The sequence below is a fragment of the Streptomyces sp. AHU1 genome, from assembly GCF_045343905.1.
Lineage (GTDB): Bacteria > Actinomycetota > Actinomycetes > Streptomycetales > Streptomycetaceae > Streptomyces > Streptomyces triticiradicis.
On sequence record NZ_CP174283.1, the window covers coordinates 7,883,158 to 7,939,669 of the forward strand.

Below are 56,512 nucleotides of genomic sequence, written 5' to 3' on the forward strand. Positions count from 1 at the left end.
CGTCCTCGACCTGCTGCACGAGAACGGCATCCGCGCGGACCTGGGCACCCCGACCGTCGCGCCGCCCGCCTGGTTCTACCGCGAACACCCCGAGGCGCTGCCCGTGGCCGCCGACGGCACCTGCTACGCCTTCGGCTCACGCGGCGCCATCTGCCACAGCAACACCGACTACCGCGCCGCGGCCGCCGCCGTCACGACCCGGCTCGCGACCCGGTACGCGGACCATCCCGCCCTCGCCCTGTGGCACGTCCACAACGAGTACGGGGTCCCCGTCTCGGCCTGCTACTGCGACTCCTGCGCGGCACACTTCCGCCGCTGGCTGATCAATGTCTACGGGACCGTCGACGAGCTCAACGAGGCCTGGGGGACGGCCTTCTGGGGCCAGCGGTACGCCGCCTTCGACCAGGTCGACCCGCCGCGCACGACCCCGACCGTCGGCAATCCGGCGCAGGCGCTGGACTACAGGCGGTTCGCCGACGCGACCATGCGGGAGAACTTCACCGCCGAGCGGGACATCCTCCACCGGCTCGCGCCCGGCGTCCCCGTCACCACCAACTTCATGACGGCCCTCAGCCAGTGCGACTCGGTCGACTACTGGGCCTGGGGCCGCGAGGTCGACCTCGTCACCAACGACCACTACCTGATGACCGACGGGCGCCGCACCCACGTGAACCTCGCGATGGCCGCCGACCTCACCCGCTCCGTCGCGGGCGGCGCCCCCTGGCTGCTCCTCGAACACTCCACCTCGGGCGTCAACTGGCAGCCCCGCAACCCCGCCAAGGCGCCCGGCCAGATGGCCCGCAACTCCCTGGCCCACGTGGCCCGCGGCTCCGAGGGCGCCATGTTCTTCCAGTGGCGGCAGTCCCGCAGCGGCGCCGAGAAGTTCCACTCCTCGATGCTGCCGCACGCCGGCACCGACTCGCGCGTGTGGCGCGAGGTGGTCGAACTCGGCGCGGCCGTCGACTCGTTGAGCTCCGTCAAGGGCACTCGGACGGCCGCCGACGTGGCCGTGCTGTGGGACTGGCAGTCCTGGTGGGCGCAGAGCCTCCAGTGGCGGCCGAGCGAGGACCACGACGCCCGCGAGCGCGCCGACGCCTTCTACGAGGCACTCTACGACCGCCACCTCACCGTCGACTTCGCCCACCCGGAAGCCGATCTGTCGGCCTATCCCCTTGTCGTCGTACCCGCCCTCTATCTGATGACCGAGGCCGCGGCGGACAACCTGAGGGAGTACGTCGAGCGCGGCGGCACCCTCCTCGTCTCCTACTTCTCCGGCATCGTCGACGAGCACGACGCCGTCCACGAGGGACCGCACCCCGGCGCCCTGCGGGACGTGCTCGGCCTGACCGTCGAGGAGTTCTCGCCCCTGCTCCAGGGGGAGCTCGTCCGGATCACCGGGCCCGACGGCTCCGAACTCACCGGCGACGTGTGGACCGAGTTCGTGGTGCCGCGCGGCGCCGAGACCGTCTGGACGTACGCCGACGGACTCACCGCAGGGCACCCGGCCGTCACCCGGCACCGCAGCGGCGCGGGTTCGGCCTGGTACGTGTCCACGCGCCTCGCGGCCGAGGGCCTTGACGCCCTGATCGGCCGGGTGGCCGACGACGCGCGCGTCGCGCCGCGCGCCGATGTGCCCCGCGATGTCGAAGTGGTGCGCCGCAGGGGCGAGTCGGGCACCTACGTGTTCGCGATCAACCACACCGCGTCCGACGCGAAGGTGCCGCTGGACGCCCACGGCACCGAGCTCCTGACCGGAGAACGCGCCGCCGGCCGTCTCGCGGTCCCGGCGGGCGCGGTGCGGGTCGTGCGCCTCGACGCGTGACGGGCCGTGGGCCGTTCGGGGCGTTCGACCCCGTGCCGGCCGGCCGGCACGGGAGCCTTGCCCTGTCCGCATGGGCGGCCGGGGGCCGGAACAGGGGTCCTGTTCCGGCCCCCGGGTGAGCCGGAGGCTCGGGTACGGACCTGACCGGGCCCGGGCTGACCGGCCGTCGGGGGGACCGTCCCGGAGCGGGCCAGGGCGGGCCGACCTCCACCGCGCGGGAGGTACCGGACCCGCTCCGACCGGGTCGCCGGTATGCGGCGTCCGACCGGCTCCGGCCCAACGGCGGAGCCGGTACCGTCCTCACCGGCCGCACCGCCTGCCTTGGTTCCACCGAACCCGGTGGCGGCACCGAGAGCCGTCCGGGCCGCGGCCCGGCAGCCGCACCCACAGCGCGGGTCACCCGGATCCGCGCGAGGCTCCGCCCGGCCACCGGCCGGGTCCGGGGCTCCGGCGACCGCGCCCGAGCCGTCCGCGGCCCACCCGGCGATCCCCCCACCCGGCAGGCCGCACGGCCGCCGGACCGCTCCGACAGCCGTCCGAGCCACAGCACTCGACGGCGATCCGACCCCCCTCCGCCCGTGCGAGCCGTGAAGCCGCGGGCGGAGGGGTTCGCCCCGGATCCATCCCGGATCCACCCCGGATCCCTCCGGGGCGCCTCTCCCCACCACGTCGAAGGGACGACGGACGACGATGTTCCATCCCAGACGCACACTCAGGGCCCTGCTGCTTCCGCTCGCCGCCGGGCTCGCCCTGGCCGCCCTCCCCGCGGGGACCGCGCACGCGGCGAGCACCCTGGCCAACACCGGCTTCGAGACCGACGGGACCGGCGCCGCCGTGCCCAGCGGCTGGTCGGAGTACGGCGACACCGGCGCCTCGTACGTCGAAGCCGGCGGCCACGGCGGCAGTTACCGCCTCAGCCATTACTCCGCCTCGGCCTACAAGGTGGAGACCTACCAGTACCTCTCCGGGCTGGCCAACGGGAACTACAAGCTCACCGCGTGGGTGCGCTCGGGCGGCGGACAGAACTCCGCCCACCTCGCGCTGAAGAACTGCGGAGGCACCGAGCAGCGCACCGACCTGCCGGTGTCCACCAGCGGGTGGATCCACCTCGTCGTGCCCGTCTCCGTGACGAACAACCAGTGCACGATCAGCGTCTCCTCCGACGCCAACGCCGGGAACTGGATCAACGTCGACGACCTGACGTTCACCTCCGGCACCACCGGACTGTCCGTCAAGGGCTCCGACATCTCCTCCCTCGCCAAGAGCGAGGCCTACGGCGGGGTCTACAGGACCGGTTCCGGCACCACCGGCGACGCGCTCGCCATCCTGAAGTCCGCCGGGATGAACTACGCGCGCCTCAAGGTCTGGGTGAACCCGGCCGACGGCTACAACAACAAGGCACGCGTCCTCGCGATGGCCAAGCGCGTCAAGGCGCGGGGCATGAAACTCCTGGTCGACTTCCACTACTCCGACACCTGGGCCGACCCGGGCACCCAGACCAAGCCGGCGGCCTGGGCCGGACACACGTACAGCCAGCTGAAGACGGACGTGTACAACCACACCTACGACGTCCTGAACGCCCTGAAGTCGCAGGGCACCACCGCCGACATGGTCCAGATCGGCAACGAGATCAACGGCGGCATGCTCTGGTCCGAGGGCTCCACGGACAACTTCGCGCAGCTCGCGGGGCTGCTCAACTCCGGTTACGACGCGGCCAAGGCGGTCAGCTCCTCCACCGTCGTGGCCCTGCACCTCGCCAAGGGCGGCGACCTCACCGGCACCCGCTGGTGGTTCGACACCGCCCTCGCCGACGGCGTGAAGTTCGACGCCATCGGCCTGTCCTACTACGGCTACTGGCACGGCTCGCTCCACGACTTCCAGACCACCCTGGACGACGCGGCCTCCCGCTACGCCAAGCCGGTGTTCGTCGCCGAGACGGCCTACCCCTTCCGTCTGGACAGCGACGACGCGCTCGTCAACCAGATCGACACGACCGGTGAACTGGTCTCCGGCTACCCGGCCACGACCACCGGGCAGTCCAATTGGCTGCGCGACGTCATGAACATCGTGGAGGCCGTGCCCAGCGGCCGCGGTCTCGGCGTCTTCTACTGGGAGGCCACCTGGACGGCGGTCACCGGCAACGGCTGGGACCCGGCCGACGCCTCCTCCGGCAACGGGTGGGAGAACCAGGCCCTGTTCGGCTTCGACGACAAGGCGCTTCCGGCCATGTCCGTGTTCAGTCATCGCTGAGCGCGAAGGGGCCCGGCCGCCGGTGCGGCCGGGCCCCGTGCGTCCTGTGAAGCGTCCGGCTCCGGCCAGGGTCGCGAGAAGACCGTGCGTGCCGTCGTCGGCTGCGGGACAGTGGCGGGAGACCGTCACGATGGAGGGGGACGAGATGCTGAAGGGGCCCGGCAACGGGCAACGGCTGGACATCCTGGAGTGGTTGCGCAACCCCGTGGCGCACTTCCCGCCGCAGCGCCGCGCCGACCTCGTCGAGGACGGTGTCGGCACCGATGCCCTCGCCGTCAAACTCGGTGTGAGCCGGGCCGTGGCCCGTACCCACCTCGACCTCCTCGCCGGAGTCGGTCTGCTGCGCGCCAAGAAGGTGGGGCGGCGGACCTACTACCGCCGCGACGAGTACCGTATCGCCGAGGTGAGCAACTACTTCGAGAAGGGCTGGTAGGCGCGTGGGAGACGGGTCCGGCACGGCGGCCACGGTCCTTTCGCCCCGGCGCGCGGTGCCGCTCGGCGGCCGCGGCCCCGAGGACGTGGTGGCCGACTCCCGGGGCGGGGTGCTGACCGGCCTGGAGGACGGCCGCATCGTGCGCGTCGACGGGTTCGACGACCCCGACCGCACCGGCGTCCGGGTCGTCGCCGAGACGGGCGGCAGGCCACTCGGCCTCGAACTCCTGCCGGACAACGCGCTGTTGGTGTGCGACGCCGAGCGCGGACTGCTGCGGGTCGGCCTCGAGGACGGAGTGGTCCGCGTCCTCGCCGACAAGGTCGCCGGAGTCCCGCTGCGCTTCTGCAGCAATGTGGTCGCCCTCTCGGACGGCACGGTGTACTTCACCGTCTCCAGTCGGAGTTACCCCCTGAAGCACTGGATCGGCGACCTCGTCGAGCACACCGGCTCGGGCCGTCTGCTGCGCCTCGCGCCGGGGGAGAAGGAACCCGAAGTCCTCCTGGAAGGGCTTCAGTTCGCGAACGGTCTCGCCGCCTCGGCCGACGAGTCGTTCCTCGTCCTCGCGGAGACCGGCCGGTTCCGGCTCCTCCGCCACTGGCTCACCGGGCCGCTCGCGGGCCGTTCCGAGACCTTCGCCGACGACCTGCCCGGCCAGCCCGACAACCTGTGGCGCGCCCCGGACGGCCCGATCTGGGTGGCCCTGGCGGGCCCCCGCGTCGGCGCCCTGGAACTCCTGCACCGCCGGGGCCCTGCCGTCCGGCGCGCCGCCGCCCGGATCGCCGTACGGGCGCCCTTCCGGCCCCCGGGCACCACGGGTGTCCTCGCGGTCGCCGACGACGGCACCGTCGTGCACCACCTGGAGAGCCGCCGGTCCCGGTTCCGGATGGTGACCAGCGCCTGCGAGTCCGACGGCCGGCTGATCCTCGGAAGCATCTGGGAGCGGGGCCTCGCGGTCTGCGACCTCCCGGGCACCACCGGCTGAGCGGCCGGGACCTTCCGGCGGGGGACCGGGTGTGCGGGGCCCGCGCCCCCGGCGTTAACCTGTTCACCGGCCGCGATCTCGCAGCGCGGCGCGGCGGTGGGGCCCGCCGTACCCGAACCGCGGCGCGGATGCCGCCAACGGTCCCTGCTTGCGATGCCGTGTGCCCGCACCGGCCCGGCGAGTAGGAGCACCGGAGACCATGACAGTCCCGCATCCCGAGCGCCTCGGCGAGTCCGGCACCCCCGTGCGCCCGCCCGCCCGGGCACCGTCCCCCTGGCACGGCCAGGGCCCGGTCGTCGCGGCGGTCTCGCTGGGCGGCGTCATCGGCGCCACGGCCCGCTACGGAGCCGGGCTGCTGTGGCCCACGCCGGACGGTGCCTTCCCCTGGACCACGTTCACGATCAATGTCGTGGGCTGCGCCGCCATGGGCGTGCTCATGGCGCTGATCACCGACCTGCCGGCCGTGCACCGCCTCGCGCGCCCCTTCCTCGGCACCGGCGTCCTCGGCGGCTTCACCACCTTCTCGACGTACGCCGTCGACATCCGGAGACTGGTCGGCGCGGGCCACCCCGGCACCGGGCTCGCCTACCTCGCCGCGACCCTGTGCGCGGCCCTCGCGGCGGTGTGGCTCGGGACGACGGCGGCGCGGCGCGCCCTGGCACGGAGGCGGCGATGACACGACTCACGGGCGACGCCCTGCGGCTGACGGTCCTCGTCGGCGAGAACGACACCTGGCACCACAGACCGCTGTACGCGGAGATCGTGCACCGCGCCCACGCGGCGGGTCTCGCGGGCGCCAGCGTCTTCAAGGGCGTCGAGGGCTTCGGCGCCTCCTCGATCGTCCACACCTCCCGGCTGCTCTCGCTGAGCGAGGACCTGCCGGTGGCCGTGATCGTCGTGGACACCGAGGAGCGGATCCGGGCCTTCCTGCCGCAGCTCGACGAACTCGTCACCGAGGGCCTGGTGGTCCTCGACCCCTGCGAGGTCATCCGCTACGCGGGCCGCGGCGGCGGGACCGGCGGCGACCCGTCCGCGGAAGGCGGGAGTCCGCTGTGAACTGGCTGCTGGTGATCATCGGTGCCGCGATCGGCGCACCCCTGCGGTACCTGACCGACCGGGCGGTACAGCTGAGGCACGATACGGTCTTCCCCTGGGGCACCCTCGTCGTGAACGTGACAGGATGCCTGATCCTCGGTCTGCTGACCGGTGCCGCCTCGGCGGGGCAGGTGTCCGGACACCTGCAACTGCTGATCGGGACCGGTCTGTGCGGGGCGCTCACCACGTACTCGACGTTCTCGTACGAGACCCTGCGTCTCACCGGGACGGGGGCGGGGTTCTACGCTGCCGCCAACGTGATCGTGAGTGTGACGGCGGGCCTCGGCGCGGCGTTCGCCGGGGTCTCGTTTGCCCAAGCTTTGTGGACCTAGGTGTCGGGCGTCCGCGCGTATAGGTAACACTGTCCCCTGCACCGTCTACAGCACTGTCGACCAACCTTTCAGAACTGGATCCCATGAGCGTCATCAACGTCGGTCAGGCCGTCGTCCTCGGAATCGTCGAGGGGGTGACCGAATTCCTCCCCGTGTCCTCGACCGGCCACCTCAAGATCACCGAGGGGCTGATGGGAATCCCCGTCGACGACGACGCCGTCGTCGGCTTCTCCGCGGTCATCCAGGTCGGCGCCATCGCCGCCGTGCTCGTGTACTTCTTCAAGGACATCGTGCGGATCGTCTCCGCCTGGGGACGCGGACTGCGCGACAAGAACGAGCGCCACAACCACGACTACAAGTTCGCGTGGTGGGTCATCTACGCGACGATCCCGATCGTGGCCGTGGGTCTCGGGGCCAAGAGCCTCATCGAGGGTCCGCTGGCCTCCCTGTGGGTGGTCGCCGGTTCGCTGATCATCGGCAGTGGCGTGATGTGGGCGGCCGACCAGATGGGCCGCCACAAGCGTGGTGAGGACGACGTCTCGTTCAAGGACGCGATGCTGGTCGGCAGCTCCCAGATCCTCGCCCTGCTCTTCCCCGGCTTCTCGCGCTCCGGCGCCACCATGTCGACGGGCCTCATCCTCGACCTGGACCGCGTCGCCGCCACCCGGCTCTCCTTCTTCCTCGGCATCCCGGCCCTGACCGGCGCGGGCATCTACGAGCTGAAGGACGCCCTGGGCACCGGCGTGGGCGCCGCCCCGCTGATCACCGGCACCGTCGTGTCGTTCGTGGTCGCCTACGCCTCCATCGCCTGGCTCCTGAAGTTCGTCGCCAAGCACTCCTTCAACGCCTTCGTGATCTACCGCATCGTCATCGGCGTGCTGCTCTTCGGTCTGCTGGGCACGGGCGTCATCGACAGCTGACACCGCCCGGAGCGACGGTGCGAACCCGCTCCAGGCCGAGAACGATCCGCCCGCAGGGGGCGTGGAGCCGGAATCCGGCTCCACGCCCCCTGCGCCGTTCCCGCACACCGCACACCGCACACCAATCGCCCAGGAGCCCAGGAGCCCAGGAGCCCAGGAGCCCAGGAGCCCAGGAGCCCAGGAGCCCAGGAGCCCAGGAGCCCAGGGGCCCAGGAGGCCGGAAGGCCGGAGACCGGGCCGCCGGGCCGCGGCGCGGAACGGGCGGCACAATGGCGATCATGCCCGGGAACTCGTCGCAGCCGTCCTCCCTGACCTTCCAGCCGGTCCTGGAGCGCATCGCCACCGAGATCGCGCAGACACCGGGACGCGGGCGGCCCGCCGACTACATCCCGGCGCTCGCCGCCTGCGATCCCCGCCGCTTCGGCATGGCCGTCGCCGAGCTCGACGGCACGGTGTACGGCGTGGGGGACTGGCGGCAGCCGTTCTCCACGCAGTCCATCACCAAGGTCTTCACGCTCGCCCTCGACCTGGCCCGAGAGGGCGACGCGCTGTGGGAGCACGTCGGGCGGGAGCCCTCCGGCAACCCGTTCAACTCCCTGGTCCAGCTCGAGTACGAGAACGGCATCCCGCGCAACCCGTTCATCAACGCCGGAGCCCTCGTCGTCACCGACCGGCTGCAGACCCGGACCGGCGACGCGGCCGGCACCCTGCTGGAGTTCCTGCGGGCCGAGAGCGGCAACGAACGGCTCGCCTTCGACCGCGACATCGCCGCCTCCGAGACCGCCAACGGCGACCGCAACGCGGCCCTGGCCCACTTCATGGCCTCCTACGGCAACATCGACAACCCGGTGCCGGTCCTGCTCGACCAGTACTTCCTGCAGTGCTCGATCGCCGCCTCCTGCGCCGACCTCGCCCTCGCCACCGGATTCCTGGCCCGGCACGGCATCCGCGCCGACGGCGGCCGGCTGCTCTCCCGCAGCCAGGCCAAGCAGATCAACGCGATCATGCTGACCTGCGGGACGTACGACGCCGCGGGCGACTTCGCCTACCGGGTCGGACTCCCGGGCAAGAGCGGGGTGGGCGGCGGCATCATCGCCGTGGTGCCGGGCCGGTGCACCCTGTGCGTCTGGAGTCCGGGCCTCGACGACCGCGGCAACTCGGTGGCGGGCGTGGCGGCCCTGGACCGCTTCACGACCCTGACCGGCCTGTCTGTGTTCTGAATCCCTCCGACCACACGGAGGTCACGCGCCGGACCCCGTCCGGAGAGCGCCGCGTCGTCTTCCGGCCACTCGGCGTTGACACGCTTGCGGAGTGTTGGCCATGGCTTTCCCCGCCGATCTCCGCCGCTGCCAGGCCCTGGGCCTGGCCGGTACCGCCGTCCTCGCCCTGGGCGGCGAGACCGCGGGAGCCCTGCCCGCGCGCGATCTCCTCGCCCCCGGATCGGGGCGGGCCGTACTGGGCCTGGTCGGGGTGTACTTCGGTGTCGTCCTGCTGATAGCCGCGTGGGCGCTGCTCGGCACCGTCGTCCGCGGGCCCGAACCGCCGGCGCCGCGCTCCCTGCTGCTCGTCCTGGCCACCTGGGCGGCGCCGCTGCTGCTCGCACCGCCGCTCTTCAGCCGGGACGTCTACAGCTATCTCGCCCAGGGTGCCATGGTCGACGCCCACATCGACGTCTACGCGTACGGGCCCGCGCAACTCGGCGGGCCGCTCGCCGACGAGGTGGCGCCCGTGTGGCGGAGCACGACGACACCGTACGGCCCGGTCTTCCTCGCCGTCGCCCGCGGACTGTCGTCGCTGACCCGCGGGGAGATACCGGCCGGACTCCTCGGCATGCGCGTGGTCGCCCTGCTCGGCGTGGCCCTGATGGCGGCGGCCCTGCCCCGCCTCGCCCGGCACAGCGGCGCCGATCCGGCCGCCGCGCTGTGGCTGGGCGCGCTGAACCCCCTGGTCCTGCTGCACCTGGTGGCCGGCGCGCACAACGACGCCGTCATGCTCGGTCTGCTCGGTGTCGGCCTGGTGGCCGCGCGCGGCCGGTCGCCCGTCGCGGGCATCGTCCTGGTCACCCTGGCCGCCCTCGTCAAGGCGCCCGCCGCGCTCGGCCTGGTGGCGGTGATCGCGCTGCGCGGGCGCGGGCAGGGGCACCGGGGCATCGCGCGGGCCACGGCGGCCACCGTCGTGGTCGCGGTCGCGACGACGGTCGCCGCGACCGCGGTGGCCGGTACGGGCTACGGCTGGATAGCCGCCCTGAAGACCCCCGTCTCGCCGCACAACTGGTCGCCCACCAGCGTCCTCGGACGCGCCACCGGCGCGCTGCTCCAGAAGCTCGGCAGCGGACTCGCGCCCCTCGCGATGCCCGCCTGGCACACCCTCGGACTCGTGGTGACCGTGGGACTGCTGCTCTTCATATGGCTGCGGCTGCGCCCGCACCCGGTCTACGCGCTGGGCCTGAGCCTGGCCGCGGTGGCCGTGTTCGGACCGGCGATCCGCCCCTGGTACGCGCTGTGGGGCCTGTTCCTCATCGCGGCGGCCGCGCCCACCGCCTCGGTGCGCGACCGGGTCGCGGCCGTCAGCGCGGTGCTCGCGCTCGCGGTCCTGCCGAGCGGGTCGCCGGCGGACGCGGGACAGGTGGTCCTCGCCGTCTCCGGGGGTCTGCTCGCCCTCGTCGTGCTCTGGCACGCCCATCAGGCGGCGCGGCCGCAGGCCCCGGTACTGGAACGGACGGCATGACGGAAGACACGGAGCACGGAACGGGCCCGAGCGGGACGAGAGGGGCGGGGGAGACGGGCAGGGTGGGGGAGACGGGCGGGGTGAGGGTGATGAGCGCCGGGAGCGCGACGGCGGGGGCGGCGGGGACGGCGGGGACGGCGGAAGCGGACGCGCCGCCCGGTGGGCGGGGCTCCGGCGGCGCGGCTGCACTGCTGGGCACCGACCGCCGGAGATTCCTCCTCGTCCTCGCCCTGGCCGTCGCCGTCGGCGCCTTCACGGCCACCGTGCCGCTGCTGCGCGACTGGTTCGACCTGCGCGTGTACTACGGGGCGGTCGACACCTGGGTCCACCACGGCGGCAGCATCTACGACTACCGGGTGCCGGGAACGGCGTACGGCTTCACCTACCCGCCCTTCGCGGCCCTCGGCATGCTGCCGATGGCACTGGTCGGGCTGAGCACGGCGATCGTCCTCGCGCTGCTGCTCAACCTCGCCGCCCTGACCCTGGTGGTGGGCATCCTGGTCGGACCCGAACTGCGCCGCTACGGCTGGTTCGGCTGCGCTCTGACGGCCTGTCTGCTGGCGCTGCTCGAACCGGTCCGCGACACCTTCAGCTTCGGCCAGGTCAATCTGGTGCTGCTCGCCCTCGTCATGGGCGACGCCTGGCTGCTGTCGGCCGGGCGGGGCCGCTGGGCGGGTGTCGGTATCGGTCTGGCCGCGGCGGTCAAACTGACCCCCGCGCTCTTCATCGCGCTGCTGCTGCTGGGCCGGCGCCGGCGGGCCGCCGGTGTCGCCATGGCGGTCGCCGCGGCCGCCACGGCGCTGGCCGCCTGGGCGGCGCCGGACGCCTCGCGCTTCTACTGGACCGACGCGCTGTGGGACACGTCCCGCATCGGGCGCCTGGCCTACGTCTCCAACCAGTCGCTGCAGGGCGTGCTGGCACGGCTCGTGGCGCCGCAGGAGCCGAGCAGGGAGCTGTGGGCGACGCTGGCCCTGCTGGTCCTGTGCGTCTGGGCGCGGCGGACCTCGCGCGCCCTCGCCGACGAGGACTGGACCGCCGCCTTCGCCCTGACCGGGCTGGCCGCCTGTCTCGTCAGCCCGATCACCTGGGTGCACCACCTCGTCTGGCTGCTGCCCTCCTTCGCCGTGCTGCTGCGCCGGCGCCGGCTGCGGGTCGCGGCGGCCCTGTACGCGGTGCTGTGCAGCAGCGTGGTGTGGCTGTGGTTCGACGACGCCTCGGGCCTCGACGGCTTCCTCGGCAGCAACACCTATGCGTGGATCACGCTCGGGCTGCTGCTGTGGCTGCCGGCCGGTCAGCCGCGCCCGGTCCGGCCCGCCCTGAGCCGCAGGGCCAGCGCGACGCCCGCGGCGCCCAGTACGGCGGCACCGGCGATCTCGGCCGCGCCGGACCAGTCGAGGCCCGCGTCCTCAGGAGGTGCGGCGGCCGTCGGCCGGGCGCTGTTCGCGGGCGGGGCGGCGGCCGGGGGCCGGACGGCAGGTCTGGAGGGAACGGAGGAAACGGAGGGAACGGAGGAAGGGGCGGAGGGTACGTCGGGCAGCGTCCCCACGGGATCGACGCGGCCGTCCGCCGCGAAGCCCCAGTCGAGCAGCGAGCGCGCCTCCTCGTACACGGCCGACCCGCCGCCCGCCTGAGGGTTCATCACCGTGACGACGAGGGTGCGTGTGCCGTGCTTGGCGGCGGCGACCAGGGTGTTTCCCGCGTTGGTGGTGTAGCCGTTCTTGACCCCGATCAGCCCCGGGTACCGCTCCACCCCGTTCGCGCCGGTGAGGAGCCGGTTGGTATTCTGGATCCCGTACGAGGAGCCGTTCTCGCCGGGGAACATCGCCTCGGCGGTGGAGCAGTACCGCGCGAAGTCGGGGTCGCGCAGCCCGGCCCGTCCGAACACCGCCAGGTCGTACGCCGAGGAGACCTGCCCGGGAGTGTCGTACCCGTCGGGCGACACGACGTCGGTGTCGTCCGCGCCGAGGGAGCGGGCCTTGGCCTGCATCTGGGCGGCGGTGGCCGTCCAGCCTCCGTTCATCGAGGCGAGCACGTGCACGGCGTCGTTGCCGGAGTTGAGGAAGACACCGCGCCACAGGTCCGCCACCCGGTAGGTGATGCCCCCGACGACACCGACCATGCTGCTGCCCGCGCCGATGCCCTCCAGCTCCCGCTCCTTGACGGTGTGCAGGGTGCTGCCGGGCAGCATCGGGAGGACGGTGAGGGCGAACAGGGTCTTCAGGGTGCTCGCGGGCGGCAGCCTGCGGTGGGCGTTGTGCGCGGCGAGGATGTCACCGGTGCGCGCGTCGGCCACCACCCAGGACAGCGCGGAGATGTTCGCGGGGACGTCGGGCGCCCCGGTCCGGAGCCGTACCCGGGTGCCCGGCTGATGGAGAGACGAAGGCGGCAGCGCGGCCGGCCGCACCGCCCCGGGCCCCCGGGCACCGAGTGCGGTGGCCGGGCCCTGCGCGGCCAGCAGACCGGCCGCGCAGACGGCGGAACAGGCCAGGGCGGCACGCGTGACCGCGGAGCGCGAAGAGGCGGTCCGGAATGAGAATCCGATCGTCATACCGCAAACGTAGGAACGGACGCGCGACACGCCGGGGTGGCCGGGCCGCGCGGCGCCGTCGAGCACCCGGATGCCGCAGGGGCGGCGGTCAGGAGGGCAGGGTGGGCTGAACGCGGCGCAGGAAGGCGGCGTTGTCGGGCGTGGCGCGCAGCCGCTCCAGGAGCGTTTCCAGACCGGTCTGCCCATCCCGTGTCAGCAGGGCGCGGCGCAGCCCTCGTGCGACGGCCAACTCGGGCTCCGGCACCAGGAGTTCCTCGCGGCGGGTACCGGAAGGGGTGATGTCGACGGCGGGGAAGACGCGCCGGGCGGCCAGGGTCCGGTCCAGCCGGAGCTCCATGTTGCCGGTGCTCTTGAGCTCTTCGAAGAAGTAGTCGTCGGCACGGGAGCCGGTCTCCACCAGGGCGGTGGCGAGGATGGTCAGCGAGCCGCCCTCCTCGGCGAGGCGCGCCGCGCCGAAGAACCGTTTGGGGCCCTGGAGGGCGGCGGCGTCGACACCGCCGCTGAGGGTGCGCCCGCCGCCGGCGGCCGCGTTGTTGTGCGCCCGGCACAGCCGGGTGAGCGAGTCGAGCAGGATCACGACGTCCTCGCCCGCCTCGACGAGCCGCTTGGCCCGCTCGACGACGAGTTCGGCGAGCGCGATGTGCTGCCTGGGTGTCTGGTCGAAGGTCGAGGCGTACACCTCGCCGCGCACGGAGCGCCGCATGTCGGTGACTTCCTCGGGGCGTTCGTCGAGCAGCACCACCATCAGACGGCATTCGGGGTGATTGCCGGCCACGGCGGCGGCGATCTGCTGGAGCAGCACCGTCTTGCCGGTCTTGGGCGGGGCGACGATCAGGCCGCGCTGCCCCTTGCCGACCGGCGAGACGAGGTCCGCGACGCGTCCGGTCAGTCCGCTCGCCGGGTGCTCCAGACGGAGCCGGTCACGCGGGTGCAGCGGGGTGAGGTCCTTGAAGTGCGGTCGGCGGAGCGGCACTTCGGCCGCCCGGCCGTTGACCCGCTCGACCTCGGCGAGGACCCGGGGTCCGCCGCGCACGCCTTCCACGGTGTCGCCCTTGCGCAGGCCGTGACGGCGGATCAGCGCGGAGGAGACCTGGAGGTCGTCGGGCGACGGCAGGAGGTTCGCGGAGCGCAGGTGCCCCTTCCCGCCGCCGTCGATGTCGAGGACACCGACGGCGGTCCGGGGCAGGGACCGCTGCTGTACGGGAGGGTGTTCGAGTGTGGTGGTCATGGGGTGTCCTCTCACGGACGGAGTCGCATGGGCATGCGGAAGGAAGGGGGAGAGGCCGCTGAGGGAGGGCGCGGGGCGCGCCTCGGTGCGGCGGGAACACCACTTCGGACGCGACGGGAGGGATTGCCTGCCGTGTGCGGGAGGTGGTGCCGAGAAGCTGGTCCACGCGTCGGAACCGACGGTGTCTCAGCGGGAGAAGGGAACTGGCACCGGCGCCTGAAGAAGGAGGCGTACACGAGTGCTGTTCGCAGACTACCACGGGCCAGGGCGGGTTCGGGAGTGATCCGCGTCTCGGGGGCGTGCGGTGCCCGGTGCCGCGCCGCGTGATCGGTCGCGGGCCGTCCGTTCCGGGACCTCCTCCGCGGCCCGCGCCCGGGTCCGGCGCCGACAACATTCGTAGATCCGTACGGTTGGCCGGACGCGCTCCGGTCGGGGTCACAAAGTCCCCATAATGTCGCGTACTTGCTGATGCCGATGCAGGGCACGGGATACACGGGGGGCGTCGCGGTGCGGGTGCTGTCGGACAGATACGAGTTGCACGAGCTGCTGGGCCGCGGCGGCATGGGGGTGGTCCATCGTGCCGTGGACCGCGAACTGGGACGGACGGTCGCCGTCAAGCTGCTGCCCGCCGAACTCCTGCGGCAGCCGGGCTTCCGCTCCCGGTTCCGCCGCGAAGCGCGCGCGGCCGCCGGACTGAGCCACCCCGCCATCGCGGTCGTCCACGACATGGGGGAGGACGCCCGTGGTGAAGAGCCCGTCCTCTACATGGTCATGGAGCTGGTGTCGGGCCGCACGCTCGCCGAGACGATCGCCGACGGGCCGCTCGCGCCGGACCACGCGGCCGCCGTGATCGGGGAGGTGCTGGACGCGCTGGACCACAGTCACAGCCGCGGCGTCGTGCACCGGGACATCAAGCCGTCGAACATCATCACCCAGCGGACCGCGTCGCGCACGACGGCCAAGGTGATGGACTTCGGCATCGCACGGCTGCTGTCGGAGAGCGCCACCCGCCTCACCGCCACCGGTGTACTGATCGGCACTCCCTCCTACCTCTCGCCGGAGCAGGCCGAGGGGAAGGAGGCGGACGAGCGGTCCGACATCTACTCCGCCGGATGCGTGCTCTACGAACTCCTCACCGGGCGGCCGCCGTTCCGTGGTGACTCCGCCACCGCCGTCCTGCTCCAGCACCTGCAGAGGACACCCGAACCGCCGTCGTCCGTGCGGCCCGGGATCCCGGCCGCCTGGGACGCCCTCGTGCTGCGCGCGATGGCGAAGCGGCCCCAGGACCGGTACGCGGGCGCCGCGGACATGCGTGCCGCCCTCACCGAGGTGACGGAGGGGGCTTCCGCCCGGCCCCCGCGGCAGTGGACACCGACCGTCGTCGACCGCCCGGAGCCCGGGGACCCCGACACGCCCCTCGTGTCCCACCCGACCGTGTCCCCTTCCGGACGAGCGGCTTCCCCCGCCGCACGGACCGCCCCGGCCGCGACCGCCGCCGTACGGGAGCGGAAGCCCAACCCGGAGCCGGAGCCGGAGCCGGTGGCGGGTGCGGCCGTGGTCGCGGCGGGCGCCGGTGTGCGCTTCAAGGCCAGGCTGATCGACCTCCTGGTCACCCTGACGACGGCGCCCCTGGTGGCGGCCCTGCTGTCGGCGCTGTTCGCCCTGCGCTGGGTGGTCCTGCTCCTTCCCTCCTTCCTGGGGGTGTCCCTCGTCTACGAGAGCGGCGCGCTGGCCCTGTTCGGGCGCACGGTGGGGAAGCGGGCGGCCGGCCTGCGCGTGGTCGGGAAGGAGAGCGGAGCACGCCCGGGCCCGCGCGGAGTGCTGAGGGCGCTGGTCTTCTGGGTGCTGCACGGATTTCCGTGGCTCGTCCTGGTCTGGGTCGTGGACCTGGTCCTGTTCCTCCGGGCCGGACCGCGGCGCCCGCTCCTGGCCGACCGGTTCGCGGGGACCCGGGTGGTCACGGACGAGGACGGCGGCCACTGACGTCGCCCGGGTGCCCTCCGCGGAGCGGGTCGGGCGCGCGGGCCGGCGGGAGCGGCGGTCTCCGCCGGGTGCCTCCGTCCATGTGCCCGGCCGCCGGACTCACCGTCGCCGGGGAGCCTCGATGGCGAGTACGCGATCGCGCAGGACGGGGAGCTCGGAACGCATCCGGGCGACCTGGGCCATGTCGCATTCCACCGTCAGGGTCTCCTCCGCGGTGCCGGCCTCGCCGAGGGCGGTTCCCCAGGGGTCGACGGCCACGCTGTGGCCGGCCTGCCGCATGTCGCCGTGCGTGCCCGTCGCGCAGCAGGCCAGCAGGAAGACCTGCTCCTCCAGGGCCCGCGTGCGGGTCAGGAGCCGCCAGTGGGTGAGCCGGGCCGCGGGCCACGCGGCGGGCACCGCGACCAGCTCCGCGCCCGCGTCGAGCAGGCCCCGGAAGAGCTCGGGGAAGCGCAGGTCGTAGCAGATGGCGAGGCCGACCACGCCGAAGTCGGTGGGCACGGTGACGATGTCGTCGCCCCCGCCCATCAGGGTCGCCTCGCCGGTGTCGAAGCCGTACCGGTGGATCTTGCGGTAGCGCCCCCGCAGCTCGCCGGCCCGGTCGAAGAGCAGCGCCGTGTTGTACAGCGTCCCGTCCTCGCCCCGCTCGACGACGGATCCGGCGTGCAGCCACACCCCGGCCTCGCGGGCCGCGGCGGACATGGCCGCCGCGGTGGGACCGTCGACCTTCTCGGCGTCGTGTTCCCAGCGGTCGTAGGCCCACGCGCCCGCGGTCCACAGCTCGGGCAGGACCACGAGGTCGTCGCCCGCCCGGCCGCGCACCAGCGAGGCCGCCCGGCGACGGCGCTCGTCCGCGGAGTCCGAGGAGTCCACGGACAGCTGGATCAGCGAGGCACGCATGGCTCTCACCTCCGGGACCGCGCCCGCGGTCCAAGGGAACCCGTCCCTACGAGCGTAAGGAGGAAGCCGCGTTTCCCGCTTCCCGTGGGACGGCGCGCTCCCGGACGGTGACCTCACCGGCGGCGTCCGGCGGCGGTGTCCGCGGACGCCGACGGCAGCCGTTCGGCGAGCCGTTCCGGGAAGGCGGCCGCGACGGGGGCCCGGTCCACTCGAAAGGCTCCGCAGAGCTGCTGCGCGTGCCGCTCCGAGCAGGCACAATCGATCTTCGCGCGACGCCCGTCGGCGTCGTGCGACCGTCAACTCGGCCCGGCAGCAAGGAGAACACGGTGGACACCTCGCCCGTCACGCCGCACCGCATGGACCCCGCGGGCGGCTGCCCGCACGCCGACAACGAGCGGCTCCTCGCGCGGGGCGCCGTCGCGACGGTGGTGCTGCCCGGTGAGGTGGAGGGCGCGGTGGTGCTCGGGCACGAGGCGCTGAAGGAATTCCTCGCGCACCCGGACGTCGCCAAGGGGGCCCAGCACTTCACGGAGCTGCGCGAGGGACGCATAGCCGCCGGCTGGCCGCTCATGACCTTCGCCACCGTGCAGGGCATGACGACCGCCGACGGTGAGGACCACCGGCGGCTGCGGTCCCTCGTCAGCAAGGCGTTCACCGTGCGACGGGTGGAACAACTGCGTCCTCGCATCGAGGAGTTGACCTCAAGCCTGCTCGACGGCCTGCACGCGGCGGCGGAGGGCGGCGGGGGAGTGGCCGACCTGCGCGAGCACCTCGCGCTCCCGCTGCCCATGGGTGTCATCGGTGAACTCCTCGGTGTCGGTGCCGAGTACCGCGACCGGCTCCACCATCTGACGAACCAGGTCGTCGCCACCGACATCGGCCCCGAGCAGGCCGTCGCCGCCAACCGCGAACTGGTGGCGGTGCTGAGCGCCGTCGCGGCCGCCCGCGCGGAGAACCCCGGCGACGACCTCACCAGCGCGCTGATCGCCGCCCGCGACGAGGACGGCGACCGGCTCAGCCAGCAGGAACTCATCGGCACCCTGGTGCTCATGATCATCGCCGGGCACGAGACCACGCTGAACCTGATCACCAACGCCGTACGGGCGCTGTGCGGGCACCGGGACCAGCTGGAGTCCGTCCTGAAGGGCGAGGCGGGGTGGGGTGACGTCGTCGAGGAGACCCTGCGCTGGAACGCCCCCGTCAGCTACTTCCCGTTCCGCTACCCGGTGCGCGACCTGACCGTCGACGGGACCGTCATCCCCCGGGGCACGCCCGTCCTCGCCGGCTACTCGGCCGCGGGCCGCGACCGGGCCGCGCACGGGCCGGACGCCGACCGCTTCGACGTCACCCGTCCGGGGCGGCCCGGCGCCGCCCGCCACCTCTCCCTCGGGCACGGCGCCCACTACTGCCTCGGTGCCCCGCTCGCCCGGATGGAGGCCACCATCGCCCTGGAGCGGCTGTTCACCCGCTTCCCCGGCCTCGACCTCGCCGTGTCCGAGGCGGAGCTCGTCCAGCAGACCAGCTTCGTCGGCAACAGCGTCCAGGTCCTTCCCGTGCGGCCCGGAACCTCCCGCCTCTGAGGGGTACGCGAACCGCGTCCGACGGCGCTCGGGAACCCGGGTTCGAAGGCGCTCGCGAAAAAATTTCCGCCGCCGGTCGATCCGCCGGGGTGCGGTTCGTCGGTGGGGTGTAGGAAGCTCGTGAGCACCGGGAGGAACCATGAAGTACATGCTGCTGGTCTGCGGCGACGACACCGCCGACGCCTCCGGTATGGCACCCGTAGAACCCTGGGTCGAGGAGTTGGGCGCCGAGCGGGGCGTCCGGCTGCACGGCCACCGCCTCCGGCTGCCCGCCGAGGCGGTCACCGTCCGGGTGCGCGACGGCGAAGTACTGCGCACCGACGGACCGTTCGCCGAGACGAAGGAGTACGTCGCCGGCTTCGACGTCCTCGACTGCGCGTCCATGGAGGAGGCGGTCGAGGCCGCCGCGAAACACCCCGTCGCGACGATCGGCGCCATGGAGGTCCGCGCGTTCTGGGACGACGAGGACGCCGAAGGAGAGATCCGCCGCCTCGACGGCGAGCTCACCGAGGCGCTCCGTGAACGTGACATCGACCGGGTGATGGCCTGCTACGCCCCCGACGTCGAGGTGTTCCACCCCGCGGGCGACGCGGAACAGAGCGGTGCGGACGCCCTGCGCAAGGCGCAGGAACAGTGGTTCTCGACGCTCGCGGGCCCCGCCGAACGCGAGGTGCTCGACCTCCGTGTGCGTGTCGACGAGAGCGTCGCCTTCGGCCACGCCCTGGTGCGCCTGCGCGCCCCGCTCGCCGACGGCACCACCCTGGACACCACCGCACGCGTCACCACGGGCTACCGCGCGGCCGGAGACCGCTGGCGGATCGTCCACCAGCACACGTCCGTGCCGTCGGCCCCGGACCCTTCGACGGCGAGGGAGGGGCGGTCATGAAGTACGCCCTGTTCATCTGCACACCGGTCGACGGCGAGGAGCTCGCTCCCGAGGAGATCGCCGCCGACCCGCGGTTCGCCTCGTACGTCCAGGAGGTGCGCGAGCGCGGCATCGTGAAGGGCGGAGCCCGGCTGCGCCCGGCGACCGACGCCACCACCGTCCGGGTCCAGGGCGACGAAGTCCTGCTCACCGACGGGCCGTTCGTCGAATCGAAGGAGTACGTGGCGGGCATCGACATCATCGAGGTCGCCGACCTCGACGAGGCCATCGCGCTCGCGTCCCGGCACCCGGCGGCGCTGGGCGGCGGTTCGGTGGAGGTGCGGCCGGTCTGGGAATGAACGACGGGGTCGAGGAGGCGGTCGCGGCCGCGTTCCGCGAGGAGTGGGGCCAGGTCGTCGCCACCCTGATCCGGATGACCGGCGACTGGGACCTCGCCGAGGAGTGCGCCCAGGACGCCTTCGCCCAGGCACTCGACCGGTGGCGGCGCGACGGAGTACCGCGCCGCCCCGGCGCCTGGCTGACCACGACCGCGCGCAACCGTGCCCTGGACGTACTGCGCCGGGAGGCGGTCGGCGCGCGGAAGCTGCGGGAGGTGGCGGTGGCGGCGCGCGACGACGTTCCGTACGACCCGTACGGAACGTACAACCCGTACGAACCGGACCCCGGCGACGAGAGCGGGGTGGGCGACGACCGGCTGCGGCTGATCTTCACCTGCTGCCACCCGGCGCTGGCCATCGAGGCCCGGGTGGCCCTCACCCTGCGCACCCTGGCCGGGCTGACCACACCCGAGATCGCGCGCGCCTTCCTCGTCCCCGAGGCGACGATGGCGCAACGGCTGGTGCGCGCCAAGCGGAAGATCCGCAACGCGGGCATCCCCTACCGCGTACCGCCCGCCCACCTCCTGCCCGAACGCACCACGGGTGTCCTCGGCGTTCTCTACCTGCTCTTCAACGAGGGGTACGCCGCCACGGCCGGCGCCGATCTGGTGCGCGCGAACCTCTCGGCGGAGGCGGTCCGCCTCGCCCGTGTCCTGGCCCGACTGATGCCCGACGAGCCCGAAGTCCTCGGCCTGCTCGCGCTGTTGCTGCTCCACGACGCGCGCAGCGGCACCCGTGTCGACTCCTCCGGCGACCTGGTCACCCTGGAGGACCAGGACCGTACCGCCTGGGACACCTCGAAGGCGGACGAGGGCGCCGCACTGCTGGAGACCGCCCTGCGCCGGGGACGCCCGGGCCCGTACCAGATCCAGGCCGCGATCGCCGCCTGCCACACCACCGCGGCCACGGCCGAGGAGACCGACTGGGCCGACATCGCCGCCCTCTACGGCGAGCTCCGGCGCTTCGTGCCCTCCGCCGTGGTCCGGCTCAACCAGGCGGTCGCCGTCGGCATGTCCGAGGGCCCCGACGCCGGGCTCGCCCTGGTCGCCGAACTGGAGCAGGAGGGTGAACTGGACGCCTACCACCTGCTGCCCGCCACCCGCGCGGACCTGCTGCGCCGCGCCGGCCGCACGGCGGAGGCGGCCGAGTCCTACGGCCGGGCCCTCGAACTGGTGGAGAACGCGGCCGAGCGGAGATTCCTGGAGAAGCGGCTCGGGGAGTGTCGATCGGCGTAGAGGCGTTCGTCGGTGGGGCGAGACCACCTCCCGGACGGTGCCCGCCGGGAGCGACGACACCACTCTCCCGACCCTCGGAGGCCCCTCCCATGACCACCCCGGCTCCCACGACTCCGTCGGCCCCGATGCCCCCGGCGGATGCCGCCGCCGTCCCGGCCACCCCCGTCCCCGGCGTGGCCGTACCGGCGACGGAGCCCACCCCGGCGCCACGTGCCCGAGGCCCCCTCGGCCGGCTGCTCGCCCGTCACGCATGGCCGAAGGCGACCACCGCGCCGGTGGCCCCGCCCACCGAAGCCGTCCCGAGCACCCCGAGCACCCCGGACGTCTGGCTCGCCGGGCTACGCCTGGGAAGCTGACTCCGCGTGCGCATGTCGGCGAGTTCGAAGACGCCGTACAGGTAGTACCCCCAGCCGGCCCCGCCGCCCAAGTCGTACGAGGCGTACGCGACGGCTCCGTCCAACACCGCCGACACCTTGTCGGGCGACATCCCGAAGCGCAAGGGGGCGACTCCCACCAAAGGATCCAGCGTCCACCGTGCCTGTCCCGGGGACTCCTTGGGCCGCTGGCCCATCTCGACCCAACTCCCGTGCCACCCACCGATGACCACGCCGGGCATCAGTCGACATCAGCCGACACCACGGTCAGCAGGCGTCGCGGAATCCACCACGGCTGCGGCGCTTCTCCCGCCGACACTCGTCGCACCACGCCCCGCAGGAAGGTCTCCGCCCGGGGTCCCGTCGACACGGCCTTTCCCCATGCCCGCATGTGCCTGCGATACCTGGCGCGCAAGGTCATCAGACCCCGAGCCGGTGCGGCGAAGCCCCATGCCCCTACGACCCGGAGATCGTTACGGGACAAGACTCAGGGCGGCGCGGGGATCCGCTCGGGCTTCGGACCGGTCGGCGCCGACTGCTCGCCCGGCGGGAGGGACGCGCGGACGTGCTCACTGCATGACTTCGAGATGGGGGTGGTCGAACGAGGTCGGGCAGACATAGATCTGCATGCTGCAGCCCCTGCCGATCTTCACCATCGGCGCATCGGCGGGAGTGCGCAGCCCGGTGGGACCTGACGGCTTCTCGAGGTCTTTCAGCGGGGTCCAGCTGTCGTTCCAGCCGTTGCCTTCGCCGGAGTCGATGGTGAACAGGGGCTCGTACCGGGCGTTGCAGGTATCGCAGTGCATGGGCTTGGGGTCGCAGAGACTCCACGGGGCCCAACCGCCGACCTTCCAACCAGGAGCGACCGAGAGCTCGTACCGGTAGTAGGCGCCGCCGAGGCCTTCTTCCGGGTCCTCCTCCTGCTCTTCTCCCCAGGCGTAGAGACGGTCGGCGAGCTCCTCCGGGAGTTCGTGCGGTGCCGGGTACTCGGTGACGGCCTCGGGGTGCAGGACACAGGGCGCGGGAACGTAGCCGCCGTAGTGCTCGACGTCGGCGGGTTCCGGGGGATCGGTGAGCAGCTCGCCGACGCCCGCGGCGTTCCGCCAGACGAGGCGGGCGGCGGGAAGCCCGTTGTGGTGGTCGAGGGGGCACCACAGGACTTGCAGAAGGTCGGCTCCCTCGGGGCCCGCGAAGCCCGGGACGTCGCGGAGGTGGAGCTGGGCGACCGGCAGCAGGGCGTTCGGCTCGGTGTGAGCCGGATGCCCTGCTTGGAGCTCGGCGAAATACGCGCGCTCGTCGGGGTCGAGGAGGTGCTCGCGAGGCTCGCGGGGGCGAAGCCAGGCGGCGTCGAGCAGCGCCCGCCTTCGGCGGATGTCGTCGAGGGAGACGGGCGGGTTCCCGTTGTGGTGTTCCTTCGCGCAGGTCGGCCATGTCTCGTCGGCCGGCCACAGGAGTGGTCCGCCGACGGAGCTGTCGTGAACGGTCGGCCGGCCCGCGCGGGGGTGCAGGCGGACGGCCTGCCTGGCCAACGGCGCCAGCTCCGGGAACACGGACGCGATGTCAACAGGCCGGGGCGGGGTGGTTCTTGACACTCGTGCTCCTTCAGCAGCCACCTGGGAGTTTCGGGCGGACTGTACCCGCGGGATGTGACAGTCCTGTCCACTGCCGGCCAGGCGGTCTTCGCCGATGTCGGTGCCGAGTCGTGGATCACCCCGCTCGCGCGCGGAGCACGTCGGGAGCCGGCCCGCGTCCCGATGGGCGGTCCGTGTGCCCGTACCCGGGTGCGGGTCCCCGTTCGTGTCACTCAACTCCGTGGCCCCGCACCCGGATCCTCAGGAGCTGGGCCGCGGGGTGGAGAGGGCCTCCCGCAGGATCGGGTACGGCGGGTCGGCGACGAGGTAGAAGTGGTTCCCGGGGACGCCGACCTCCTGGACGGGCGCCGTGGTCAGCGTGCTCCACGGGCGGCGGTCCGCGTCCTCGTCCAGGTCGCCGACGATGGTGGTGACCGGACATCCGAGCAGCGGCTCGGGCGCCATCTCATAGGTGTGGAACATGCGGTTGTCGGCGATCAGGTACGGCAGGACCACCTCCTGGAAGATCGGGTCGGCGACCATCTCCGCCTCGGTGCCGCCCATCCTGACCAGCTCCTCGAGGATCTCGTCGGGGTCCTCGTCGCCGAGGAAGGGAGCGGGCAGCGGGGCGTCGCAGGAGCCGGAGGCGAAGAGGTGCTCGATCTCGATGCCCCGGCGCTGGAGTTCGCGTGCCGTCTCCAGGGCCACCGGGGCGCCCAGGCTGTGTCCGAAGAGGGAGAGCGGGAGATCCGCCAGTGGTTCCAGCGCGTCGGCGACACCGGCGGCGAGCCGGAGGAGATCGTCCGGCGGTTCCTCGTCGAACCGGTTGGCGCGCCCCGGGTACTGGACGGCGTGCACCTCGACCTCGGTCAGCGACCGGCCCCAGGAACGGTAGAAGGACGCCGACGCCCCGGCGTGCGCGAAGCACACCAGACGTCCGCGCGCTTCGGGCCGAGGGGTCTCGCACACGAGCCAGCGCGAGGCGTCCGAGGCCGTCGGGATCCCCGAGTTCCCCAAGTTTCCCGAGTTCCCCGAGTGCTCGGCGTCCTCCGGGTTCTCCGAGGTCTCCGGGGCACTTGACGCGTCCGCGGTCACTGGCGGGCCTCCTTCCGGGCGCGCTGCTGGCGAAGTCTGGCCGTACGGGCCCTGCGGGCGGCGTCGGCGGAGGAGGACGGCGCCGTGTCCTCCCCCTGTTCGCGGCTGGTGCGGATGAGCGCGATCTGTGCTGCCACGGTGGTTTCCTGGAACAGGGAGACGATCGACGGCCGCATCCCGCAGTGCTGCTCCAGCGCGTCCTGGAGCTTGAACATGGCCAGTGAATGGCCGCCGAGATCGAAGAAGTTGACGTCCGGCGGCACCGTGGCCACGCCGAGCACCTCCGACCAGGCTGCGGTCACCCGGTCGGCGAGCGGATCGTCGGTGAGCGGAGCGGCCGCCGGGCGGGCGGTGTCCGGGCGGGCGGCGGCCGACGGCTCCGCGGCGAGTGTCCGCAGCAGCGCGCGGTCGAGCTTGCCGTTGAGGTTGCGCGGCAGTTCCGGCAGGACCCGTAACTCGCCGGGCACCATCACGGGGGGCAGCTTCTCGGCGAGGGCGCGGCGCAGTACGACCGGGTCCGCGCCCCCCGGGGACGCGACGAAGCCGATCAGGCCCGATCGCCGCGCGTCGGGCAGCACGACCGTGTCCCGCACGCCTTCCAGCGCGCGCAGTGCCGACTCGACCGCACCGAGCTCCACACGGTGGCCGCGGACCTTGATCTGGTCGTCCCCGCGGCCGACGAAGTCCAGGCCGTGGTCCGCGTTCCGGCGGACGATGTCGCCGGTCCGGTACATCCGCGCGCCGGGTCCGCCGGCGAAGGGGTCGTCGAGGAAGACCGCCGCGGTGGCCTCGGGACGGCCGAAGTAGCCCCGTGCCACCCCGTCCCCGCCGATGAACAACTCGCCCTCCGCGCCCGGTGGTACGGGTCGGAGCTCGCCGTCGAGGACGTAGAGCCGGGCACCGGGTACCGGGCCGCCGATGCTGACCGGCCCGGCATCCGTGAAGCGGTGGTAGGTGGCCCAGACGGTCGCCTCGGTCGGTCCGTACTCGTTGACCAGCTCCACCACGGAGGAGTGAACGGCGAAGTGCCGTTCGACCAGGGACGGGGGCAGGGATTCGCCCGCCACGATCACCTGCCGCAGACAGGCCAGCGGATCGGTCCCGGCGCGTTCGGCGGCGTCGAGCAGCAGCCCGTACAGCGTGGGCACGCACAGGGTGCGGCTCACGCGGTGGCGGCTGACGAGCGAGACCAGCCGGTCGGTGTCGCGCAGTTCGTCCGCGGACGCCACCACCAGGCAGCCTCCCGCCAGGAGCGTCCCCCATATCCCGGCGACCGACGAGTCGAAGGCCAGCGGTGACACCAGGAGGAAGGTCGCGCTTCCCGGGTAGACCGCGAGGCGGGCCCGGGTCGAGGCGGTGAGATTGCGGTGCTCGACGACGACGCCCTTGGGCTCCCCCGTACTGCCCGAGGTGTAGATGAGGTAGGCCGGATCGGCCGGGCCGACCGTCGTCGCGAAGGAACCGGGGGCCGCGGTGTCCGGGTCCTCGCCGGGGACGCCCGGGACCGTGACGACGGGTACCCGGGCACCGGCCGCCCGGTCCCGGGTGTGCGCCGTCGTGACGACGGCCTTCACCCGCGCGTCCTGGAGGATCGTGGCGACCCGGGCGTCCGGCTGGGCCAGATCGACGGGGACGTAGGCGGCGCCCGCGCCGAGGACGCCGAGCACGGCGGCGATCATCGCGGCGGAGGGCTCGGCGAGCAGGGCGACCCGGTCACCGGCGGTCACTCCGGCCGCGGCGAGCCGGTGGGACAGCTGCCGGGACCAGGAGATCAGCTCGCCGTAGGTGACAGTGGTGTCCTCGCAGCGTACGGCGATCGCCGCGGGACGGTCGGCGGCCAGGCGGGCCACCATTTCGTGCACGGGGACGAACGCGTTTCGGGGCAGGGGTCCGCCGGGTTCCGGGACCGTCCACTCCTGTGTCGTTCCGTCGCTGTCCTTCGGCTCGGACGGAGAGGATTTCACGGGTGGTAAGGCCGACATGAGAAAACTCCCCAAAGCTATCAGCGGGATTACTGGGGGCTCGCGCGATGTGTGCGCTCCAACCGGCCTCACCAGCACTTCGCCGACGAATTCGATGGCATTCGACGGCGTGAGTTCGCCTATTGCTCGGTCCGGATTCGAGATGAGAAGCGTGAGCGCGGTCTTTTCTGTCACGGATGACCGCGACATCGTGATGCGATCATAGGAGGGCGGCTTGATCCATGCAACGGACCGGTGCGGACGGGGTATTGGTTGTCCCGGTTGGAATCGGGTTGTGCGGTTCGTCGCGTGCGGTCCGGCCGAAAGCGGAATTGTGTGATCCGTGTGTACGGGAAAGTCATGCACGCCGATGCATGAATTGACTCGTGTTCGGCAGTCGGAGGATGTGGGCGTTTCGACTCCTTCGAAGTCGTGAGTCGCCGATGCGTGAAATGGGCCGTCTGTCGAAGTGCGGCGACGTCGCCCCGCCGCCCCGGGTGCGGAAGCAGCGGGCCCCGTCGAGCGGCCCCCGTCGAGCGGGGCGCGCCCGGGGCGGTCGGCGGGCCGCGTCCTTCCGGCCCCCTCTCCGTACTCGCCCCGGGCGCCCCGCGCCCGCTCTACGTGCCCTGCCCGTCCGTCTCCTCCAGGACGCGGCGGACCAGCGCGATATGACCGTTCAGCGTCCGCCGGGCCAGCACCTCGCGCACGGGGACACGGACGCCGAACTCGTCGTTCACCCTGCGGATGAGCCGGATGATCAGCAGGGAGTCGCCGCCCTGCTCGAAGAAGTCGGCGTCCGCCGGGAATGCGTCACGGCCGAGCAGTTCCGCCCAGATCCGTGTCACTGCCTCCGCCGGATCGACCGGATCGACCGGATCGGCCGGGGGCGCCGGGCTCTCGGGTTCCGGCTGCTCGCTCCGCCGCTCCGGCAGGGGCGAGGGGACCGGGGAGCGGCTCGGCTCCGGTTCGGGCGAGGCGAGCGCTTCCGGGGCCACCGAGCGCGGTCCCGCGAAGGGGTAGCCGGGCAGCCTGGTCCGGCGGCCGCCGCCGACCGGCCCGGCCGGCGCGATCGGCTGCCCCCGGGTCCACAGGGCGCCGACGCCGGCGAGCACGGCCGACCCCGGCATGTCCCTGGCCCGGTCCAGGGCGACCGCGGGGAGGCCGGCAGCCTCCGCCATCGGGGAGAGGGGACGCCCCGGACCGATCTCCACGGCCAGGGCGCCCGGAAGGTGCGTGACCAGCGAGTCGAGGGCGGTGCCGAACAGCACGGACTGCCGGACCTGGGTGACGAACATGTCGCGCGGGAGGACGGTACCGGCCGCGACGACCCGCCCGGACACGTTGAGCGCGATCGGGAGGGTGGACGGACGGAGCTCGATCCCGGCCATCACCCGGGTGAGCGTGGGCAGCGCGGGCTCGATCAGACGGGAGTGGCCCGCGTGGGTGTAGCGCAGGCGCCGTACGAAGAAGGTGTCGCCGATGTGCCGGAGGTATGCGTCCACCTCCTCGACCGGCCCGCCCAGCACACAGGAGTCGGGACCGTTGACCGCGGCCACGTCGAGGCCGAGACCCCACTCCTCGGCGAGTGCGAGGGCCCGCTTCACATCCGCCCCGATGGCCAGCATCGCGCCCTCCGGGCAGTCCTGCATGGCCTGGCCGCGCGCGGTGATGAACGCGGCCGCGTCCTCCAGGCCGAGGACCCCGGCGACGGCGGCCGCGGCGATCTCGCCGGAACTGTGCCCGCACACCGCGGCCGGTCGGACCCCCAGTTCTTGGAGCGCGGTCGCCGCCGCGTGGCCGACGGCGAAGAGGGCCGGCTGCGCCAGTCCGGGCCGGTTCAGCTCGTCGGCGGGGAAGTCCGGGTCGAACAGCGCCTGCCGGATCCGCTCCGCCAGCGGGGAGGCGAAGGCCGCCAGGCACCGGTCGAGCGCCCGGCCGAAGGCGGGAAGGACGGTGAAGGGCTCGGCCATGGCCGGGCGTTGGGTGCCTCCGCCGGGGAAGAGGAAGACCACCGGGGCGGGACCCGTCACCGGCGCGGTGCCCCGGGACACCCCGGACCGGTCGGCCAGGCGCTCGGCGACCTCGGCACTCGTGCGGCCCGTGACCGCGAGGCGTTCGCCCAGGGCCGGCCGTCCGTCGGCCAGGGTGTTGCGGACCTCGTCGAGGTCCGGATCGCGGGCTTTCAGGTGGGCGGCCAGGTCGTCGGCCACCCGGTCGAGTGCCTCGGGATCCGCCGCCGAGAGCAGCACCAGACGCTCATGCGGCACCGGCACCTCGGCGGAGGCGGACGCGGAGGCGGGGGCCGCGACCACGACGGACGCGGCCGGCTCGCGCGGCGGCGCCTGCTCGATCACCACGTGCGCGTTGGTCCCGCCGATCCCGAACGCGCTCACCCCGGCGCGCCGCGGACGGTCCCCGGGCCAGGGGACGGCCTCGGTGGGTATGTAGAGGGGGCAGTCCTCGCTCGCCTCCAGCAGGGGATTGCGCTCGGTGAACCCCGCGACGGGCGGGATCACGCCGCCGCGCACCACGAGCAGGGCCCTGATCAGCGCGGCGACTCCCGCGGCGGCGTCCAGATGGCCGACGCTGGCCTTCAGGGCGCCCACCGCCACACTGCCCGGCCGTGCTCCCGCCCTGCGCAGCGCGGCGTCGGCCGCCGCCCACTCGATCGGGTCGCCGATCCGGGTGCCGGTGCCGTGGGTCTCCAGATAGCCGATGGAGCCGCCGTCGACCTCGGCCGCATCGAGCGCCGCGCCGATGACCCGCTCCTGCCCCGCGGAGGACGGCGCGTAGTAACCGGCCTTGGTGTTCCCGTCGTTGTTGATCGCGGTGCCCAGGATGACGCCGTGCGGAACGGGGTCGTCCTCGGTGACGTCCGCCAGTCGGCGCAGCACCACGGCGCCCGCGCCGGACCCGGCGATCACCCCGTCCGCGTGCCGGTCGAACGGCCGGCACGCACCCGTGGCGGACAGCACGCCGCCCGGCTGGTGCAGATGACCCGCCTGGGGATAGCCGAACCCGGCCCCCACCACGAGGGCCTGGTCGCAATCACCGCCGAGCAGTGCCTGCACCGCCAGGTGCACGGCGACCAGTGAGGAGGAACAGGCCGTCTGCACGGCGAAGGCCGGTCCGGTCAGGCCGAGTCTGTAGGCCACGCGGCTCGCCATGAAGTCCGGCTCGGTGCCGTGGACCATGTCGTCCAGCAGGCCCGGATCGACGTTCCCGCCGCGGATCATCGCGCGCAGATAGCCGCTGCCCGTCATGGACGCGTAGACGCCGGTGACCGGCGTGCCCTCGCGGGGCAGGGACCCCGCGTCCTCGAGGGCGTTCCAGGCCACCTCCAGCATCCAGCGATGCTGAGGGTCCATCAGTTCCGCCTCGCGCTTGCGGATCTGGAAGAATTCGTGGTCGAAGCGGTCCCAGTCGTCGAGGTGGCCGCGTACGGGCACGTAGTCCGGGTCGGCGGCCAGTGCGGCGGGCACTCCGGCCGCGACCGACTCCTCCCGGGTGTATCTCCTGCTGTGCACGCCCCCGTGAAGCTGGGAATCCCACCAGTCGTCGATTCCACGAGGGCCCGGTAACCGTGCCGCCATGCCCGTGACCGCGATGTCCAAGGAGCGATCCCGACTCGTCACAACGTCCCCCATCATGCCGCCAGAAATCGGATATTCGGTCTGATGTTGTGCTGCTGTCGCATTGTTCTCGCGCGAAAAGGGCGGCCTTCGGCGGTGGGCGGGACAGGTTTCCTCGGACCGCGCTGCGATCATGGCACAGTTCACCGCCGGCGAACGAGGGATCGGCTCAGTCGTATTCGCATGACGCCTGTTTCAACCACGTTCTGCGAAAGGGGGGTTGGCAGGAAATGAGTGGACGTGACAACGTCGTACGGTCCTGATGATGTGCTCTCGAACCCCTTATTGCACGGGGTTGTGAAGGGAGTTGATGTGTTGCGCTCGAATGCCGTGTGGACCGCGGGAGTTGTCGGGGAATCGCCGGGGGAAGGGCTGCATGACGTCTTCGCCGCACAGGCACGCGCCCGACCGCGGCACACAGCCCTCATCGCCCGGAACGCCCGGGTGTCGTACGGGGAATTAGACGCCCGCGCGGAGGAATTGGCCGACGGGCTCGCCGCCGCCGGTGTCGGACAGGGGCATGTCGTGCCGATCCTGTTGCCCCGGTCCGTCGACCTGGTGGCCGCCCTGCTGGCCGTGCTCGAACTCGGCGCCGCGTACGCGCTGCTCGACCCGGACTGGCCGCCCGCCCGTCTCGACGCGGTGGTGGAACAGCTCCGGCCCCCTCTCGTCGTCGGTCGGCCCGGCGCGGCGGAGGGACTGCCCGCACCGCTGTGGACACCGGCCGACGGCGGTACGACCGGCGGCCGTACGGCCGGCGGCGGTACGGGCGGCGACGGTGAAGGGGAACGCCCCGCCCGCCGCCCCGGGGTGGCCGTGCGGGGCCAGGACGCGTGCTGTGTGTTCTTCACCTCGGGCACCACGGGGCGGCCCAAAGGGGTGATCACCCCGCACCGGGCGACGGCACGGCTCTTCCGGCCGGACACCTTCGCGCGTTTCGACCGGAACACGGTCGTCCCCCTCGCGGCGGCACTGCCGTGGGACGCCTTCTCCCTCGAACTGTGGGCCGCGCTGTACAACGGCGGCACCGGTGTCCTGATCGACGAGCCGTTCCTGACGGCCGAGGCCCTGCGCGCGATGGTCACCGACCACGGCGTGAACACGGTGTGGCTGACCAGCAGCCTGTTCAACCTGATGGTCGACGAGGACCTGACCGCGCTGAGCGGCCTGTCCCAAGTGATCATCGGCGGTGAGCGCCTGTCCGTGCGGCACGTCGGCCGCTTCCTCGACCGGTTCCCCGGCACGGTCCTCATCAACGGCTACGGCCCGGTCGAGAGCACGGTGTTCGCCACCACGCACCGGATCACCGCCGAGGACTGCGCCCGGCCCGACGGCATCCCGCTGGGGCGTCCGGTGCCCGGCACCTCCGTCCTCATCCTCCGGGACGGCAGCTCCCGCGCGGCCGGGGAACCGGGGGAGATCTGTGTCGCGGGCGACGGACTGGCCCTCGGCTACCTCGACGAACCCGCCCTCACCGCCGAGAAGTTCATCAGCGTCGACATCGACGGCGAGCAGGTCCGGCTGTACCGCACCGGGGACCTGGGCACCCGGGACGAGAACGGGACCGTGGAGTTCCGCGGACGGATCGACCGGCAGGTGAAGATCCGCGGCAACCGTGTCGAACCCGCCGAGGTGGAGCGGCAGATCGAGCACCTGGTCCCGTACGTCGCCGACTGCCGGGTGGTCCCCCGCTGGAACGAGCCCGCGGGCGCCTTCGAACTGGTGGCCTTCTGCGTACCGGGCCCGGCCGAGGGCGCGCCGCCGGACGTACCGGCGATCCTCGCCCGCCACCTGCCCGCCTACCAGCGCCCCGCCCACATCGCCTTCGTGGACTCGTTCCCGCTGACCGACAGGGGAAAGCTGGACGACCGGGCCCTGCTGGCGAGCGTGCCCGGCACACCGGCCGAGAGCGATCACGGCCCGGCCGAGGGCGATCACGGTCCGGCCGAGGACCACCACGGCGCGGTCGACGACCCGCTGGTCCGCCTGGTGGCGGAGGCGTTCGCCGAGGTGCTGGGCAGAGCGGCCGTACCGGCCCGCACCCCCTTCTTCGACCTGGGCGGCTCCTCGCTCCAGGCCGCCCGCGCCTGCACCCGTATCCGCAGGCGGACGGGGCGGCCCGTACCGCTGTCGAGCCTCTACGAGCACGCGTCGGCCGAACGCCTCGGAACCTGGCTCCGCTCGGCGCGGGACACGGGCGGCCCGGCGCGGGACACGGGCGCCGTACCGCCGCCCGTCGGCGGCATCCCGCTGACCGCCATGGAGCTGGTCTTCCTGACCCGGCACCTGACGGCGCCCCAGGACCGGTCCGGATACTGCCTGATGGTCTGGCACCTGGACGGCCCGCTCGACCAGGACCGGCTGGAGGACGCCGTCGCCGCCGTCCACGAACGGCACCAGGTGCTGCGCACCGCCTTCCGGGCCGACCCCCGCCCCCACGCCGAGGTCACCGACATCTGCGCCCCGCCCCTGGAACTCCTGGACGCCCGGCCGACCACCGACGAGGCGGCCGCCGCGCTGCGGCAGCTCTTCGACGAGCCCCTCGAACCCCAGGACGCCGACCTGTGGCGCGCCGCGCTGGTGCCGGTGGCCGAGACGGGGGGCCGGCTGTTCGGGCTCCTCGTCCACCACATCGCTTTCGACGGCCGGTCGGAGTCCGTCCTGGCGCGCGACCTGTCCGACGCCTACGCCGGGCGTGAGCCCCGGCCCGCCCCGCCCGGTCTGGCCGAGCGGGCCCGGCTGACCACGGCGGCCACGCCCCTCACGGACCGGGCGGAGCGCGCCGAGCGGGCACGGGAAGAACTCCGGGACGTGCCCCCGATCCGCTGGCCCGAACGGCCCGGCCCCGGGGAGACCGGGGTGGGACACCTCGACGTGTCCGTACCCGCGGACCTCACGACGGGCCTCGACGCGACGGGCACGGCGCTCGGTGCGAGCAGGTTCGTGGTGCTCCTGTCGGCCTGGGCGGACGTCCTGGCCGAGGTCTGCGGCCAACGGGACTTCGCCGTGGGCGTGCCCGTCGCCGAGCGCACCGTCCCGGAGCTGGAGCGGACCGTCGGCTGCCTGATCGACATGATGCCGGTGCGGCTGCGCGGCGACGCGGTGAACGGCGGTGAGAGCGGTGTCCGGGAGACCGGTGCGGTGGTGCACCGCGCCTTCACCCGCAGCGACGTCCCCTTCACGGCCATCGCGCAGGGCGCCGGGACGACGTCCGGGCGACCGCCGGTGTTCCAGTGCCTCTTCGCCCTCCAGGACAACCCTCCGCCCCGGCTCGACCTGCCCGGTGTGACCGCCGCCCACCTGCGCCAGCCGTACGCAGCCCTTCCCGTGGAACTGCACCTCGAGGTGTGGCCGGACGAGAACGGCGCGCTCGACGTGGTGCTCTCGTTCCGGCGTGCCGCCGTCACCGGGACCACCGCACTCGATCTGCTCAAGGGCTACCACGACCGTCTCGCCCTGATCGCCGCGGGAGCCGCGAAATGACCGTGATCACTCATTCCCCCGCCGATGTCGTCGACCCCGGCCTGCACGCCTCCGGCGAGGTGTTCGCCCTGTGGCGCTGGATGAGACGGCACGCCCCGGTCCACTGGCACGAACCGGGCGACCTGCCGGGCTTCTGGTCGCTCACCCGCTACGACGACATCCGGCAGGTGTACCAGGACCCGGCCGTCTTCAGTTCGGCCCGGGGCGTCCTGCTGCGGCCGGCGGAGCTGGGGGAGGACCCCGGCAGCGGCCGGACCATGGCCCTCACCGACCCGCCCAGGCACCGCGCCCTGCGCGGGCAGGTGGCCGACCGGTTCAGCGAACGCTGCGCCCGCTCCCTGGCGGACGAGATGCGCGCCGAGATCCGCTCGGTGGTCACCCGCGCCGTCGGGGCGGGCACCTGCGACGTGGTCCACGACATCGGGGCCCGCCTGTCCGGCCACAACATCGGCAGACTGCTCGGGGTACCGCCGGAGGACCGCGAACGACTGCTGGCCTGGACGACGGAGGCGTTCGAGTCCGGCAAACCCCTCACCAGCCATCTCGCGCTGATGCGCTACTTCATCGACATGATGTACGCGCGGATGGAGGAGCCCGCCGACGACGCGATGGGCATGTTCGTGAACAACGAGGTCCAAGGCGAGCTGCTGACCGAGACCGAGATCCTGCTGGGCTGCGAGAACCTCGTCGGGGCGTCGGAGAACGCGGGGCTGTCGATGGCCTCGGGGATCCTCGCCCTCGCCGGGCATCCGCGGCAGTGGCGGCGGCTGGTACGGGAGCGGGACGACGAGCTCCTCAGGACCGCGGCGGAGGAGGTGCTGCGGTGGACGAGCAGCGCCACGCACAGCATGCGGACGGCCACGACGGACACCGTCGTCGGGGGCAGGCGCATCGCGGCCGGGGACCGGGTGGTGCTGTGGATCCCCTCGGCCAACCGGGACGAGTCGGTGTTCACCGAACCCGAACGGTTCGACCTCGGCCGGCGGCCCAACCGCCATCTGGCCCTGGGCACGGGTGAACACGTCTGCATCGGGAGCACCATGGCCCGTCACCAGATGCGGATGCTCCTGGAGACGCTCGTGGAGTCGGTCGCCGTCGTCGAACCGGCCGGAGACGTGGAGCCGCTGCGTTCGATCACGGTGAACGGCCCGGCGCACGCCGCCGTGCGCCTGGTCGCCCGCTGAGCGGGGCGGCCGGCGGCCGGAGGCCCGGCTTTCGTCGTGGACGCCCGGCCCCCGGACCCGGCCGCCCTTCCCGTCCTTCCCGCGCTTCGGTCAGGCGGCTGACACGTTCTCGTTCCCGGCGGGCTCGGCCGGGGTCCGCGCGGCGTCCTGCCGGCGTTGCGCCCGGCGGACGGCGAGCGGTGCCGCCAGGCCGGTCAGCGCGAACATGGCTCCCACGACGTACCACCCGGGGCGGCCCCAGGTGATGCAGAGCGCGATCAGCAGACCCGGCCCGAAGGCCTCGGCCAGCCCCGCGCCCAGACCGAACACACCCAGGTACTGGCCGGTGGCGTGCCGCGGGGCGAAGGCGAAGGACACCTCGAAACCGGCGGCGGAGTACCACAGTTCGCCGACGGTGTGGATCACCGCCGCGACCAGGAGCAGCGTCGCGGCGGCCCACGCCGGTGTTCCGGCGGACAGCGAGATCAGCGAGCAGGAGACGAGGAAGGCCACGCCCGCCCGGCGGTAGGCGCTTCCGCCGGCCGAGGCGGAGGCTATGCTGCGGCTCGCCCGCACCTGGAACGCGACGACGATGACGGTGCTGGTGAGGATCGTGCCCGAGATGAGCCAGTGCGGGGCGGCGGTGGCACCGACGAGCCAGAGCGGGATGCCCACGGTGAGGACCTTGAACTGGACGGCCATGACGCCGTCGAGGGCGGTGAGCAGCAGGTAGGGGTGGTCACGGAGGGCGATCCAGCGGGGGCCGCCGTCGGTGGGGACCGGCGCGACCGGCGGGAGCAGGGTCAGGAGCACCGCGCAGACCACGAAGGCGAACGCGTTCCCCAGGACCATCAGTTGGTACGCGGTGAGGGTGCCGACCTGGACCACCCAGCCGGCCAGCACCGCGCCGAGGGAGATGCCGACGTTGGTCACCGCGCGGAGATAGGCCCGGAACTCCTGCGGCCGGTCCCCTCCGTAATGCCGGACGAGCGGGCTGTGGGCGGCGACTCCGGCCGTCTTCGCCCCGGCGGCCGCGCAGACCGCGAGCACGAACGGCCAGAAGCTGTCCGCCAGTACGAAACCGGCCGTGGCCAGCGCCTGCACCACGAGCGTGGCCCGGTAGACGCCGCGTGCTCCGTACCGGTCCGCCAGATGGCCGACCGTGACCCCCAGCGTCAGCGCGACGAGCCCGGCCAGTCCGAGACCGAGTCCCACCTGGTCCGCCGGAAGGTGGACCGCCTCGGTGAAGTACAGCACTCCGGCGGTCAGATAGAGGCCGGTGCCGATGGTGTGGACGAACTCCGAGGCCGCGAGGACGCGCTGCGGCCGGGTATCCGGAATCAGGCGAGGCATGGACACGACTCCACGTGACGGACGGGAAGCAAGGGGCCCCGCAAGTCTGTTGTGGCGTCACTCGCCCTAGCAAGAGCCTCACTTCGCCGGGACTTCCCGGACTGTCGGTGCCCGCGGCCACGGCGGGATCCCGGTGATCGGCGGTCAGAGGTCGTGTCGGTGCGCGGAAGCTGCGAGGGTGGTCCGAGCGCGCACCGGCCGACCCTGGCCGGGACGGACACGAGACACCGAGGAATCCTGGATGCGTACTCTGATCAGCACCGCCTTCATCTCGCTCGACGGCGTCGTGGAGTCCCCGGGCGGCGAGCCCGGGTACCGGAACGCGGGGTGGACCTACAAGGACGTCGAGTTCCTCCCCGAGGCGTTCGAGATCAAGGGCAGGGAGCAGAAGGAAGCCACCGCGATGCTGATGGGTCGGGTCAGCTACGAGGCGTTCAGCCCGCTGTGGCCGGACATGGAGGATTTCCCCGACTACAAGGTGATGCCGAAGTACGTCGTCTCCACCACCCTCACCGACGACGACCTCGTTTCGAACTGGGGTGAGACCACGATCCTGCGCTCGCTCGACGAGGTCGCCGCGTTGAAGGAGACCGAGGGCGGCCCGATCATCGTCCACGGCAGCGCCACCCTGAACCAGGGCCTTTCGGACGCCGGCCTGATCGACCGCTACCACCTGCTCGTCTTCCCGCTCCTGCTCGGCGCGGGCAAGCGTCTGTTCAGCGTCACGGACAAGGACACCCAGAAGCTGAAGCTGGTCGAGCACGAGGCGTACGCCAACGGCCTTCAGAAGAACGTCTTCGACGTCGTCCGCTGACAAGGATCCCGCGCCCCCCGTCCGGTCGCGCCCGGACGGGGGCCCGGGTCGGCGTCCGGGCCGGGCGGTGCACGGCGTTGTCAGTGGTAGGCGTGCACGACGGCGTGCCCCTTGCCGCGGCTGATCATCCACCGGTTGAGCGGCGTGGTGAGCACGAAGGCCACAGCCAGGGAAAACGCGAGCGCGGCCCAGAAGAGGAACTGGTCGAGGCCGGCGTCCATCGCGCCGGGCACGCTCACGATGACGGTGTTGTCGATGATCTCCATGACGGCGATGGACACGGTGTCCGCGGCCAGCGCGACCTTGAGCGCCTGGCGGACCGGCAGTCCGGCACGCAGCACGCCACGCATGGTCAGCGCGTAACCGAAGACGAAGGCGAGCGCTACGGAGATGACGACGGTGGTCACGTTGTGCAGACCCGCGGCGGTACCGATGACCATGCCGAGGACTTCACCGATGGCGCAGCCCGTCAGGCAGTGCAGCGTCGCCCGGGCGGCGGTGCGCCAGGACGTCCCGGAGCCGTCGTGCTGGTGCTGGTCGTGTGCGGTGTGGTCCATCGTCGGCCTCCCCTTCGTCGGATCGTGTCACCCTGCCAACCGTATACCCCCCAGGGGTATTCCGGAGTGGTCGGAACGAGTTCATGTGAATGCCTCGGACCGGGGTGATCGGCCCGCGGGCCCGGGGCGGCTGTTCGACAGCGGCTCCGAGCCCTCGGACCGAGTGTTCCGCTACTTGCCGAGCATCTTGTCCATGCCGGTGATCTCGGACGATTGCGAGGTGACGATCGACTTCGCCATCGTCGTGGCGGGACCGTAGGAGCCCTTGGCCTGCTCGGTCTTCGCCATCGCGATCGCGCCTTCGTGATGGCCGATCATCATCTGCAGGAACGCCTTGTCGAAGGCGTCACCGGACGAACCCTTCAGCTTGTCCATCTCATCGTCCGACATCATGCCCGGCATCGGCGAGCCGGAATGATCCATGCCCTCCATGCCCTCCATGCCCTCCATGCCGGCGTCCGGGACCTTCGCGCCCCAGGCCTTCAGCCATCCGGACATGGTGTCGATCTCGGGGTCCTGCGCCTGCTTGATCTTGTCGGCCAGGTCCTTCACCTGCTGGGACTTCGCCCGCGAGGCGGCCAGGCCGGCCATGGCCACGGCCTGCCGGTGGTGCGGGATCATCCCCTGGGCGAACGAGACGTCCTGCGCGTTGTGGCTGCCCTGTGCGCCGGACGCGGTGCTCGAGGGGCCGGCGGTGGACGTCGCCTCCCTGTCGTGACCCGTGTGCTCCGACGAGGAGGAGGAATCGCTGCTGCCGCAGGCGGCCAGCACCGTCGCTGCGGTGGCGATGGCAGCCGATACGGCAGTCCGGCGGAAGAGGGAACGGCGAGGTGCCATGAGAGGTACGACTCCTTGAAGTGCCCGCGCCCACGCGCGGGAGAAACGGATGCATGCAGGCCGGAGCACGCCACCCCGTCAGTGGGGTGTCGTGCGGGAGCCTCTAGATCCGCAGGAGCTGCAACTCGGAGAGATCGGGCGGTGCGCGGCCGTCGACCGGTCCGGCGGCCGGGCCGCCGCCGACGGCCGCGACGGATTCGACACGAACGGCCGGGTCGGGCGTCAGGGCGGGCGGAACATAAGCAGTGGACGTACCACCCGCCGCGCATGTCCCGCCGGCGTGGTCCATGGCCATGCCGCCGTCGTCCGCGTCGGACAGGTGCCGGCAGTCCGCTCCGGCGACATGGACGGGTGCGGGGTGATGCCCGGGGGACCCGGCCGACACGATCATGTCGTGCCGGCCCGCGGCCGGCATACCGGCGGGGGACAGGGCGTGCATGCCCAGCACCCCCGCGATCAGGGCCAGGGCCAGCCACATCCAGCGCACAGAGCTCGCCCCGGAACCGGTGCGGGCGCTGGAGATCATGAACTCATCATAAGAGATCTTCTCCGGCCCGGTGGTCGAACACTCCGCGGAGAACGGCGGTCGTTCAGGATCCGGCTCGTCCGTCGGCGAGTTCGAAGACACCGTAACCGAATCCCCGGGCGCTCACCGTGCCCGCCTCGATCCCGACGCCCTCCGATTCCAGGGAGCGGGCGACGGCGATCCGCCCGACGGGGCAACTCGCCCGCTCACGGCGCGGGTTGACCACGACGAGATACCGGCCGCCCCGCACGTACACGAACGGGTACCCGGCGTGCACCACCTCGACCGAGCCGCCCGGCCCCAGCTCCGGCGCGCCCGTGCGCAACGCGACCAGACGGCGTACGAGGTGCAGGAGCGAGGTGTCGTCGGCCCGTTGGGCGGCGACCGTCGGGCGGTCCGGGGCCGGGTCGAGGGGGAGGTACAGCCGGTCGGCCGGGGCCGTGGAGAAACCGGCGTCGGGTCCCTCGTCCCACTGCATCGGCGTACGGGAACCCGCGCGGTTGTAGCGCGGGCCCAGCACGCTTCCCTCCTTCTCGGGCAGCCCCGGGACGTAGCGCATGCCGATCTCGTCGCCGTAGTAGATCGCCGGAAGGGTCGGCCAGGTCAGCTGGAAGACGAAGGCGACGGGCAGCTGACCGGCCGTGCGGGGGCCGCAGTTGAGGCGGGAGAAGTCGTGGTTGGCGGTCGGGAGCGCGATGAACCCGCTGTCGCCGAGCGCGGCGGCCGCACTGTGCCAGGCCTCCACGAACGGGCGCGGCGAGCCGCGGCCCTCGGCGTCGAAGAAGCAGTCGAGCGGATCCCAGGCCTCGTTGACCGTGCCCTCGCCGTTGCTCCACAGCGAGCGCAGGGCGCGCCCGTCGGTCGGGCCGCCGAACTGGAGGAAGAAGTCCGCGTGGAACCCCGCGGGGACGGACACCTCGGGCTCGCCCCACTCCGAAAGCAGTACGGCCTCCGGATGGACGTCGTCCAGCCAGTGCCTCAACTCCTTCCAGACCGCGGCCGTCCCGCGCTTGTCCGGGTCGTCCTTCACGAGTGAGGCCGCCATGTCCACGCGGAAGCCGGCCAGTCCGAGGCCGAGCCAGTGGTCCATCACCGTGCGCAGCGCCGCCCGGTTGGCGCGCGGACCCGGCGCGTCGGCCGGCAGGCGCCAGGGCTCGTCCGGACGGGCGCGCCCGTAGCCGAAGTTGAGGGCGGGCTGGAAGGCGAAGAAGTTCGGCAGGTACGACCCCGGGCGGGTCCCGGGGGAGGGGACGAATCCGTCCGGGGCGTGACCCTCGGGCGCCCAGATGTACCGGTCGTCGGCCGGGTCGTCCATCGCGGCCCGGAACCAGGGGTGCTGGTCGGAGGTGTGGCCCGCCACGAGGTCGAGGAGGACGCGGATGCCGCGGCGGCGCGCTTCGTCGACGAGGCGGGCGAGGTCGTCGGACGTGCCGTAGCGGGGGGCGACCCGCAGGTAGTCGGCGACGTCGTACCCGGCGTCGCCGAAGGGGGACACGAAACACGGGTTGAGCCACACGGCGTTGACGCCCAGCCACGCCAGGTGGTCGAGGCGCTCGGTGATCCCGTCGAAGTCGCCGATGCCGTCGCCGTTCGAGTCGGCGAACGACTGCGGATAGATCTGGTAGAAGACTGCGTCGGCCAGCCAGCCGGGGGCGGGGCGGAACGAGGTCATACCAGGACGATAAGTCAGCGCACCGGGTGTCCGCTGCCCCGCGGGTCGTCGTTCGGCCGCCGTCGGCCGTTGTGCCGCGGGTGCGGGGCCCGGCCCGGGAAGGCGTCCGCCCCGCCCGGCGGGCCGGTCCGGTTCCGGACGGTGTGGCTGGACATCGGATAATCCAGGTCATGGAGACGAGTGGAACGAAGAGGGAGCCGCTGACGGTGGCCGCCGTCCAGCCCGTGTGGGCCGGAGCGGATGTCCCGGCGAACGTCGGGGAACACGCGCGGGCCATCGAGCGGGCGAACGCGAGACTGGTGGTCTTCCCCGAGTTCTCCCTCACCGGATACGACCTCGGCGCGCCCTCGCTGGCCGTGGACGACGATCGTCTCGGGCCCTTGGCGGACGCCTGCCGTGCCGTCGGCTCGGTGGCGCTGGTCGGCGCGCCGATCAGCGCCGAGGACGGCCGCGACCACATCGCCACTCTGGCCGTGACCGGTGACGGCGTGACGGCGGTGTACCGGAAGATGTGGCTGCACGGGGCCGAGTTCGACCGGTTCAGCCCCGGCGAGAAGCCGGTGGTGGTCACCGTCGACGGGTGGAGGCTCGGACTGGCCATCTGCTACGACGCCGCCGTGCCCCGGCACGCCGCCGACACGGCGGCGCTCGGCATCGACGCCTACGTGGCGAGCACCCTCTACGGACCGGGCCCCGATTCCGCGGCTCGCCGGGACACCCACATGCGGGAGCGCGCCACCGCCCACGGCGTCTGGGTCGTTCTCTCCACCGCGGCCGGCCCCAGCGGCTCCTACGCGCAGACCTCCGGCGGCTCGGGCGTCTGGGGGCGGAGCGGAGAGCCGGTCGCCCGGGCCGGTCGTGACGCGGGCGAGATCACTACGGCCCTGCTCGGCTGACGGGCGGTTCGCGCCCCGGCCTTCGAGCCGGAGGCGCATCGCGTCTCCGCGATGCGCCGACCTCGGATGCGGGCGCGGATCCGCACCGCCGTCGGCGTCCACGGCCGGACGCGCTCAGTCCGGGTGTCCGCGCTGCTCGACGAGGGGGTGCGGCCGGGGAGCGCCCGCCCGCAACCCGTCCATGACGAGGTCGAGGAGACGGGTGGCGCGCGGCCGCCAGCCCTCTTCCGGCGTCATCTGCCACAGGCCCGCGATGGCGAGGACGAAGTCGTCGGCGGTGACCCCGGGGCGGATGGTGCCCGCCTCCTCGCCGGCGCGCAGCAGGAGTTCGGCCGCCTCGGTGACCGGCGTGGGAGAGGGTCTCGTGGGGCCTCCGGGCGCACTGGTGGCGAGGCGGATCGCGTCGGCCAGACCGGCTTTGGTCATGGCGAACTCGGCCAGCCGGTCCATCCAGATGCGTAGGGCCCGGTGCGGTGGGAACTCCTGGAGGAGCCGGGGCGCGCTGTCGGCGACCTGCCGCATCTCGTGGCGGTAGATCTCCAGGACGAGGGTCTCGCGGTTGGGGAAGTTCCGGTAGAGCGTGCCCTGGCCGACGCCGGCCTTCTTGGCGATGGCGCTGAGCGGTGCGTCCGGACGCTGCGTCAGCTCGTGCAGGGCGATGCGGAGGATGCGTTCACGGTTGCGCTGCGCGTCCGAGCGCAGAGGGGGGTCCTTCTCGTGCCGCACTCGTCGCTCCTCACGTCGCGTGGCCGAATCGCATCCTTGATAAGCGGACAGCTGTCCGTTAAGTTTCCGGGTAGCGGACGGCTGTCCGGTTCGGGTCCAGCCTAGCCGCTGCCGCGGTCCGCACGTCAGCCCATCGCGGTCATCGGAGTTGTCCATCCGTGGCCCTGCCGCGTACCTCGTTCCACCGAGCGCCTCGCCTCCCTCACGTACTCCATGTCGCCCGCGACGACGCACCGTCGGCGACGCCGTCATCGCCGCAAGGCGCACGCCAAGAAGCCACCCGGCCTCGGTACCGAGGCCGGCACATCCCAAGTACGGCACGCCTGAAAGAAGTTGCTCATGGGTTTATCGACGTCCAGCGTCATCACCCTGCACATCAACGGCGAGAAGCACACGCTGCCCGTCGACCACCGCGCCACCCTGCTCGACGCCCTGCGCGAGCGGCTCGACCTGACCGGCACGAAGAAGGGCTGCGACCAAGGCCAGTGCGGTGCCTGCACCGTTCTGGTCGACGGCCGCAGAACAGTGGCCTGTCTGCAGTTCGCGGTCGCGGCCGAAGGGCGTGAGATCACCACCATCGAAGGCATGGCGACCGGCGGCCGACTGCATCCGGTCCAGCAGGCGTTCCTTGACCTCGACGGCTACCAGTGCGGCTACTGCACACCCGGTCAGATCTGTTCGGCGATCGGCATGCTCGCGGAACACGCCGCCGGATGGCCGAGCGCCGCTTCCCGGGACGTACGTCCGGCGGCCGGGCCGGCACCGCTGACCCCCGAGGAGATCCGTGAGCGGATGAGCGGCAACCTGTGCCGGTGCAGCGCGTACACGTCGATCGTCGAGGCCGTCGCACGAGCCGCCGATGCCGACGCCGACGCCTCGTCGGCGACGGACGCCCCGGCGCGGTCCGGGGAGGCCGCCGCATGAAGGAGTTCGACTACCGCAGGGCGCCCGACGTCCTGGGCGCCGTCACCCTCCTCGACGCCGATCCGGACGCGCGCTACCTCGCCGGCGGCACCAACCTGGTCGACCTCATGAAGAGCGGCGTGGAGCGCCCCACCCGTCTCGTCGACGTACGACAACTGCCCCTGGACCGCGTCGAGTCGACCCCGGACGGCGGGCTGCGCGTCGGCGCGACCGTCACCAACAGCGATCTCGCCGCCCACCCCGACATCCGCAGCCGCTGTCCCATGCTGACCCAGGCGGTGCTCGCCGGTGCCTCCGGCCAGCTGCGCAACATGGCCACGGTCGGCGGCAACCTCCTCCAGCGCACCCGCTGCGCCTACTTCACCGACACGACCAAGCCGTGCAACAAACGCGACCCCGGCAGCGGCTGTCCGGCCCTCGGCGGCGAGCACCGCAACCACGCCATCCTCGGCGCCTCCGAGAGCTGCGTGGCCGTGCACCCCTCGGACATGGCCGTCGCCCTGGCCGCCCTCGACGCCGTCGTGCACTACGAAACCGTCGACGGACGGGGCGAGTTGCCGCTGGACCAGCTGTATCCGTCCGTCGACGGCACACCGGACCGCGAGACGGCCCTGCCGGCGGGCGCGCTGATCACCGCTGTCTCGCTGCCGCCGCTGCCGGTGGCGGCCCGCTCCCGGTACCGCAAGGTACGCGAACGGGCCTCCTACGCCTTCGCGATCGGCTCCGTCGCCGCCGCGCTCGACATCCGCGACGGAATCGTGCGTGACGCGCGCCTCGCGTTCGGCGCGGTCGCCTCCCGGCCCTGGCGCGCACGGACCGCCGAGCGGATCCTGATCGGGGCGCCCGCGACCGCCGAGACGTACGCGGCCGCCGCCGAAGCCGAACTGGAGGCGGCCCGGCCGCTGCGGCACAACGGATACAAGGTGCCCCTGATGCGCAACCTGACCGTGGCCGTGCTGAGCGAGCTCGACGAGGAGGCCGCGCGATGACCACCACCGCACAGAAGACCGCCGTACGCGCGGTCGGCACCGCCCACGTGCGCGTGGAAGGACGGGACAAGGTCACCGGCACCGCCCGCTACGCGGGTGACGTCCCCTTCGCCGGACTCGGCCACGGATGGCTGGTGCTGTCCACCGTGGCGCGGGGCCGCATCCGTGACATCGAGAGCGCACCCGTCCTCGAGATGCCCGGTGTCCTCACGGTCCTGGACCACCGCAGCGCCCCACGCCTGAACACCGACTACATCGGCCTGATGGGCATCAAGCCCGACCCCACCTGTGCCGTCTTCCAGAACGACACCGTGCCCCACCTGGGCTGGCCGGTGGCCCTCGTCGTCGCGGAGACGCCCGAGCAGGCACGGGAAGCGGCCGAGGCCCTGGTCGTCGACTACGAGGTGCTGCCGCACGACACCGGGTTCCACGGGGACCACCCGGACTCCCACCCCGCGGACGGTCACATGCCCGGGGTGACCGACAAGGGCGACCTGGAAGCCGAACTGGCCGCGTCGGCCGCCGTCGTGGACGAGGAGTACACCACCCCGGAAGAACACCACCACCCCATGGAGCCCCACGCCGCGACCGCCCGCTGGGAGGACGGCCGCCTCGAAGTGGTCGATTCCAACCAGGGCGCCACCTGGGTGGTCGGCGAGCTGGCCAACCTGTTCTCGCTGGATCCCGCGTCGGTGCGCGTGCGTTCGGAGCACGTCGGCGGCGGATTCGGCAGCAAGGGCGTACGCGCCCACCAGGTGGCGGCCGTGATGGCCGCGAGGATCCTCGGCCGGCCGGTGCGCGTGGCCCTGACCCGGCCCCAGATGTTCGCACTGGCCGGCCACCGCAGCCCCACGGTCCAGCGGGCCAGGCTCGGAGCCGACGCCGACGGGCGGCTGCGCGCCCTGGACCACCGCTCGGTGAGCCGGACCGGCACGATCTACGAGTTCGTCGAGCCGAGCGCCGGTGTGGCACGGACGATGTACGACGCCGACGCCCACCACACCGAGAACCGCCTCGTACGGCTCGACGTACCCAGCCCCACCTTCATGCGCGCGCCCGGTGAGGCGCCGGGATCCTTCGCCCTGGAGTCCGCGCTCGACGAACTCGCCGAGAAGTGCGGGATCGACCCGATCGAACTGCGCCTGCGCAACGAGCCCGACAAGGGTCCCGTCTCGGGCCTGCCCTTCGCCGGCCGCAACCTGCGGGCCTGCTTCGACGAGGGCGCCCGCCGCTTCGGCTGGGACCGGCGCGATCCCCGCCCCCGCGCGCGGCGCGACGGCCGTTGGCTGCTGGGCACCGGCACCGCCGCCGCGTCCTTCCCCGCGGGTGCGGCCCCCTCCACGGCCACCATCACCGCCGAGGCCGACGGCCGCTTCACCGTGCGGATATCGGCCGCCGACATCGGAACGGGCGCCCGTACCGCGCTCACCCTCGTCGCCGCCGACGCCCTCGAGGTCGCACCCGATCGGGTGACCGTGCGGATCGGGGACAGCGACTTCGGTCCCGCGATGATCGCCGGCGGTTCGATGGGCACCCGCTCCTGGTCCCTGGCCGTCATCACCGCCGCCGGCAACCTGCGAGAGCACCTCGTTCCCGGCGCGGCGATCCCCGCCGGAGGAATCACCGTACGCTCGGACACCACCGCACAGATCGCGGCGCTCACGAACAGGGAACGGCACTCCTACGGCGCCCAGTTCGCCGAGGTCGCCGTGGACCCGGCCACGGGTGAGGTGCGCGTACGCCGCATGCTCGGCGTCTTCGCCGCGGGCCGCATCGTCAACCCGCTGACCGCACGCGGCCAGTTCACCGGCGGGATGATCTGGGGCATCTCCATGGCCCTGCACGAGGAAGCCGTGCGCGATCCGGCGTTCGGCGGCCCGGTCGGCGCCGACCTGGCCAACTATCACGTGGCCACACACGCCGACGTCCCGCGCGTCGAGGCGGACTGGGTGGAGGACACCGACCCCGACGACCCGGTCGGCATCAAGGGCATCGGCGAGGTGGGCATCGTCGGTGCCGCGGCCGCCGTCGCCAACGCGGTCTGGCACGCCACCGGCGTACGGCAGCGCCATCTGCCCATCCGCCCGGACCGCGTTCTCACGGCAGCGGGCGACGATGCTTGACCTGCTTCCGGAACTGAAGGACTGGCTCGACGACGGCCGTGACGTCGCCGTCGCCACCGTCGTGTCCGTCAACGGCAGCGCACCGCGCGGTCCCGGTGCCGCCCTCGCCGTCGACCGGGCCGGCACCGTCATCGGCTCGGTGTCGGGCGGCTGCGTCGAGGGCGCGGTCCACGAGCTGTGCGCTCGGGCGCTGGAGACCGGGCAGAGCGTCGTGGAGCGGTTCGGCTACAGCGACGAGGACGCCTTCGCCGTGGGTCTGACCTGCGGCGGCGTCCTCGACGTGATGGTCACCCCCGTGTTCGCCGGCACGCCGGCCAGGACGCTGCTGCGATCCGCGTCGGACGCCGCGGAAAAGGGCGAGCCGGTCGCCCTGGCCCGAGTGGTCGACGGGCGGCCCGAACACCTCGGCGCCGCCCTGCTCGTCCACGGCGACGGCTCCACCGAAGGCGGCCTCGGGATCCACGAGGACCTCGACCGCACGGCCGCGGCGCACGCCCTGGTCGCGCTCGACGCGGGCCGCACGGGTACGGCCGACCTGTCGCCGGACGGATCGCACTGCCCCCGCGGACTCACCCTGTTCGTGGAGGCCCGTACACCACCCCCTCGGATGATCGTGTTCGGCGCGATCGACTTCGCCGCGGCCCTGGTGCGGGCCGGGAAGTTCCTGGGCTACCACGTCACGGTGTGCGACGCCCGGCCGGTCTTCACCACGCGGGCCCGTTTTCCCGAAGCGGACGAAGTCGTCGTGGACTGGCCGCACCGCTATCTGCGGGAGACCCCGACCGACGAACGGACCGTGCTGTGTGTCCTGACGCACGACGCCAAGTTCGACATCCCCCTGCTGGAGGTGGCGCTGCGGCTGCCGGTCGCCTTCGTGGGCGCGATGGGCTCACGCCGTACCCACGCCGACCGGAACCGCAGACTGCGTGAAGCGGGCCTGCGCACGGAGGAGTTGGCGCGCCTCAGGTCGCCCATCGGGCTCGACCTCAGGGGCCGTACGTCCGAGGAGACCGCCCTGTCGATCGCGGCGGAGATCGTCGCGGTCCACAGAGGCGGAACGGGCCGCCCCCTGACCGGAGCGGGAACCCCGATCCACTGATCGTGCGCCACCGCATCGGTCGTGCGGTCGGCGACCGCCGAAGTCCTCAGGGAGGCAGGAGCACTCAAGAAGGCAGGAGCACGCAGAACACCGAGAGCTGTCCGGCTCCGTAGGAGATGAGGTCTCAGCCCTCGCGTCCGTCACGGTCTAAGCTCGGCGAGATGTTCACCCCGCAAGGTCCCACCCTCCGCGAACTGACCGTGCAGGCACTCTCGTCGATCGAGCACGGCTACGACCTGCTCGCGCCCAAGTTCGACCACACGCCGTTCCGGACGCCGGACACGATCCTCGAAGCGGTGGGGAAGGCGCTCGCGCCGATGGGGCCGTTCGCCACGGGGCTCGATCTCTGCTGCGGTACCGGAGCGGGCACGGAGGTCCTGCGGGAGCTGTGCCGGGAGAGCGTCACCGGCGTCGACATCAGCACGGGCATGCTCACGGTCGGGCGCTCGCGGCTCGGGGGCGCCGGTTCGCCGTCCCCGGCGGGCGGGGACCCTTCGCCGTCGGTCGCCCTCGTGCGCGCGGACGCCCGTGCCCTGCCCTTCGGGCCGGTGTTCGACCTGGTCGTGAGCTTCGGCGCCTTCGGGCACTTCCTGCCGCGCGAGCTGCCCGGCCTGTTCTCCGGCGTCCATGACGTCCTGCGTCCGGGCGGACGCTTCGCCTTCCCCGTCGTGGCCCCGCCGCGGCCCGGTTCGCCCTGGTACTGGGCCCTGCTGGGCTTCGACACGGTGATGCGGGTGCGCAACGCCGTCCGGCGCCCGACCTTCGTCATGTACTACCGCACGTTCCGGCTCGGTGACGTGGAGCGGGAGCTGGCGCGGGCCGGGTTCCGGACGGAGCTGCACGCGCTGACCGAGTTCGGCCGCAGGAGGGACGGCAGTCCGCGGGCCCGGATGGTCGTGGCCACGCGTGCGGACCGCCCGGACCCTACGTCGCCGCCGGCAGCGTGAACTCGTAGACCAGCGCGTCCTGTCGGGCGTCCACGGTCAGGTCGGTGATCTCCAGGGGCCGGTCGTACTGGTCGTGCACGCGCCGGGTGACCCGTACCGACTGGGGGAGCCTGGTGATGGCGTCCCGGTGGTGCAGGGTCAGGCCCGCCTTGCGCATCCAGTCGTAGGCGCGGGACAGCTGCGCCGAGGAGTGGCCGTTCGCGCGGTCGCGGTAGCGGGCGAGTTCCTCCACCTCGGTCACGGCGACGGCGGAAAACGATGTCACGGCCGAGCGCAGCCCGCTGCCGTCGGCCGCGGCGGACTCGTAGCGGTGGACCAGCGTCGCCCGCAGCGGGGAGAGTCCGAGGGCCTCGGCGTGTTCCGGCGAGGGCGTCTCCCAGGTCACGGTGGTCCGCCGGCATCCGTCGGGTTCGCCGGTGTGCGCGCCGACGGGGAAGTCGAGGGACGGGACGTGCTCGGCGCCGGTGGCGGACAGCGTCGCGTGGCTGCCGCGCCGGTCGGTGGAGACCTGACCGTCGCGCCGCAGCATGTTCAGCGCCTGCCGTACGGTCTCCCGGCTGACGCCGAACCGGGCGGCCAGCTCGCGTTCACCCGGCAGGCGTTCGCCGGGCGGGATGGTCCCGTCGCGCAGCTCGCCGAGCAGCTGTGCGGCGACCTGCGCGTAGAGCGGTTCGTGGTCGGACTGATGGGTGGTGCGGGCCATGACCGCGCCTCCTGATGGTGACAAAACGTAGTCGTATGAGCTCGGTGCGCCACCACATCTAGCATTGGTCTAAACCACTAGGAAAGGGTGTTCGAAGACTTCGGCCGATTCCGGTCCGCGCCCCTGCCCGGCGCGGGCCCGAACCGGAGCGCGCGGGCCCGGGTGCCGGCGGGCGTCGGCTCCCTTGGGCCGACTGCGATGCGCGGGCCCACGAGGCTCGTCGCCCATCTCGACCGGACCGTGTTTCCGGGCCGCCGGGATCGTGGGACCCGCCGGACCCGCCGTGTCCGAAAGTCCTCGGCCCGTGTATACGAGCCGTCGACCCGCGTGCTCGGGCCGGAGGTCCGCGCGGTCGCCCGCGCCCACGACGTGACGCCGGTGCCGGGCGGGCGTTGTCAGCGGTCGGCCGTAGGCTCGCCGCCCCAGGGTTCGATGGACGGAGGCGACGTGAGTTTCGATCTTGCGGTGTGGTTCGAGTCCGAGCGGATCCCGGTCTCCGCCGCCGTCGGTACGTACGAGCGGCTGTGCGACGGCGACCTCGCCGGGGCCGGAGTCGTCGCGAGCGAGGCCGTGGCCGCGTTCCACCGGGAGCTGACCGGGCGGTTCCCCGAGCTCCCGGCCACCGAGGACGAGGGGCCGGGGGCGGAGGCGTCGCCGTGGACGGCGGGCCTCGACGTCTCCGCCGCACATGTGATCATGCCCATGTCCTGGAGCCGGGCCGGCGGTACGGCGCCCGAGGTGGTGGCCCTCGCGGGCCGGCACGGACTCGTCTGCTTCGACCCGCAGGCCCAGGTGCTGCACCGTCCGCCCGCGCAGCGCGGTACGGACGCGCTGAGCCTTCAGTCGTGCGTCGGGCTGAAGGTGGAGGACGCGGACCCCGACGTGATCGAACGTGCCGTGCACCGGTTGTCCGAGGACAACTGGTTCCTGATCCTGGAGGGGCGCAGCGGCCATTTCCTCCAGGTCGGTCACGGCCCGAACGCGGGCCTCTCCGCGGGCGAGTTCGCCGTCGAACGCCGGGACGGTTCGCCGGAGCGTCACTACCGCTGCGTGCTGGGCGAGAGGGACCAGGTGGCCGCGCTCTTCGCCGACTACGCGTCGGGTGCGACCACGTGGAGCGTGGACGCGCGGTGGGACAGCCTCTTCTGAGCGGCCTCATGGGAACAGGCCGATGCGGGCCGCACGGAAATCGCGTGACCCGCATCGGCGAGCCGGGGAGGATTCGGTTCATCCCCGCAGGGAATTCAGTCCCGCGCGGGAGGAATTCGTATAAGGGAAAGGGTGTGCGTCGGCACGTCCCTTCCCGGGGATCTGTCCACTCGTCCGCTAAAGGATTTCGATGTCCTTGACCTTCGGGGGGCGGCTCGGGAAAGTGATGTCGGTCCACCGGTTGATGCGTACGGAGTCGCCGTTCGCGTCGTAGTAGATGAGGTCGTTGTTTCCTGTCGAAATGCGGTCGACCCACCATGAGCCGAAGTTGGTCCGGCCCTTGTTGGCGTAGCAGTCCACGCTGGACCTGCCGTCGAGGTGCGACCAGATCTTCAGGAAGTTCTCCCCGCCGCGGCACTCGACGTGGTCGATGGCGAACGCGTTGCCCGTGGGCATGGCCATCGTGATGCCCACGGTGGCCACCGCCGCCATGGTCATGGAACGGGCGACCCTCATGGTCCTTGAGATCACAACTTCTCCTTCATTCAACACGCGAACGGGGAAAGTACGTCACGGCCGGGCGCATGAAGGCACGCCGAAAAGGTATCCGCCTGCCTCCGTGCGACCCTTCCGTCGTCTTGTCTCTCGGGCTTGCCCTACGAAGATCCTGCAGGACGACTGCATACGGCAAGGATCCATGGACCTCTGGGCCGGATCGTGTCCCTGAATGTCTAGATCGGGACCGCTTGGAGTGGGGTTGAAGTTTAATTCCCGGTCGTCCGTAAGCCCTTTTCGTTTCGGTGCGTGACGGTCGAATGTCGTGTACATGCGAATCGGTGCGCCGATACCGAATGGGCGGGAACCCCGGCCGGAGGTCATGGCGGAACCGTCGCGCTCCTAGGCCGTCCGCCAGGGGAGGGCGGGTACGGACTCCGGGGTGCTGTGCCAGTAGTCCCGCGTCTCCACCGCGAGCCCCGCGGCGTCGAAGCGGACGAGGACGCAGCCCGCGAGCGTCGTGGGACGGCCGTCCTCCCGTGCGAGGACGCGGAACTCGGCGACCGCGCGGCCGTCCCGGCCGACCAGGGGTTCGGAGAAACGGACGTCGGTCGTGTCCTCGGACGCGAAGGACCAGCGGAGGTAAGAGGCGAGCTCGTCCTTGCCGCGGTGGGGTTCCCGGAAGGGCATGGACCGGTGGACGCACGCGTCCGCGTACAGCTCCAGGATCGCCTCGACGTCATGGGCCGCCCAGGACCGCTCCCACACCGCCACGAAGCGCCGCGCCGCGGCGGCCGTGTCCATCGCGGGCCTCAGATCCGGGCGGGCAGCCAGCGCAGTTGCGCGGCCTGCTGGTAAGGGCCGCCGCCCTCATGGTCGTTGAAGTCGTACACCTCGATCTGCTTGTCCTCGCCCGCCCAGGCGTTGAAGGCCGCGAACACCGTCGACGGCGGGCAGGTCTGGTCCTCCAGGGCGACGGAGAACAGGGCGGGTGCCCGGCCGCGCGCGGCGAAGTGCACCCCGTCGAAGTAGGAGAGGGTGCGCTGCACCTGTTCCGTGCGGCCGCGGTGGGTCTTGAGGTAGTTGCCGATCTCCCGGTAGGGGGCGCGGTCCGTGAGGGTCGTGGCGCGCGGGAAGTCGCACAGGAACGGTACGTCGGGGGCGATCGCCGCCAGGTCGGGCACCAGACAGCCGACCGCGATGGTGATGCCGCCGCCCTGGCTCCCGCCGAGCGCGGCGACGCGCGCCGCGTCGACCAGGGGGTGCGAGCGGGCCGCCTCCACGGCGCGCACGGCGTCCGTGAACAGCCGCCGGTAGTAGTACGTTTCGGGGTCCTCGACGCCCCGCGTCATGAATCCCGGGAAAGCGGGCGCGCTGCCCACCGGGTCCGGGGTCTCGCCGCCGCCCCAGGCGCTCGCCTGACCGCGGGTGTCCATCACGAAGTGCGCGAAGCCGGCCGACGCCCACAGCAGATGTGTGTGCGGGAGCCCGCGTCCGCCGCCGTAGCCGATGAACTCGACGACCGCGGGCAGCGGGGAGTCCGCCCCGGCCGGTACGGTCAGCCAGCCCTTGACCGGATGCCCGCCGAACCCCGCGAACGTGACGTCGTGGACGGTGACGGTCCTCAGCGGGATCCCGACCGGCTCGAAGCGGGCGGCGAGGTCGTGTTCGCGGGTCTCCTTGAGCGTCTCGGCCCAGAAGGAGTCGAAGTCCTCGGGCTCGGTGGACGCGCTGCGGTAGGTGCGGAGTTCGTCGAGCGGGAGGTCGAACAGGGCCATCGAGGACCACCTTTCGGCACGCGAACGCGGATGATCACACCGTACGTCCGTCCTCGCGGGCCCGCCACGGCCGCGCCCGGTGCCCCTCAGGCCGTCCGCCGGGTCCAGTCCGGTTCCGTCCGCGCCCAGTCGTGCTCCCACCGGGCCAGCCGGCGGCGCACCAGGGCCCGGCGTACGCAGAGATGCGCGACCGAGACGGCGAAGGCGGCGCCCGCGGCGGTGAAGGCGCCTATGGCCAGGGCCTGTTGCAGGACCGCCGAAGGACTCGGCGCCGGACGCACGATCGTGCCCCGGGCGTCGGTCCACACATCGATGCGCGTACCGCGCCGCAGACCCGCGGGCACACGCACCAGGCCGGTCCGCGCCGTTCCGTCGGACCCCGTCCAGCGAACCGGCGCGGAGAGCGGGCGCCGTCCGCCGCCCGGCGTCGCGGGCACCGCCGCGGGCGCGTCCTCCGCCAGTACGGCGCGTACGTGGTGCTGGGTGGCGCGCCGCGCCACCGCGTGCGCCTGTGCGCCGTCGTACGCCCACCGTGCCACCCCTGCCCCCGCGAGCGGCGCGCCGACGAGCAGCAGGACGCCGACGGCCAGTGCCCACCACGCCTCGACGACGTCGGAACGGCGCCGCAGCGGATTGCGGCGCCAGCGCCAGCCGCGCACCCGGGTTCGCATGTCCCCTCCTCACCGCCGCGCGCCGCCCCGGCCCGAAGAGGAGCCACGGTGGGACACGAGCCGTCCCCACTCGCGACACCCGATTGCCCCATCGGAGCCCACATACACACGCGGGTTCGGATTTCATGCGGCACCGTGCTCAAAAGGGCGCCGCCGGTCGCCGCTGGGCCGTCGACCCGGACGTGTTCGGGCTGCTCCCGTGCCGCCGTACGGCACTTCGTGAGCCGGGGCCGGCCGCCGCGTCGCCGTGTGTACGGTGACCGCGTGCCCTTCTTCGCCTTTGACGACGCCGAGCACTTCTACGGCGAGCCGGAACCCGCGCCCGGGGCACGCGTGTCCTTCGTACCCGACAAGCTGTCCGCCGCTCGTGAGCGCCGTACCGTGCGACCGGCGGACCTGCAGCCGCCCGGCAACGAGGGGCTGATGGTGAACGAGATCGCCACGGACGTCTCGATGTGGCCGTCCAGTCTGTGGCGCGTGACCGATCTCGAACCGATGCGGCCGCTGCTGAGCCAGGGGTGGATACGCTGCCGGTCCTTCACGGTCGTGGAACAGGTGCCCGCCTGGCTGGCCGCCGGCCCTCACGGTGACGCCGTGGAATGGGTGATCGACCAGGCGCGGGCGCTGACCGGCGCCCAGGCCGAGGCCCTGGCCGCGCTGTCGGACGAAGGCGAAGAGCCTCTGACCCGAACGCTGTGGGCTCGGTGGAGGCGGGGCCACGGCAGCGGTTCTCCGGTCGGATGGGCCCTGACGGCGCTCCAGGAGGTGGTCACGGAGGCCGCTCACCGGGTGGGCCCGCACCTGTTCGGCCCGGACGAGGAGATCGAGGAGGTCGAGGTGCTCAGCGATCCGGCCTGGCTGCGGGCCCAGCGTGCGGCGTACGCGGCCGCCCTGGCGCTCGGCGCTCCCGGGTTCCTCGCACCCGACGAGAACGCGCTGCTCGCCCGCCGGTGGACCACCGTGTTCGGCTCGCCCGACCTGCCCGGACGATAGCGGTCATGGAGGGCCTCCCGGGCTCCGCGAGCCGTGGGCAGGTCACACGGCGGGCCGGGTGGGGAGAGGCATCGCCCACGCCGGTTCCACCGTGCCGGTCCGAGTGCGGAGGCTCAGGCCGGCCGTCTCAGCCGAACCGCTCGATCCGGATCCGGTCCACCGGCTGTCCGGCTTCCACCAGCAGGCGCGAGGCGTGCTCGGCGAACCCGTTGGAACCGCAGACGTAGGCCTCCCACCCACCGGGTGGCTGTTCGGCCAGTAGGGGTGCCACATGTGCGGCGGTCATACGGCCGACGGGCGCGCCGTCCGGGGCCGAGCGGGTGAACACGGCCGTGGTCTCCTCGCCGTACTCCCGTGCGTAGATGAGCTCTTCGGGGCTCCGCGCGGAGACCAGGAGGCGCAGCGGCACGCCGAGCGCCCGCGCGCGGTGGTGCCGCAGCATCGACATCAGCGGTACGACACCGGAGCCGGCGCCGACGAGCAGCGCGGGCCGGTCCCCGGGCCAGGCGAAGAAGCCGCTGTTGGGACCGCGGACCTCGACGGAGTCGCCGGGCCGGGCGACGGTGTGGAACCAGCCGGAGACCTCACCGCCGTCGACGTGGTCCAGGGTCAGCTCGATGTGGCCCGTGTCGTCGGGGGCGGACGCGATGGAGTAGTGGCGCTGCGCCACGTATCCGTCCGCGGCGGTGAGCCGCAGCATCAGATGCTGGCCGGGCAGATGTCCCGCCCACGCGGGCACGGCGAGCCGGAACGTCGACGCGTGCGGGGTCTCGCGCCGGATCCCGGTGAGCGTCGCGGTCTGCCAGGTGGTGGCCGTCCGCGTGTCCACCGCGATGCGTCCGGGCACGGCGAACCGTGTCGGCGGTACGAAGGTCGTGGTCGTGGTCTCAGTCACCGGAGTAACGCTGCTCTTCCCAGGGGTTGCCGCGGGCGTGGTAGCCGTTCTGTTCCCAGAATCCCGGCTCGTCGTGGTCGAGGATCCGGATGCCCGCGATCCACTTGACGCTCTTCCAGAAGTACAGATGGGGCACGATCAGCCGCGCCGGGCCGCCGTGCTCGGCCGGGAGCGGCCGGCCGTCGTGGTCCCACACGATCCAGGCGCGACCGCCGGCGAGGTCGGCCAGCGGGAGGTTCGCGGTGTACCCGGTGTGCGCGTACGCGACCGCGTGGGTGGCGGCCGGGTCCGGTCGTACGGCCTCCAGGAACGTGTCCAGGGACACACCCCCGAACCGCACCCCGAACTTCGACCAGCTCGTCACGCAGTGGATGTCGCCCTCGTAGGCCGAGGCGGGCAGCGCGTGCGCCTGCTCCCAGTCCCAGGTCCGAGGTTCGGCCACCAGACCGTCGATCCGCAGGGTCCAGTCGGCGGGCGCCAGGTCGGGGGTCACCTCGGCGGACAGGACGGGCCAGTCGTCGCCGGCGTCGTACTGGCCGGGCGGCAGTCCGGCGTTGTGGACGCGCGGACGCCCGGTGAAGCCTCGCGTGACGTTCATACGGGTGGGTGCCTCCAGGACCGCGGGGGACGGCGGCCCGCGGATCGGGGGTGACCGGTGCGGGCACGGGGCCGTGTCCCGGGCGCGCACCGCTGCTTGACCATTCAACGGTACGCGCCCATGGATCGTGCTCCGAGCCGGTACGGGGCGCCGATCGTTGCGTGCGTATGAACTCTCCCGGCGTCCGGGAATAGCCGGGCCCCGGTCCTCCTTGCCCCTGGAGCGGACTCCGGTGGCCCGTACACGCACAACCGGTGGACGGGGTCACGGTGACCGGCGGCCACGGCGAAGAGGAGTGAGGGAGCAGATGACCGAGGCGTACGTCTCCACACGGTTCGAGGGCCCGGAGGCGCAGGGGACCCCCTCGGGCCGTCACCCCCTCGACAACCCGGCCCTCGGTTCCCTCACCGGGCCCCACGCGCACTTCGCCGAACGGCGCGGCCGCGTGCTGCGCTACCCCCTGGACGTGTCTCCGTGGCTGGCGCTTCCCCACGATCCGGACGCCGCCGACTGGGCCGACCTGGCGGCCCTGGTGGGCCCCGGGGGAGCGGTGCCGCTGGCCGGTTTCGACGGGCGGACCCCGGACGGCTGGGAGGTGATCTTCAACCTCGACGGAGTCCAGTTCGTGGACGACGGACTGGACGCGGCACCCGACGCCGAGGCCGTCCGGCTCGGCCCCGCCGACGTGCCGGACATGCTGGACCTGGTGGAACGGACCCAGCCCGGCCCCTTCGAACAGCGCACGGTGGAGCTCGGCACGTATCTCGGCATCCGCCGGAACGGCGCCCTGGTCGCCATGGTCGGTGAGCGGCTCCACCCGCCGGGCTGGACCGAGATCAGCGCGGTCTGCACGGACCCCGCCCACCGGGGCGAGGGTCTGGCCACCCGTCTGATCCTGGCCGTCGCCCACGGCATCCGTGAACGCGGCGAGACCCCGTTCCTGCACACCGCCGCGAGCAACACCGGCGCCATCCGCCTCTACGAGTCCCTGGGATTCCGGCTGCGCCGCACGGTCCGCTTCATGGCCGCACGAGTGCCCGAGCGGCTGGAGGACGACCGGACCGTGGGTGTGGGCTGACACCACACGGCCGGGAAGTGCCGCCCCCAACTGCCTGTGCGGCGGCACCGTACGGCCTGGGAGACAGACTCACCTCCGAGGCCGTAGGGGCACCGGGTCAGTCTCCCGGCGGCCC

General features: G+C 72.6%; 49 protein-coding genes and 1 pseudogene (2 of these 50 running past the window's edge). 28 read left to right on the forward strand and 22 right to left on the reverse strand.

The features are described from left to right. From ACICHK_RS34835 to ACICHK_RS34885, 11 genes are all read left to right on the forward strand, one after another. Positions 1 to 1,822, forward strand: the 3' portion of a protein-coding gene (locus tag ACICHK_RS34835; RefSeq protein ID WP_406840022.1) for a beta-galactosidase. Its footprint begins 200 nt before the window's first position; 1,822 of the gene's 2,022 nt are visible here — the last part of the coding sequence; its start codon lies off the left edge, out of view; its stop codon occupies positions 1,820 to 1,822. A 690-nt stretch (positions 1,823 to 2,512) separates the two neighbouring features. Further along, positions 2,513 to 4,072, forward strand: a complete 1,560-nt coding sequence (locus ACICHK_RS34840; protein WP_406840023.1) for an arabinogalactan endo-beta-1,4-galactanase — start codon at positions 2,513 to 2,515, stop codon at positions 4,070 to 4,072. A 145-nt stretch (positions 4,073 to 4,217) separates the two neighbouring features. Then, positions 4,218 to 4,505 carry an ArsR/SmtB family transcription factor gene (locus ACICHK_RS34845; protein ID WP_406841397.1) on the forward strand — a complete coding sequence of 96 codons (288 nt, stop codon included), beginning with the start codon at positions 4,218 to 4,220 and terminating at the stop codon, positions 4,503 to 4,505. A gap of 4 nt (positions 4,506 to 4,509) precedes the next feature. Further along, positions 4,510 to 5,487 carry an SMP-30/gluconolactonase/LRE family protein gene (locus ACICHK_RS34850; protein ID WP_406840024.1) on the forward strand — a complete coding sequence of 326 codons (978 nt, stop codon included), beginning with the start codon at positions 4,510 to 4,512 and terminating at the stop codon, positions 5,485 to 5,487. A 199-nt stretch (positions 5,488 to 5,686) separates the two neighbouring features. Next, the gene (gene crcB, locus ACICHK_RS34855) at positions 5,687 to 6,163 is read left to right on the forward strand and encodes a fluoride efflux transporter CrcB (protein ID WP_406840025.1); all 477 of its coding nucleotides are present in this window, start codon (positions 5,687 to 5,689) and stop codon (positions 6,161 to 6,163) included. Then, entirely contained in the window at positions 6,160 to 6,543 is a 384-nt protein-coding gene (locus ACICHK_RS34860) for a DUF190 domain-containing protein (protein WP_406840026.1), read from the forward strand. Before crcB (ACICHK_RS34855) ends, ACICHK_RS34860 begins: the two co-directional genes overlap by 4 nt. After that, entirely contained in the window at positions 6,540 to 6,914 is a 375-nt protein-coding gene (crcB, locus tag ACICHK_RS34865; RefSeq protein ID WP_406840027.1) for a fluoride efflux transporter CrcB, read from the forward strand. The genes ACICHK_RS34860 and crcB (ACICHK_RS34865) overlap by 4 nt, the downstream gene beginning before the upstream one ends. Positions 6,915 to 6,997: 83 nt before the next feature. After that, the gene (locus tag ACICHK_RS34870; protein WP_406840028.1) at positions 6,998 to 7,834 is read left to right on the forward strand and encodes an undecaprenyl-diphosphate phosphatase; all 837 of its coding nucleotides are present in this window, start codon (positions 6,998 to 7,000) and stop codon (positions 7,832 to 7,834) included. Positions 7,835 to 8,103: 269 nt separating this feature from the next. Beyond that, positions 8,104 to 9,054, forward strand: a complete 951-nt coding sequence (locus tag ACICHK_RS34875; protein WP_151468922.1) for a glutaminase — start codon at positions 8,104 to 8,106, stop codon at positions 9,052 to 9,054. A 100-nt stretch (positions 9,055 to 9,154) separates the two neighbouring features. Then, complete coding sequence (gene mptB / locus ACICHK_RS34880) at positions 9,155 to 10,561, forward strand: polyprenol phosphomannose-dependent alpha 1,6 mannosyltransferase MptB (protein ID WP_406840029.1); 1,407 nt, start codon at positions 9,155 to 9,157, stop codon at positions 10,559 to 10,561. 89 nt (positions 10,562 to 10,650) lie between these two features. Beyond that, complete coding sequence (locus ACICHK_RS34885; RefSeq protein WP_406840030.1) at positions 10,651 to 12,192, forward strand: glycosyltransferase 87 family protein; 1,542 nt, start codon at positions 10,651 to 10,653, stop codon at positions 12,190 to 12,192. Positions 12,193 to 12,203: 11 nt separating this feature from the next. On the opposite strand, the pseudogene ACICHK_RS34890 reads toward ACICHK_RS34885, so the two are convergent. After that, a pseudogene (locus ACICHK_RS34890) lies at positions 12,204 to 13,295 on the reverse strand (D-alanyl-D-alanine carboxypeptidase family protein); the annotation flags it as partial. Next, entirely contained in the window at positions 13,198 to 14,337 is a 1,140-nt protein-coding gene (gene rho, locus ACICHK_RS34895) for a transcription termination factor Rho (protein WP_406840031.1), read from the reverse strand. The pseudogene ACICHK_RS34890 and the gene rho, both read right to left, overlap by 98 nt. A gap of 468 nt (positions 14,338 to 14,805) precedes the next feature. Between rho and ACICHK_RS34900 the strand changes: the two genes are divergently transcribed. Continuing rightward, on the forward strand, positions 14,806 to 16,320 hold the full coding sequence (locus ACICHK_RS34900; protein WP_406841398.1) for a protein kinase domain-containing protein: 1,515 nt from the start codon (positions 14,806 to 14,808) through the stop codon (positions 16,318 to 16,320). Between the two features lie 99 nt (positions 16,321 to 16,419). Here ACICHK_RS34900 and ACICHK_RS34905 read toward each other — a convergent pair whose 3' ends face one another. Then, a complete protein-coding gene (locus ACICHK_RS34905; RefSeq protein WP_406840032.1) occupies positions 16,420 to 17,217 on the reverse strand; it encodes a nitrilase-related carbon-nitrogen hydrolase in 798 nt (265 codons plus the stop codon). Between the two features lie 326 nt (positions 17,218 to 17,543). On the opposite strand from ACICHK_RS34905, the gene ACICHK_RS34910 reads away from it, so the two are divergent. The 4 genes from ACICHK_RS34910 to ACICHK_RS34925 all read left to right on the forward strand — a co-directional run bounded on the left by ACICHK_RS34910 (position 17,544) and on the right by ACICHK_RS34925 (position 21,295). After that, a complete protein-coding gene (locus ACICHK_RS34910; RefSeq protein ID WP_406840033.1) occupies positions 17,544 to 18,797 on the forward strand; it encodes a cytochrome P450 in 1,254 nt (417 codons plus the stop codon). 139 nt (positions 18,798 to 18,936) lie between these two features. Beyond that, complete coding sequence (locus ACICHK_RS34915; RefSeq protein ID WP_406840034.1) at positions 18,937 to 19,683, forward strand: nuclear transport factor 2 family protein; 747 nt, start codon at positions 18,937 to 18,939, stop codon at positions 19,681 to 19,683. Continuing rightward, a complete protein-coding gene (locus tag ACICHK_RS34920) occupies positions 19,680 to 20,021 on the forward strand; it encodes a YciI family protein (RefSeq protein ID WP_103550321.1) in 342 nt (113 codons plus the stop codon). Before ACICHK_RS34915 ends, ACICHK_RS34920 begins: the two co-directional genes overlap by 4 nt. After that, the gene (locus ACICHK_RS34925; protein WP_406840035.1) at positions 20,018 to 21,295 is read left to right on the forward strand and encodes an RNA polymerase sigma factor; all 1,278 of its coding nucleotides are present in this window, start codon (positions 20,018 to 20,020) and stop codon (positions 21,293 to 21,295) included. Before ACICHK_RS34920 ends, ACICHK_RS34925 begins: the two co-directional genes overlap by 4 nt. 244 nt (positions 21,296 to 21,539) lie before the next feature. Here ACICHK_RS34925 and ACICHK_RS34930 read toward each other — a convergent pair whose 3' ends face one another. The 5 genes from ACICHK_RS34930 to ACICHK_RS34950 all read right to left on the reverse strand — a co-directional run bounded on the left by ACICHK_RS34930 (position 21,540) and on the right by ACICHK_RS34950 (position 30,063). Further along, a complete protein-coding gene (locus ACICHK_RS34930) occupies positions 21,540 to 21,866 on the reverse strand; it encodes a hypothetical protein (RefSeq protein WP_406840036.1) in 327 nt (108 codons plus the stop codon). A gap of 372 nt (positions 21,867 to 22,238) precedes the next feature. Further along, positions 22,239 to 23,261, reverse strand: a complete 1,023-nt coding sequence (locus ACICHK_RS34935) for a hypothetical protein (RefSeq protein WP_406840037.1) — start codon at positions 23,259 to 23,261, stop codon at positions 22,239 to 22,241. 240 nt (positions 23,262 to 23,501) lie between these two features. Continuing rightward, entirely contained in the window at positions 23,502 to 24,335 is an 834-nt protein-coding gene (locus ACICHK_RS34940) for a thioesterase II family protein (RefSeq protein ID WP_406840038.1), read from the reverse strand. After that, a complete protein-coding gene (locus ACICHK_RS34945) occupies positions 24,332 to 26,188 on the reverse strand; it encodes a non-ribosomal peptide synthetase (protein WP_406841399.1) in 1,857 nt (618 codons plus the stop codon). The genes ACICHK_RS34940 and ACICHK_RS34945 overlap by 4 nt, the downstream gene beginning before the upstream one ends. A 725-nt stretch (positions 26,189 to 26,913) precedes the next feature. Then, positions 26,914 to 30,063 (reverse strand): type I polyketide synthase, encoded by a 3,150-nt coding sequence (locus tag ACICHK_RS34950; protein WP_406840039.1) that lies wholly within the window; start codon positions 30,061 to 30,063, stop codon positions 26,914 to 26,916. 195 nt (positions 30,064 to 30,258) lie between these two features. Here ACICHK_RS34950 and ACICHK_RS34955 point away from each other — a divergent pair, with 195 nt between their 5' ends. Both ACICHK_RS34955 and ACICHK_RS34960 read left to right on the forward strand, forming a co-directional pair. Beyond that, positions 30,259 to 33,411 (forward strand): amino acid adenylation domain-containing protein, encoded by a 3,153-nt coding sequence (locus ACICHK_RS34955; RefSeq protein WP_406841400.1) that lies wholly within the window; start codon positions 30,259 to 30,261, stop codon positions 33,409 to 33,411. Next, a complete protein-coding gene (locus ACICHK_RS34960; RefSeq protein WP_406840040.1) occupies positions 33,408 to 34,595 on the forward strand; it encodes a cytochrome P450 in 1,188 nt (395 codons plus the stop codon). Before ACICHK_RS34955 ends, ACICHK_RS34960 begins: the two co-directional genes overlap by 4 nt. A 90-nt stretch (positions 34,596 to 34,685) precedes the next feature. On the opposite strand, the gene ACICHK_RS34965 is transcribed toward ACICHK_RS34960, so the two are convergent. Next, a complete protein-coding gene (locus ACICHK_RS34965; RefSeq protein WP_406840041.1) occupies positions 34,686 to 35,927 on the reverse strand; it encodes an MFS transporter in 1,242 nt (413 codons plus the stop codon). A 241-nt stretch (positions 35,928 to 36,168) separates the two neighbouring features. Here ACICHK_RS34965 and ACICHK_RS34970 point away from each other — a divergent pair, with 241 nt between their 5' ends. Next, the gene (locus tag ACICHK_RS34970) at positions 36,169 to 36,741 is read left to right on the forward strand and encodes a dihydrofolate reductase family protein (protein WP_406840042.1); all 573 of its coding nucleotides are present in this window, start codon (positions 36,169 to 36,171) and stop codon (positions 36,739 to 36,741) included. 80 nt (positions 36,742 to 36,821) lie between these two features. Here the strand turns inward: ACICHK_RS34970 and ACICHK_RS34975 are convergent, their stop codons facing one another. The 4 genes from ACICHK_RS34975 to ACICHK_RS34990 form a co-directional block, all read right to left on the reverse strand. After that, a complete protein-coding gene (locus ACICHK_RS34975; protein WP_406840043.1) occupies positions 36,822 to 37,298 on the reverse strand; it encodes a DUF4396 domain-containing protein in 477 nt (158 codons plus the stop codon). A 171-nt stretch (positions 37,299 to 37,469) separates the two neighbouring features. Beyond that, complete coding sequence (locus tag ACICHK_RS34980) at positions 37,470 to 38,135, reverse strand: DUF305 domain-containing protein (protein WP_406840044.1); 666 nt, start codon at positions 38,133 to 38,135, stop codon at positions 37,470 to 37,472. A 103-nt stretch (positions 38,136 to 38,238) separates the two neighbouring features. Continuing rightward, complete coding sequence (locus ACICHK_RS34985) at positions 38,239 to 38,661, reverse strand: DUF6153 family protein (protein ID WP_406840045.1); 423 nt, start codon at positions 38,659 to 38,661, stop codon at positions 38,239 to 38,241. A 64-nt stretch (positions 38,662 to 38,725) separates the two neighbouring features. After that, the gene (locus ACICHK_RS34990; protein ID WP_406840046.1) at positions 38,726 to 40,333 is read right to left on the reverse strand and encodes an alpha-amylase family glycosyl hydrolase; all 1,608 of its coding nucleotides are present in this window, start codon (positions 40,331 to 40,333) and stop codon (positions 38,726 to 38,728) included. A gap of 170 nt (positions 40,334 to 40,503) precedes the next feature. Between ACICHK_RS34990 and ACICHK_RS34995 the strand changes: the two genes are divergently transcribed. Then, positions 40,504 to 41,229, forward strand: a complete 726-nt coding sequence (locus ACICHK_RS34995; protein ID WP_406840047.1) for a carbon-nitrogen hydrolase family protein — start codon at positions 40,504 to 40,506, stop codon at positions 41,227 to 41,229. Positions 41,230 to 41,343: 114 nt separating this feature from the next. Here ACICHK_RS34995 and ACICHK_RS35000 read toward each other — a convergent pair whose 3' ends face one another. Continuing rightward, positions 41,344 to 41,955, reverse strand: a complete 612-nt coding sequence (locus ACICHK_RS35000) for a TetR/AcrR family transcriptional regulator (RefSeq protein ID WP_406840048.1) — start codon at positions 41,953 to 41,955, stop codon at positions 41,344 to 41,346. 339 nt (positions 41,956 to 42,294) lie between these two features. Here ACICHK_RS35000 and ACICHK_RS35005 point away from each other — a divergent pair, with 339 nt between their 5' ends. The 5 genes from ACICHK_RS35005 to ACICHK_RS35025 all read left to right on the forward strand — a co-directional run bounded on the left by ACICHK_RS35005 (position 42,295) and on the right by ACICHK_RS35025 (position 48,037). Then, the gene (locus ACICHK_RS35005; protein ID WP_406840049.1) at positions 42,295 to 42,879 is read left to right on the forward strand and encodes a (2Fe-2S)-binding protein; all 585 of its coding nucleotides are present in this window, start codon (positions 42,295 to 42,297) and stop codon (positions 42,877 to 42,879) included. Further along, a complete protein-coding gene (locus ACICHK_RS35010; protein WP_406840050.1) occupies positions 42,876 to 43,868 on the forward strand; it encodes an FAD binding domain-containing protein in 993 nt (330 codons plus the stop codon). Before ACICHK_RS35005 ends, ACICHK_RS35010 begins: the two co-directional genes overlap by 4 nt. Further along, complete coding sequence (locus ACICHK_RS35015) at positions 43,865 to 45,991, forward strand: xanthine dehydrogenase family protein molybdopterin-binding subunit (protein WP_406840051.1); 2,127 nt, start codon at positions 43,865 to 43,867, stop codon at positions 45,989 to 45,991. The genes ACICHK_RS35010 and ACICHK_RS35015 overlap by 4 nt, the downstream gene beginning before the upstream one ends. Then, complete coding sequence (locus tag ACICHK_RS35020; RefSeq protein WP_406840052.1) at positions 45,984 to 47,090, forward strand: XdhC family protein; 1,107 nt, start codon at positions 45,984 to 45,986, stop codon at positions 47,088 to 47,090. Before ACICHK_RS35015 ends, ACICHK_RS35020 begins: the two co-directional genes overlap by 8 nt. Positions 47,091 to 47,251: 161 nt before the next feature. Continuing rightward, on the forward strand, positions 47,252 to 48,037 hold the full coding sequence (locus ACICHK_RS35025) for a class I SAM-dependent methyltransferase (protein ID WP_151468897.1): 786 nt from the start codon (positions 47,252 to 47,254) through the stop codon (positions 48,035 to 48,037). Here ACICHK_RS35025 and ACICHK_RS35030 read toward each other — a convergent pair. Beyond that, positions 48,015 to 48,740, reverse strand: coding sequence for a GntR family transcriptional regulator (locus tag ACICHK_RS35030; protein WP_151468896.1), 726 nt, complete (start codon positions 48,738 to 48,740; stop codon positions 48,015 to 48,017). The genes ACICHK_RS35025 and ACICHK_RS35030 overlap by 23 nt on opposite strands. A 447-nt stretch (positions 48,741 to 49,187) precedes the next feature. On the opposite strand from ACICHK_RS35030, the gene ACICHK_RS35035 reads away from it, so the two are divergent. After that, positions 49,188 to 49,889 carry a hypothetical protein gene (locus tag ACICHK_RS35035; protein ID WP_406840053.1) on the forward strand — a complete coding sequence of 234 codons (702 nt, stop codon included), beginning with the start codon at positions 49,188 to 49,190 and terminating at the stop codon, positions 49,887 to 49,889. 177 nt (positions 49,890 to 50,066) lie between these two features. Here the strand turns inward: ACICHK_RS35035 and ACICHK_RS35040 are convergent, their stop codons facing one another. The 4 genes from ACICHK_RS35040 to ACICHK_RS35055 form a co-directional block, all read right to left on the reverse strand. After that, positions 50,067 to 50,381, reverse strand: coding sequence for a beta/gamma crystallin domain-containing protein (locus ACICHK_RS35040; protein ID WP_406841401.1), 315 nt, complete (start codon positions 50,379 to 50,381; stop codon positions 50,067 to 50,069). A 405-nt stretch (positions 50,382 to 50,786) separates the two neighbouring features. After that, a complete protein-coding gene (locus ACICHK_RS35045; protein WP_406840054.1) occupies positions 50,787 to 51,188 on the reverse strand; it encodes a nuclear transport factor 2 family protein in 402 nt (133 codons plus the stop codon). A gap of 8 nt (positions 51,189 to 51,196) precedes the next feature. Next, on the reverse strand, positions 51,197 to 52,162 hold the full coding sequence (locus ACICHK_RS35050; protein ID WP_406840055.1) for an acetylxylan esterase: 966 nt from the start codon (positions 52,160 to 52,162) through the stop codon (positions 51,197 to 51,199). A gap of 86 nt (positions 52,163 to 52,248) precedes the next feature. Further along, the gene (locus tag ACICHK_RS35055; protein ID WP_151468891.1) at positions 52,249 to 52,833 is read right to left on the reverse strand and encodes a hypothetical protein; all 585 of its coding nucleotides are present in this window, start codon (positions 52,831 to 52,833) and stop codon (positions 52,249 to 52,251) included. Between the two features lie 264 nt (positions 52,834 to 53,097). Between ACICHK_RS35055 and ACICHK_RS35060 the strand changes: the two genes are divergently transcribed. Continuing rightward, entirely contained in the window at positions 53,098 to 53,826 is a 729-nt protein-coding gene (locus tag ACICHK_RS35060) for a hypothetical protein (protein ID WP_406840056.1), read from the forward strand. 127 nt (positions 53,827 to 53,953) lie between these two features. Here the strand turns inward: ACICHK_RS35060 and ACICHK_RS35065 are convergent, their stop codons facing one another. Then, positions 53,954 to 54,721 (reverse strand): ferredoxin reductase, encoded by a 768-nt coding sequence (locus tag ACICHK_RS35065; RefSeq protein ID WP_406840057.1) that lies wholly within the window; start codon positions 54,719 to 54,721, stop codon positions 53,954 to 53,956. Beyond that, positions 54,714 to 55,319, reverse strand: a complete 606-nt coding sequence (locus ACICHK_RS35070; RefSeq protein WP_406840058.1) for a sulfite oxidase-like oxidoreductase — start codon at positions 55,317 to 55,319, stop codon at positions 54,714 to 54,716. The genes ACICHK_RS35065 and ACICHK_RS35070 overlap by 8 nt, the downstream gene beginning before the upstream one ends. A 307-nt stretch (positions 55,320 to 55,626) precedes the next feature. On the opposite strand from ACICHK_RS35070, the gene ACICHK_RS35075 reads away from it, so the two are divergent. Beyond that, on the forward strand, positions 55,627 to 56,397 hold the full coding sequence (locus ACICHK_RS35075) for a GNAT family N-acetyltransferase (RefSeq protein ID WP_406840059.1): 771 nt from the start codon (positions 55,627 to 55,629) through the stop codon (positions 56,395 to 56,397). Positions 56,398 to 56,494: 97 nt separating this feature from the next. Here the strand turns inward: ACICHK_RS35075 and ACICHK_RS35080 are convergent, their stop codons facing one another. Then, on the reverse strand, positions 56,495 to 56,512 hold the 3' portion of the coding sequence (locus ACICHK_RS35080; protein WP_225860452.1) for a MarR family winged helix-turn-helix transcriptional regulator. Its footprint extends 408 nt past the window's final position; only the last 18 of its 426 coding nucleotides appear in the window; its start codon lies beyond the right edge, outside the window; the stop codon is at positions 56,495 to 56,497.

Excerpts from the sequence above, each read along its gene's own strand:
- ACICHK_RS35005 (WP_406840049.1), top strand. The coding sequence starts at position 42,295 with ATGGGTTTATCGACGTCCAGCGTCATCACCCTGCACATCAACGGCGAG.
- ACICHK_RS35055 (WP_151468891.1), bottom strand. The coding sequence starts at position 52,833 with ATGCGAACCCGGGTGCGCGGCTGGCGCTGGCGCCGCAATCCGCTGCGG.
- ACICHK_RS34980 (WP_406840044.1), bottom strand. The coding sequence starts at position 38,135 with ATGGCACCTCGCCGTTCCCTCTTCCGCCGGACTGCCGTATCGGCTGCC.
- ACICHK_RS34920 (WP_103550321.1), top strand. The coding sequence starts at position 19,680 with ATGAAGTACGCCCTGTTCATCTGCACACCGGTCGACGGCGAGGAGCTC.
- ACICHK_RS34995 (WP_406840047.1), top strand. The coding sequence starts at position 40,504 with ATGGAGACGAGTGGAACGAAGAGGGAGCCGCTGACGGTGGCCGCCGTC.
- ACICHK_RS34885 (WP_406840030.1), top strand. The coding sequence starts at position 10,651 with ATGAGCGCCGGGAGCGCGACGGCGGGGGCGGCGGGGACGGCGGGGACG.
- ACICHK_RS35040 (WP_406841401.1), bottom strand. The coding sequence starts at position 50,381 with ATGGCGGCGGTGGCCACCGTGGGCATCACGATGGCCATGCCCACGGGC.
- crcB (WP_406840025.1), top strand. The coding sequence starts at position 5,687 with ATGACAGTCCCGCATCCCGAGCGCCTCGGCGAGTCCGGCACCCCCGTG.
- ACICHK_RS34985 (WP_406840045.1), bottom strand. The coding sequence starts at position 38,661 with ATGATCTCCAGCGCCCGCACCGGTTCCGGGGCGAGCTCTGTGCGCTGG.
- ACICHK_RS35025 (WP_151468897.1), top strand. The coding sequence starts at position 47,252 with ATGTTCACCCCGCAAGGTCCCACCCTCCGCGAACTGACCGTGCAGGCA.
- ACICHK_RS34990 (WP_406840046.1), bottom strand. The coding sequence starts at position 40,333 with ATGACCTCGTTCCGCCCCGCCCCCGGCTGGCTGGCCGACGCAGTCTTC.
- ACICHK_RS35010 (WP_406840050.1), top strand. The coding sequence starts at position 42,876 with ATGAAGGAGTTCGACTACCGCAGGGCGCCCGACGTCCTGGGCGCCGTC.
- ACICHK_RS34960 (WP_406840040.1), top strand. The coding sequence starts at position 33,408 with ATGACCGTGATCACTCATTCCCCCGCCGATGTCGTCGACCCCGGCCTG.
- ACICHK_RS34950 (WP_406840039.1), bottom strand. The coding sequence starts at position 30,063 with ATGATCGCAGCGCGGTCCGAGGAAACCTGTCCCGCCCACCGCCGAAGG.
- ACICHK_RS35070 (WP_406840058.1), bottom strand. The coding sequence starts at position 55,319 with ATGAACGTCACGCGAGGCTTCACCGGGCGTCCGCGCGTCCACAACGCC.
- ACICHK_RS35015 (WP_406840051.1), top strand. The coding sequence starts at position 43,865 with ATGACCACCACCGCACAGAAGACCGCCGTACGCGCGGTCGGCACCGCC.
- ACICHK_RS34925 (WP_406840035.1), top strand. The coding sequence starts at position 20,018 with ATGAACGACGGGGTCGAGGAGGCGGTCGCGGCCGCGTTCCGCGAGGAG.
- ACICHK_RS34975 (WP_406840043.1), bottom strand. The coding sequence starts at position 37,298 with ATGGACCACACCGCACACGACCAGCACCAGCACGACGGCTCCGGGACG.
- rho (WP_406840031.1), bottom strand. The coding sequence starts at position 14,337 with ATGACCACCACACTCGAACACCCTCCCGTACAGCAGCGGTCCCTGCCC.
- ACICHK_RS34845 (WP_406841397.1), top strand. The coding sequence starts at position 4,218 with ATGCTGAAGGGGCCCGGCAACGGGCAACGGCTGGACATCCTGGAGTGG.
- mptB (WP_406840029.1), top strand. The coding sequence starts at position 9,155 with ATGGCTTTCCCCGCCGATCTCCGCCGCTGCCAGGCCCTGGGCCTGGCC.
- ACICHK_RS34875 (WP_151468922.1), top strand. The coding sequence starts at position 8,104 with ATGGCGATCATGCCCGGGAACTCGTCGCAGCCGTCCTCCCTGACCTTC.
- ACICHK_RS34970 (WP_406840042.1), top strand. The coding sequence starts at position 36,169 with ATGCGTACTCTGATCAGCACCGCCTTCATCTCGCTCGACGGCGTCGTG.
- ACICHK_RS35075 (WP_406840059.1), top strand. The coding sequence starts at position 55,627 with ATGACCGAGGCGTACGTCTCCACACGGTTCGAGGGCCCGGAGGCGCAG.
- ACICHK_RS34900 (WP_406841398.1), top strand. The coding sequence starts at position 14,806 with ATGCCGATGCAGGGCACGGGATACACGGGGGGCGTCGCGGTGCGGGTG.
- ACICHK_RS34965 (WP_406840041.1), bottom strand. The coding sequence starts at position 35,927 with ATGCCTCGCCTGATTCCGGATACCCGGCCGCAGCGCGTCCTCGCGGCC.
- ACICHK_RS34915 (WP_406840034.1), top strand. The coding sequence starts at position 18,937 with ATGAAGTACATGCTGCTGGTCTGCGGCGACGACACCGCCGACGCCTCC.
- ACICHK_RS34840 (WP_406840023.1), top strand. The coding sequence starts at position 2,513 with ATGTTCCATCCCAGACGCACACTCAGGGCCCTGCTGCTTCCGCTCGCC.
- ACICHK_RS35050 (WP_406840055.1), bottom strand. The coding sequence starts at position 52,162 with ATGGCCCTGTTCGACCTCCCGCTCGACGAACTCCGCACCTACCGCAGC.
- ACICHK_RS34870 (WP_406840028.1), top strand. The coding sequence starts at position 6,998 with ATGAGCGTCATCAACGTCGGTCAGGCCGTCGTCCTCGGAATCGTCGAG.
- ACICHK_RS34930 (WP_406840036.1), bottom strand. The coding sequence starts at position 21,866 with ATGGGCCAGCGGCCCAAGGAGTCCCCGGGACAGGCACGGTGGACGCTG.
- ACICHK_RS34860 (WP_406840026.1), top strand. The coding sequence starts at position 6,160 with ATGACACGACTCACGGGCGACGCCCTGCGGCTGACGGTCCTCGTCGGC.
- ACICHK_RS35045 (WP_406840054.1), bottom strand. The coding sequence starts at position 51,188 with ATGGACACGGCCGCCGCGGCGCGGCGCTTCGTGGCGGTGTGGGAGCGG.
- ACICHK_RS34905 (WP_406840032.1), bottom strand. The coding sequence starts at position 17,217 with ATGCGTGCCTCGCTGATCCAGCTGTCCGTGGACTCCTCGGACTCCGCG.
- ACICHK_RS34945 (WP_406841399.1), bottom strand. The coding sequence starts at position 26,188 with ATGGTGGCCCGCCTGGCCGCCGACCGTCCCGCGGCGATCGCCGTACGC.
- ACICHK_RS35020 (WP_406840052.1), top strand. The coding sequence starts at position 45,984 with ATGCTTGACCTGCTTCCGGAACTGAAGGACTGGCTCGACGACGGCCGT.
- ACICHK_RS35030 (WP_151468896.1), bottom strand. The coding sequence starts at position 48,740 with ATGGCCCGCACCACCCATCAGTCCGACCACGAACCGCTCTACGCGCAG.